Raw genomic sequence first — 57,671 nt, 5'->3', positions numbered from 1 at the left:
TCCAGGTCGACGTCGCGGTCGGACAGTGCGATGACCAGGCGGTTCTCGTACTGGTCGCTGAAGCGGCGGGAGGCTTCGCCCAGCCAGCGCTCGGCCAGCGACTCGGATCCCTCGGCCGGTGCGGCCAGGACGAAGGACTGCAGGCGCAGCGCCGGATCCTGGGTGCGGGCCATGACCCGGCCGAACCAGCCCAGGCCTCGCGGGTCGCCATGCCCGGCCAGCAGCTCATCTCCGATTGCGGTAATGCGGATTGTGCGTAACTCCAACTGGGCGACCTTTCGTTGGCTCAAAATGATGAATCGATCCCCACCTTAGCAGTCGGATCGCCGGCATCGGGGGAGGTGGCCAGTGGTTGAATCCCACAATTCCCTGCGAGAATCCGGTGCCGGGGTTAAAGCGCTGTGCCGGCGAACCTCCGAGGTCAACCCCCGGTCGGTTCGCCGGCACAGCTGGCTAGCAGCGTTCAGCCGATGCTGGTTAGCGGGCGAAAGCCTGCTGGATCAGCACTGCGTTTTCTGCTTCGTGGCGCTTGGCGGTACCGGCCGAGGTGGCAGCCGATGCCGGGCGCGAAACGAGCTTGATCTTGCGATCGAGCTGCGGCACCACGTAGAGGCCGAAGAACGGCCATGGGCCCTGGTTCGCAGGCTCGTCTTGGACCCACGAAACCTCGGCGTTCGGGTACTTGGCCAGTTCGGCGGCGATCTGCTCGGCCGGAGCCGGGTAGAGCTGCTCGACGCGCACCAGTGCGGTCTTGGTGTCGTTCGCCTTGGTGCGGGCTGCCAGCAGGTCGTAGTACACGCGGCCCGAGCACAGCAGCACCTTGTCCACGGCGTTCGCATCGGTGATCGACGCATCGCCGATGACCTCGCGGAAGCCGCCGGTGGTGAAGTCCTCCACGGCGCTGGCGGCTGCCTTCAGGCGAAGCAGCTGCTTCGGGGTGAAGACGATCAGCGGCTTGCGCGGACGGGCGTAGGCCTGGCGGCGCAGCAGGTGGAAGTGGTTGGCACCGGTGGACGGCTGGGCCACGACCATGTTGTTCTCCGCGCACAGCTGCAGGAAGCGCTCGATGCGGGCCGAGGAGTGGTCCGGGCCCTGGCCTTCGTAGCCGTGCGGCAGCAGCATGACCAGCGAGGAGGACTGCGACCACTTCTGCTCGGCGGAGGAGATGAACTCGTCGATCACGGTCTGCGCGCCGTTGACGAAGTCGCCGAACTGCGCTTCCCACATGACCAGCGCATCCGGGCGCTCTACCGAGTAGCCGTACTCGAAGCCGAGGGCGGCGTATTCGGAGAGCAGCGAGTCGTAGATCCACAGCGGAGCCTGGTCCTCGGACAGGCCCTTCAGCGGGTACCACTCGTTGTCGTTCTCGCGGTCGTGGAAGACTGCGTGGCGCTGCACGAAGGTGCCGCGGCGCGAGTCCTGGCCCGCCAGGCGGACCGGCACGCCTTCCATGGTCAGGCTGCCCAGGGCTGCCAGCTCGGCGAAGCCCCAGTCGATGCCGCCTTCGCGGGACATCTTCTCGCGGCGCTCCAGCAGCGACTTCAGCTTGGTGTGCATGGTGAAGCCTTCTGGGATGTCCAGGTGGGCGGCACCGATCTTGGCCAGCGTCTGCTCGGAGATGGCCGAGCCGCGGGCGCCGTCGACGGTGTTCTCGTCGGCGGCCTGCGCGAATGGCTTCTCCAGGTCGTTGATGGTCGAGCCCGGGGTGATGATCGGGATCGGGGAGGTCTGGGCGGCATGCGTCTCGGCGAAGATGCGCTCCAGGTTCTCCTTGTACTCGGCCAGCACGTTCTCGGCTTCTTCCTGCGTGATGTCGCCGCGGCCGACCAGGGCTTCGGTGTACAGCTTGCGGGTGGAGCGCTTGGCTTCGATCAGGTTGTACATGATCGGCTGGGTCATCGACGGGTCGTCGCCCTCGTTGTGGCCACGGCGGCGGTAGCACACCAGGTCGATGACGACGTCCTTGCCGAACTTCTGGCGGTACTCGAAGGCCAGCTGGCCCACGTGCACCACTGCCTCCGGGTCATCCCCGTTGACGTGGAAGATCGGGGCCTGCACGGTGCGGGCCACATCGGTGGCGTAGACCGAGGAGCGCGAGGAGCTCGGCGCGGTGGTGAAGCCGATCTGGTTGTTCACGATCACGTGCACGGTGCCGCCGGTCTTGTAGCCCGGCAGCTGGCTCATCGCCAGCACCTCGGAGACCACGCCCTGGCCTGCGAAGGCGGCGTCGCCGTGGACCAGGATCGGCAGCACGGTGTTCTTCTGCTCCAGCCGGTCCAGCTTGGCGCGGGTAATGCCCTCGAGCACCGGATCGACCGCTTCCAGGTGCGATGGGTTGGCAGCCAGGTAGATCTTGGTCTGGTTGCCGGCGTCCGAGGTGTACGAGCCCTCGGTGCCCAGGTGGTACTTCACATCGCCCGAACCCTGGACCGAGCCCGGGGTGGCGGTGCCTTCGAATTCGCGGAAGACCTGTGCGTAGGTCTTGCCGGCGATGTTGGTCAGCACGTTCAGGCGGCCGCGGTGGGCCATGCCGATTGCAACCTCGTCCAGCTGCTCATCGGCGGCGTCGGAGATGATCGCATCCAGCAGCGGAATCAGCGACTCGCCGCCTTCCAGCGAGAAGCGCTTCTGGCCGACGAACTTGGTCTGCAGGAAGGTCTCGAAGGCCTCGGCGGAGTTCAGCTTGCTCAGGATGCGCAGCTGCTCTTCGCGGCTTGGCTTGGCGTAGCCGGATTCCAGCTTCGCCTGGAACCATTCGCGCTCTTCCGGGTTCTGCAGGTGCATGTACTCGGTGCCAATGGTGCGGCAGTAGGCATCGCGCAGCACGCCGAGGATGTCGCGCAGCAGCGCGCGGTCCTTGCCGCCCAGGCCGCCGGCCAGCCATTCGCGGTCCAGGTCCCACAGGGTCAGGCCGTAGGACTTGATGTCCAGGTCCGGGTGCTTGCGCTGGACGTATTCCAGCGGGTTGGTGTCGGCCATCAGGTGGCCGCGCACGCGGTAGGAGTTGATCAGGTGCTGGATGCGGGCGACCTTGTTGACCTGCAGGTCGATGTCGACCTGGTTGTCGACGGCCCAGCGGACCGGCTCGTAAGGGATGCGCAGCTGCTCGAAGATCTCGTCGTAGAAGCCCTGCTCGCCCAGCAGCAGCGACTCGACCAGCTTCAGGAACTCGCCCGAACCTGCACCCTGGATGACGCGGTGGTCGTAGGTGGAGGTCAGGGTGATGTGCTTGCCGATGCCCAGGCGGGCCACGGTCTTCTCCGAGGAGCCGCGGTATTCGGCCGGGTATTCCAGTGCGCCGACGCCGATGATCGCGGCCTGGCCCTTGGACAGGCGGGGCACCGAGTGCACGGTGCCGATGCCGCCGGGGTTGGTCAGCGAGACGGTGGTGCCTGCGTAGTCGTCAGCGGTCAGCTTGTTGCCGCGGGCGCGCTTGATCAAATCTTCGTAGGTGGCCCAGAATTCGTTGAAGCTCAGGGTCTCGGCGGCCTTGATGTTCGGCACGGCCAGCATGCGGGTGCCATCGGGCTTCGGCATGTCGATGGCGATGCCGAAGTTCACGTGGGCCGGCTGGATCGCGGTCGGCTTCTTGTCGATCACGTCGTAGGTGACGTTCATCGACGGGATCTGCTTCAGCGCACGGATCACGGCGAAGCCGATCAGGTGGGTGAAGGAGATCTTGCCGCCGCGGGCGCGCTTGAGATGGTTGTTGATGACAATGCGGTTGTCGATCATCACCTTGGCCGGCACGGCACGCACGGTGGTGGCGGTAGGAACGGTGAGCGAGGCATCCATGTTGGTTGCGATGGCCTTCATCGGCCCGCGCAGCGGGGTGCGCTTCTCCTCGCCGTAAAGTTCGGTGGACGGCGTGGCCTTCGGGGCCTGTGCCGGGATCGGGGCAGTCTTCGGAGCTGGCTCAGCCTTCTTGGCTTCAGCGGCCGGAGCTGGTGCTGCCGAGGCAGCCGGCGCTGGTTCGGTGGCACGGGCCTGGGCGGCGGCGCGTGGTGCGCCCTGCCCGTTGGCAGCTGGTGCTGCCGCGGTTGCCGCTGCTGGTGCCGGCTGCGCTGCCGGTGCTGCGGGTTCCTTCTTTTCGGCGGCGAGAGATTCGAAAATATCCCACCATTTCTTATCTACCGAGTTCTTGTCGACGAGATACTGTTCGAACAGCTCGTCTACTAGCCACTCGTTTCCACCAAACTCTTCAGTCAGCCGGTGGTGTGCTTGCTCTGGCACGTGCAACGCCTCTTCCCTGATTTCTACGTTGTTCTAGCTTGAGCCGGTGGTCTTTCGAGGACGTGATACGACCACTGCGGCCCACAAGATTTCTAGACCTGCGCACCAGTCTAGTGACTTTTTCTCCCACTTGGCCACGGCACGTATCTAATCTCACGAAAGTGTCGCGTATAACATGCCGTTCAGCGTATCCGCGGCACCGCCGAACGAGCATGTGTCGAAGTCGTGCGCAACGGCACTTCGTTCGATAGACTGATGCGCACTATGGAATCTCACTCTCCAAGCCGGTGTGCCGCCCACGGGCGCAGTGCCGGCCACAACAGTCCATGTTCAGGAAGTTCCGCCTCCCGTTTGGAGCCTTCTAGTTGCCGCCAGATCGGCACTGAAACTGAACTTTGCACGCCAGCGCATAGGCGGCGGTAAGCGCCTATGGAATGGCTCTCAATACTCTTCGGCCTGCTGCTGATTCTCGGCACCGGCTTCTTCGTGGCCGTGGAATTCTCCTTGGTCGCACTGGATAAAAGCACCGTCCAGAACGCCGTCAACAATGGCGAGCGCGGCTCCAAGCCGCTGCTGCAGTGCTTGACCTCCCTCTCCACCCAGCTCTCCAGCTGCCAGCTGGGCATCACGCTGACCACTTTGCTGACCGGCTATGTGCTTGAACCGGCGATGAGCGCGCTGCTCGAGCCGTTGATGGAAAAATTGGGCATTCCCGCCGCAAGCTCGCTGGCCATCGCGGTTGTCGTCTCGATGGTCGTTGCCACCTTGCTGTCGATGCTCATCGGCGAGCTGGTCCCGAAGAACATGGCGATCGCCAAGGCCATGGTGGTCGGCAAGCTGCTGGCCCGCCCGCAGCTGGTCTTCACCGCCATCTTCAAGCCGGCGATCATCGTGCTCAATGGCTTTTCCAACATGGTCCTGCGCAAGTTCTTCGGGCTGGAAGCCAAGGAGGAAATCTCCGCGGCCCGTTCCTCGCAGGAATTGGCGTCGCTGGTGCGCCGTTCGGCCCAGCTGGGCACCCTGGATGTGCAGACCGCGCGCTTTGTGGAATCCACCATTGAATTCTCCGAGCGCACCGCTGCCGACGTGATGACCCCGCGCACCTCGATGTCCACCATCGATTCCGAGGCGGCCCTGTCCGAGCTGATCGAAGTCAGCGCCGACACCGGCTTCTCGCGTTTCCCGGTCACCACCGGATCCACCGATGAAATCCAGGGCATCTGCCATGTCAAGGCGATTGTCTCGGTGCCCCGTGAACGCCGCGCTGCGCTGCAGGTCGGCGAGTTCGCCCGCGATGCGCTGTACGTGCCGGAAACAATCCACTTGGACGTGCTGCTCGAGCAGCTGCGCGCCGCCGAATACCAGGTTGCAATCGTGATGGACGAGTACGGCGGAACTGCAGGGCTGGTCACCCTCGAAGACCTGGTCGAGGAAATCGTCGGCGAAGTGTCCGATGAGCACGACGAGGACGAGGAAGAAGCAGTCACCCAGCCCGATGGCAACTGGCTGTTCCCGGGCATGTACCGTCCGGACCAAATCAACGAGAACTTCGATGACGACGTGATCCCGGAGGAATCGGCGTACGAGACGATCGGCGGCTTCATGCTCGCCGAACTGGGCCGCTTGGCCGAGCTCAACGACCAGGTCGTCACCGAGCATGGCACCTTCACGGTGACCGAACTCGACGGCCGACGCATCTCGCAGGTCCGCTTCGAACCAGCAACCCCAGCGAAGGAGGAAGGCAATGAATGACTTCATGGGCCTGATCTGGCTGGTTGTGCTGCTGGCCGGCAACGCGTTCTTCGTCGCCGGTGAATTCGCGGTGATGAGCGCACGTCGTTCGCAGATCGAACCGCTGGCCGACGAAGGCAACAAGCGGGCGAAGGTCGCGCTGTACGCCATGGAGCATGTGTCGATCATGCTCGCGGTATGCCAGCTGGGCATTACCGTCTGCTCGCTGCTGATCCTGAATATCTCCGAGCCGGCAATCCACCACCTGCTCGCCGAGCCGCTGATGAAGATCGGCATGGCCGAATCCGCCGCGGACTCCGTTGCGTTCCTGATCGCCTTGATCCTGGTGACCTTCCTGCACGTGACCTTCGGCGAAATGGTGCCGAAGAACATTTCGGTGTCCATCGCTGACAAGGCCGTGCTGCTGCTGGCCATGCCGCTGGTTGGCCTGTCCAAGGTGCTCAAGCCGATCACCGCGTCGCTCAACGGCCTGGCGAACCTCGTGCTGCATGCCTTCGGCATCGAGCCGAAGGACGAGGTGGCCAGTTCCTACACTGCCGCTGAAGTCCGCTCGATCATCGACACTTCCTCCGAGGAAGGCGCGCTGGATGAGGACGACGCCGCCCGGTTGACCAAGGCGCTGGAATTCTCCTCGGTGACCGCACGCAGCTGCATGGTTCCGCTGGATGACCTGTTCACCTTGGAATACGGGCAGGCCACCGCACGCGAATTCGAGAAGAAGGTCGGCAAGACCGGATTCTCGCGCATGGTGATCACCAAGAACGACGTTCCGGTGGGCTACTGGCATGTCAAGGACGTGATGCTCATCGATGATGCGCACTCCACGCAGCCGCTGCTCGACTTGCCATTGCATCCGCTGGGCCGGTTGGAGCAGGACACCGAAATCGAGGCGGCGCTCGAAGCGATGCGGCAGGAAGGCAACCATCTTTCTGCAGTCCTCGACGAGTCCGGCGCAACCCTCGGCGTCGTCTTCCTGGAGGACATCATCGAGGTGCTGGTTGGCGAGATCACCGATACCACCCGAAAGCGCGTTATCCCGCCTCGCAGCGAAAAGCAGGCAAAATAGCGGAAGCTCACGCCTAAGCGCATATTGCGAATGACTCGCAACTGGTAGGATTGACTGCGGCACCCATTGCGGTGCCGCAGTTTTTCGTCGCCGGCCCACCCGCAGCCAGCGCAATCTAGAAAGCAGTCAATGACTCAGACCCCCATCGTCAAATTCGAAGACGCGCGCCTTGCCTTCGGCTCGCGCGTGCTCTGGGAACAACTCGACCTGTCCATCGCGGCCGGGGAGTTCCTTGCAGTTCTGGGGCCCAACGGATCGGGCAAGACCAGCTTCATCAACACGATGCTCGGCACCACCGCGCTGAATCACGGCCGCGTCTCGATCGCCGGTGAGCCGGTGCGCAGGGGATCAGCTGCCGTCGGGCTGATTCCGCAGCAACGACCCTTTGGGGACAACGTTCCGTTGCGCGCCCGCGATCTGGTGGCGCTGGGGGTGGATGGTGCCAAGCCCGGGATCCGCATGGCCCGCCGGGCCGTGCGCAACAAAGTCGACGAACTGCTGGAGCTCGTTGGCGCCAGCGGCTACGCCAACCGCGCGGTGTCCGACCTCTCCGGAGGCGAGCAGCAGCGCTTGCGCGCCGCCCAGGCATTGGCCAGCGACCCTCGGGTCCTGCTGTGCGATGAGCCGTTGCTGTCGCTTGACCTGAACCACCAGCAGGCGATCAGTGAAGTGATTCACCGCCAGGCTGTGGAGCGCGGCAGCGCCGTGGTCTTCGTGACGCACGAGATCAACCCGATCCTGCCGTACGTCGACCGTGTCCTGTACCTGGCCGAAGGGCGCTTCCACCTGGGCAGCGTGGATGAAGTCATGCAGTCCTCCGTGCTCACCGAACTTTACGGCGCTCCGGTCGCGGTGCTACGGGTCAACGGACGCATCGTGGTGGTCTCCGGTGACGGAACCCGGGCCTTGCCCGCCGACGGGCATGACCACATTGAAGACATCGAACTCGAGACCGGAAAGTAGGAGCAGGATATGAACTTTTCGGATCTTCTGGAGAAGGCATTCAATTTCCAGGACTATGGGCTGCTGCTTCCGCTGGTGACCAATTCCTTGATCGCCGGCGCTGCCCTGGGCATCGTCGGCGGCCTGATCGGGATTTTCATCATGATGCGCGACATGGCTTTCGCCGTGCACGGCATCGCCGAGCTGTCCTTCGCGGGTGCGGCGTTCGCCTTGCTCATCGGCGCTGATGTGGTGACCGGTTCAGTCTTCGGTTCCATGATCGCGGCCCTGATCCTCGGCATCCTCGGAACCCGGGCCCGGGATCGTAACTCCATCACCGGAGTGCTCATGCCTTTCGGACTTGGCTTGGGCATCCTTTTCCTGTCGCTGTATGAGGGACGAAGCGCGAACAAGTTCGGCTTGCTGACCGGCCAGATCGTGGCCGTGGATGATGTGCAACTGAACGGAATGCTGCTCCTTTCGGCAGTAGTGGTCATCGCGCTGCTGCTTGTCTGGCGCCCCTTGACCTTCGCTTCGGTGGATCCGGTGGTTGCCAACGCCCGCGGCGTGCGCACCTCGGGCCTGTCCATTGTCTTCATGATGATTCTGGCGTTGGCCGTGGCCGTGACGATCCAAGTGGTTGGCGCCTTGCTGGTGCTTGCGTTGCTGATCACCCCGGCCGCCGCCGCCATGCGCGTGACCTCCAACCCGGTTACTACCGTCGTGCTCTCCATCGTGTTCGCAGAACTGGCTGTCGTAGGCGGCATCCTGCTGGCATTGGCAGGTTCCTTGCCGATCAGCCCGTATGTCACGACGATTTCATTCCTTATCTATGTGATCTGCCGTGGAATCGAAGCGGTGCGTTCCCCGCGCCGGCACCAGGTATAGCGCTGCTGTCCCTGGAGCGCGTCGGCTGGCATGGGCTTGCTTGACTAACTGGAGTCCATGCTCCCAAGGTGGAACATGAGCAAAATCCCTGCCAGTGAAATCTGGCCATTGGTCCACGCCGAGCGCCTTGCCCTGATCGATGATCTGGGAACATTGACGGCGGATCAGTGGGAGGCTCCTTCGCTCTGCAGCGGGTGGAGCATCCATGACGTGGCCGCCCATTTAGTCGATAACGCGCGGGCAACGATTTCCCGGCTGCTGATCGCGATGGCCAAGGCTGGATTCAACTTTGACCGCCAGAACGATCAGGGAGTGGCGGCAGAGAAATCCGCAACTCCCGATGGGACATTGCAGAAGCTTGTGAAGGTAGCTGGTTTGCGCGATGCTCCGCCGGGGCCGGTAGCCAGCCGATTGGTCGAAGAAATCGCGCACGGCGAGGATATCCGCCGTGCCGTGGGCTTGAAACGGGACTATCCCGAAATGTCGCTGGAATTGGCGATCAAGTACCAGGCCGCCACCCCTCAAGGCGTTGGCGGTGCCAAGGAACTGGCACGCAAGGTGCAGTTATGCAGCCAGGACGAAACTTTTCGTTGGGGCATTGGCCCGCAGATCGCCGGCACTCGTCTTGAATTGCTGATGCTGCTCTCCGGCCGCGGCAAGCATGCTAGAGGGTTGTCAGGCCCGGGGATGGCCTTCGTGCGATGAATAGCGCAACGGAGCACGCGCTGCTATCTATGATTGCCTGCAATGTGGCCCATCGGGATGGTCGAGCCGTTCCTTGAATTGCGTGAACCACTGTGAATCGCACATCAATTGCGGGAATGGCTTATGAACGTACCCAGTTGCCGGTGGCGCGGTAGAGCGATAGGACATTGCCGAGCCCGGGCAGATCAGCATCGAATGATGATCATTGAATGCGGTGTATTCGTACCAGCCGGTGGCTTGCTTTGCCTTATTGCAGATGGCGCAACGGCCCGATGAGTTCGAAACGCTGGTCGCTCCGCCACGGGCAAATTGGGTGACATGGTCTGTTTCCTCGACCAGCCCATCGCAGAATGGGGTTCGGCAGTGCCGGTCGCGGATCCTGATGAACTTCTTGAGCTTTTGCGGGAAGATCCGGGCTTTGGAATCCATCGTGATCAGTTCCTGATCCCCAGGTGCTGTGTACAGGCGGGTAATCTCGGTCATTACCTCGATCCGCTCAATATTTTCCGGGGTGAGCTTGGCTTCCATTTCCTCGAAGGTCAGCTCATTGGGGATCTGGTGGCCGCCAATTAGTTCCCGGGCTGTCTGGGCAGGGATGAAGCCGTAGCCTTCCAAATAGGCCGGTTCCCGATCGCCCATGAACAATGCCTTGTCCGTCATGATCAGCCCCAGCTGGACGTTGATCGTCTGTTCGTTGTTTTCATCGAAGAACATGTAGCGGGCCAGCAGGTCGGCCTCGATCTGCGTGCGCGTGCGCGGGTCGCCCTTGCACTTGATCCTGAACGATTGGTCCCGCAGGGTTTTCTGCAAACCGGTGCCGCCCACAATGGGCAGACGGGCTTGCAGGAAAACGCATCCTTCTTCGCGGTCCTTGCGGAAGCGGACATAACGCTGGGCGTTGGAGTCCTTGAGCTTCTTGTCTTCGCGATCCGAGGTGTATTTGACGGTGAAGTTGGTGACCGTCTCCTTGATGCGCTTAGGCCCCATGGATTCGAACATGTCTGGATTCTGCCTGAAAATCTCATCGAATTCGGTGCGGCGCAGCGGCCGGACATCCTGCAGCGGAGTGAGCATTGCCTGGATCTGCGCCTCGGTGAATTCACCGCGGGAAAACGCGGCGGCAATATTTGGCGTGTCTTCGAAGAGGATCCGGCAGTTGACCAAGTAGTTCCTGGAACCGTTTTGGGGCCGCTTGCGGGCGATGGCGACCCGGCTGGCTGCTCCGCGGACCTGGTCATCGATATTGGTGCCGCGCTCTTCATTCTCGCGCAGCACTTCTTTCTCCAGCTGATGGGCCAGGCCAGCTTGGCCATAGCGCAGGGAAGAGATGACGCCCTCGATGGATTCGATGGCTTGGGCGCATTCGGCTTTGCTGCCATGGTCTTGGAGCCATGACAGATCGTTCTGCAGCTGGATCAGGTGGGATTCCAAATCCGGCTGATCCGCGGTGAGTGCGAGGCCATTTCCGTGCGCCTTTGCTTCGGACATGCTATAAGTATACGCCCGTTATTCGAAAATGTCTTCGAGTATTTTCTTGTGGGGATAACCGATCCCGGGTCTTGAAACGGCTACTTGGCGGAGCTGGTGCCGGTCTCGGCCTTGGCTCGGCAGTCGGCGCAGAGGCCGTAGATCTCCACGGTGTGCTCGGGATCGGAGAAGTCGTGCTCCGCCGCGACGCGGGCGGCCCAGCGTTCGACGGCCGGGGCGAGCACCTCGACGGTCTTGGAACAGGAGCGGCAGACCAAGTGATGGTGGTGGACCTCGGTAACGCACTGGCGGAAACGGGCTTCGCCATCTCCGCTGCGCAGCACGTCGACCAGGCCGTCGTCGGCCATGGACTGCAGCAGGCGGTACACGGTGGCCAGCGAAACCTTCTTCTCGGAATCCTGCAGCCAGCGGTGCAGCTGCTGTGCGGTGGCGAAATCATCGACCTCGCTCAGCGCCTCGGTGACGGCCAGGCGCTGCTTGGTGACCCGGGTTTCTGGCTGGGACATCGACGTGCACCATTCCTTGACGTTGTTGCGGACCGGCGACCAGCCAGCAAACTGGGCCAATCACCTGCGGTTTCCCTCAATTTTAGCCAACTTTGCGGCGCAATGCGTGTCTGGCTCTGGCATGGGCGGGGCGCTGAGCCTACGCTAAGGATATGCGCATCAAACTTAGGGGCCATTCCTGCGTGGAAGTGGGCACGATCGACGGCAAGGTCCTGCTGGATCCGGGCGGGTTCTCGCAGCTCGACGACGCATTCAACGGCATCAATGCCGTGCTGATCACCCATGAGCATGCCGATCATGCAGACCAGCCGGCCATTGTCGCCGCGCTGGAAGCGAACCCCGTCCTGGAGCTCTACGCACCCGAAGCGCTGGCGCAGTCGCTGCGCGGCCAACTGCCGCCGGCCAGCCAAGCCCAGGTGGTGGCGGTGCGGGCCGGGGCCGACTTCATCGTCGGCGGCATCCGCATCCGCACCTTCGGCGGCACCCACGCCACGATCCACCATTCGATCCCGCTGGTGGCCAACGTGGGCTACCTGCTGGGGGACCGCGCGGTCGGCCAGCGGGAAATCTTCCACCCGGGCGACAGCTACCAGGTTCCCATCGGGGCCAAGCCCGATGTGCTGCTGCTGCCGGTGATGGCCCCGTGGGGCAAGATGGCCGAGGCGGCCGATTTCGCCGTGGCGGTGGATGCGGCGTGCTGGATCCCGATCCACGATGGGCTGCTCAACGGCAACGGGCTGGGCCTGTTCGACCGCCAGCTCGGCGCGATCGCCCAGCGCGCGGGATGCAGCTATCTGCGCCCGGAACCCGGAATCGAACACGAACTCGACGAGCTGCTGGGAGGACACAGCCAATGAACCCCTTGATCAGCGCCGCGCAGCTGCGCGAAATCCTGGACGCAGGCCAGAACCCGGTGCTGCTTGACGTGCGCTGGGTGCTCGGGCGCGATGACGGCGCGCAGAACTACGCCGCCGGGCATATTCCCGGCGCCGTGTTCGTCGACCTGGAAAAGGAGCTCTCCGGGACCCCGGGCGAGCACACCGGCCGCCATCCGCTGCCGCTGCCGGCGGATTTCGAAGCGGCCGCGCGCCGCTGGGGGATCGATGGCGGCAGCGAGGTCGTGGTGTACGACGACGCCGGCGCGCTGGCCGCCGCCCGCGCCTGGTGGCTCTTGCGCCATGCCGGGTTCGAGCGCGTGCAGGTGCTCGATGGGGGACTGGGTGCCTGGACCGACGCCGGCGGGCAGCTGGCGCTGGGCTACGAGCAGGCCGAGCCGGGCAGCGTGTCGCTGTCCTGGGGCCGGATGCCGGTGGTGGAGTACGAGGAGCTGGGACAGGTGGCCGGGACGCTGATTGATTCGCGGGCCACCGCGCGCTATCTGGGCATCGAGGAACCGGTGGACCCGGTGGCCGGGCATATCCCCGGCGCGCGCAATCGCCCCACCACCGACAACCTGGACGCGCAGATGCGGTTCCACGCGCCCGAAGCGCTGCAGGCCAGCTTCGCGAAGCTGGGCGCCGAGCGGCCGGGTTCGGCCGCCTACTGCGGTTCCGGGATCACCGCCTCGCACCAGGTGCTGGCCGCGGCCACCGCCGGGATCGAGCTGGCGCTGTTCCCCGGCAGCTGGTCCGAATACTGCTCCTACCCGGATGCGCCGATCGCCACGAGTGACGAGCAGCACCGCCACTAGAATTCAGCAATCAACGCAGAAAGGCAGCAATGAGCACGCTGTTCACCAAGATCATCAACGGGGAAATTCCCGGCCGCTTCGTCTGGAAGGACGAGCAATGCGTGGCGTTCCTGTCCATCGGGCCGCTGTCCGACGGGCACACCCTGGTGGTTCCGCGCGAGGAAATCGACGAGTTCACCGACGCCCCCGACGAGCTGATGGCGCACCTGACGCTGGTCGCCACCAAGATCGGGCGCACCCAGAAGCGCGTGTTCTCCGCGCAGCGCGCCGGGCTGATGATCGCCGGCTTCGAGGTACCGCACCTGCATGTGCATGTCTGGCCGACCAATTCGCTGGCCGACTTCGATTTGTCCCGGGCGGCCGACAACCCGGATCCGCAGGCCATGGAGAACAACGCGCAGGCGCTGCGCGAGGGGTTGCGCCAGGACGGCCACGGCCAGTTCGTGCCCGAGGCCTGAGCCGGCCTTCAGCCCTGTGAAGGCCTAGCCGCGGACCTTGCGCATGGTCATATGGGAGGTCACCCGGCTCACCGCCGGCAGCGCGGTGAGCTTCGGGATGGTCTGGCTGTCGTACTGCTCGGAGTCGGCCACCTGGATGCGCAGGAAATAGTCGGGCTGCCCGTAGAGCCGCCGGATTTCGGTGACGCCGTCGACGTTGATCACGGCGGCCTCGAATTCCTCCAGGCTCTGCTCGTTGTTCATGGTCACGTCGACGGCCACGGTGACCTCGAACCCCCGCCCGTAGGCCTTGGGATCGATGATCGCGCTGAACCCGCGGATGATCCCCTCGGCCTCGAGGCGCTGGACGCGGCGCAGGCAGGGGGCAGGTGTCAGCCCGACCCGGCGCGAGAGCTCCAGATTGCTGATGCGCCCGTCTTCCACCAGTTCGGCAATAATTGCACGGTCAAGTTCATCCATGCAGCTATTATTGCGTATCGCGGCCCGCCCAGGCCAATGATTAGCAACCATATTTGGTGGCAAACTTCCTAAAATTGCCATATGATCCGAAATCAAGCAATGATCGGCGCTGCCACGCCGGTGCAGCCGTCGACAGCGGCGTCGAAGTGGCAGCAGATCCGGCTGGGTGCGAAAAATGTGCTTCCCGCCAGTGTTGCAGTGATGCCCCTGGGCTTGGCGCTCGGGGTGCTGCTGGTGCGTTCGGGATTGCCTTGGTGGTCCGCGCCGCTGCTGGCCGGGCTGGTGCTGGCCGGCTCCCTGGAGTTCCTCTTGATCGGCCTGCTGGCCGCCGTCGCTCCGCTGTCGCATATCGCCCTGACCTCGCTGCTGGTCAACTTCCGCCATGTGTTCTATGCGATCTCCTTCCCGCTGCACCGGGTCAGGGGCAAGGGCGCAAAGATCTACAGCATGTTCGCACTGACCGATGAAGCCTACGCGCTGACCCTGCAGGCGGAGCGGAACAATTATTCCTCGACGCGGATCCTGGCCATCCAGGGCCTGCTCCATGCAAGCTGGACCACCAGCGTGCTGGCTGGGGCGCTGCTGGGCTCACTGATCCCCGAATCCATCAAGGGCCTGGAATTCGCGGTGACCGCATTGTTTGCGGTGCTGGCGATCGAAGCGTTCAAGGCGTACCGCAGTATTCCGGTGTCCGGCCTGGCGCTGATCAGCGCAGTGGTGGCCAGCTGGATCGCGCCGCAGAGCATGATGGTGGTGGCCATGGCGATGTTCCTGGCCGGACTGGCGGTGGCCTACCTGCTGCGCCGGCGCACCGGTGCTGGCGACGGCGAGCCTGCCGCTGCGCCACTTCAGGAAGAAGGAAGCAATGCCCGATAGCCTGTACCTCTTTTCGGCCATCGCGGTGAGCACCGCCGTGACCTTCGGGCTGCGCGCACTGCCCTTCGCCTTCATTGCCAAATTGCGCAGCAACGGGTTCATCAACTACCTCGCCCTGCGCATGCCGCTGGGCATCATGGTGGTGCTGGTTGCTGCCACCCTGCCAGCCGGCATCATGGATCCGGCAGTGGCCTGGCCGGTGGCCGCCGCGCTGGCGGCCACCGTGGGGCTGCACCTGCTGAAGTCCAACGCGGTGCTCAGCGTGCTCGGCGGCACCGCGGTGCATGTCGGGATCCTTTCCTGGCCGCTATAGCTGCGCCAGCGAATCCTTGATGGCCTTGCGGATGCGCTTCTCGCTGACCGTGTAGGCGGTGCCCAGCTCCTGGGCGAACAGCGAAATGCGCATTTCCTCCAGCATCCACTTCACCTGGGCCAAGCCGGCCGGCACGCGGGCGCCCTCGGGCACCTTGTCCAGCGCGGCATCGTATTCGTCCTCCAGCTTCTGGATGATCGACAAGGCCTGCGAATCGCGGGTGACCGCCCCGCCGCGCAGCTTGTCCAGACGCAGTTCGATGCCCTGCAGGTAGCGTGGCAGGCGCATCAGGTGCGGCGCGCCGGTAGCGGCGATGAAGCCCGGGTAGATCAGCTGCTCCAATTGCGAGCGGATATCGCTCACCGCCGCGAACATCGCCAGCGACTTGGTGTTCTTCACATCCTTGGCGATGCGGGTGGAGGAGCCGAACACCTTCGCCACGATCGCGGTGATGGTGAAGACCGTATCGATCTGCTCGGCGCGCACGGTTTCGAACAGCGCCTCGAACTCGGCGCGGTTCATCGGCAGCCGCTCGGGCACCAGCTGGTCCACCGCTGCCATGGTGCAGTCGGCGATCAGCTTCTCGATGGAGCCGTGCGGGTTCTGCGTGAACACCAGCTTCTCGGCGTTCTTCAGGTGCGAGATCACGAACTTCGCTGCTGGCGGCAGGCGCAGCATCAGCAGCCGGATCACGCCGGTGCGGTGCGCCGCATCGCGTTCGGCCTGGGTGCGGAAGACCGTCAGGTCCACCTTGTCCCCGGTATCCAGCAACCCCGGGTAGGCGGTAATCTGCTGGCCCATCACGGTGGTGCTCACCTTCTGCGGCAGCGTATCGCCCAGGGTCTCGCCAGCGGATTCCAGCTGCGGCCAGTGATCCAGCCCGCGCTGGTCCCAGGCCCCGGTGGCAGCGGAGCCAGCGGCCGCGGAGCCGGCGGCCTTGGCTCCCTTCTTCTGCCGCTTCGAGGAGGAAGCCATCGCCCCCGGGGTCCCGGGCTTGCCGGCTGCGCCCGGAGCGGCCGCCCCGGGGGAGTTGACCCCGCTGGCCAGTGCGGCGCGGTTGGCGGCGGCGAACTTGTACTGCAGCGCAGCCAGATCGTCCCCGCGGCCGAGCACCTTGCCCGAACCGTCGGTAATCGTGAAGCCGAAGCGCAGGTGCGCAGGCAGCGCGGCGAAATCGAAAGAGGCGGGGTCGACGACGATGCCGCGCAGCCGGCGCAGCACCAGGGCCAGGGATTCGGCCAGCTCGTCGGTGTCCGGATCGAAGTCCGCCTCCAGCATCCCCAGGGCCTTGGAAGCCACATCCGGGGCGGGCACGAAGTTCTTGCGGATCGCCTTGGGCATCGAGCGGATCAGCGCGGTGAGCAGCTCGTGGCGCAGCCCCGGGATCAGCCAGGCGAAGCGGGCAGGATCGAGCTGGTTGAGGAACACCACCGGCACGGTGATCGACACGCCATCGCCCTCGCCGGCGGATGCTGCCGGGTTGTACTCGTAGGACAGCGGCAGGTGGATGCCGCCGAGCTTCCAGGTGGTCGGGAACGCGGTCTCGTCCACCGCGTCCGTTTCGGCCAGCAGCGCCTCGGGGTCGAAGTCCAGCAGCGCCGGGTCGGCGGCTCGGGCCTTCTTCCACCAGCGGTCGAAGTGCCGCTCGGAGTACACCTCGGCACCCACCCGGGCATCGTAGAACGCGAACAGGTCCTCGTCCGAGATGCGCAGGTCGTGGCGGCGCATGCGGGTTTCCAGCTCCTCGACTTCCTCGAGCAGCGCGCGGTTCTTCGCGAAGAACTTGTGGTGGGTGCGCCAATCGCCCTCAACCAGCGCGTGGCGGATGAACAGCTCGCGGGCCAGGTCCTTGTCCACCCGCCAGTAGTGGAACTGGCGGCGGGGGACGATCGGCAGCCCGAAGAGCGTGACCTTCTCGTAGCCCATCACCGAGCCGTTGCGCTTGGACCAGTGCGGCTCCGAGTGGGTGCGCTTGAGCAGGTGCGGGGCGAGCTCCTCCACCCAGGCGGGGTCGATGGCCGCATTGGTGCGCGCCCACAGCCGCGAGGTCTCCACCAGCTCGGCGGACATCACCCAGGTCGGGGACTTCTTGAACAGGGACGAACCCGGGAAGATCGCGAACCGGGTGCCGCGCGCGCCCTGGTAGTCGCGCTTGCGCTCGTCGTAGAGCCCGATGTGCCCGAGCAGGCCGGAGAGCAGCGACTTGTGCACCTCGTCCTCGTTGGCTGCCGGCTCGATCGGGGCGGCCGCGACGGTGATGCCCAGCGGCTTGGCCAGCTGGCGCAGCTGGGTGAACAAATCCTGCCACTCGCGCACGCGCAGGTAGTTGATGAACTCGGCCTTGCACAGCCGGCGGAAGGCCGAGGAGGACAATTCCTTCTGCTGCTCCTGCAGATAGGCCCATAGATTCAGCAGCGCGATGAAGTCGGACTTGCCGTCGGCGAAGCGCTTGTGCAGCTCGGTGGCGCGCTCGCGCTGCCCGGTCTCCTCGCTGGGCCGCTCGCGCGGGTCCTGGATGCTCAGCCCGGCGGCGAGCACCATCACTTCCTTGGCGACCGAGCGCTGCGCGGATTCGACGATCATCCGGCCCAGGCGCACATCCAGCGGCAGCTGGGCCAGCTTCCGGCCGACCTCGGTGAGCTTGGCCGGCTTGTCCTGGCCCAGCGCCCCGAGCTCGCGCAGCAGGTTCACGCCATCGGTGATCGCCTTGGCTTCGGGCGGCTGGACGAACGGGAAGCTGGCGACCTCGGCGGCCGAGGCCACCACGCCCATGGAGATCATCTGCAGGATCACGCTGGCCAGGTTGGTGCGCAGGATTTCCGGGTCGGTGAACTCAGGTCGGGAGTTGTAGTCCTCCTGGGAGTACAGGCGGATGGCGATGCCCTCGGAGACGCGGCCGCAGCGGCCCGAGCGCTGGTTGGCGCTGGCCTGCGAGACGCGCTCGATCGGCAGGCGCTGCACCTTGGTGCGATGCGAGTAGCGGGAGATGCGCGCGGTGCCGGTATCGATCACGTACTTGATGCCCGGCACGGTCAACGAGGTCTCCGCCACGTTGGTGGCCAGGATGATGCGCGGTGCGCCGCCGGGGTGGAAGACCCGGTGCTGCTCGGCCAGCGACAGCCGGGCGAACAGCGGCAGCACCTCATAGCGCGGCAGGCGCTTGTTGGCGGTGACCATCGCGCGCAGCGCATCGGCGGCATCGCGGATTTCGCGCTCGCCGGAGAAGAAGATCAGGATGTCGCCCGGTGCTTCGCGGCTCAGTTCCTTGACCGCGTCGGTGACCGCATCCAGCGGGTCGCGCTCTTCTTCCAGGGTGTTCTCGGCCGCCTCGTCGGCGTCCATGGGCTGATCGGCCTGCAGCGGCCGGTAGCGCAGTTCCACCGGGAAGGTGCGCCCGGAGACCTCCAGGATCGGGGCGGGGACCAGTTCGCCGTCGGCATCCTGTTTGCCGAAGTGCGCGGCGAAGCGCTGCGGGTCGATGGTGGCCGAAGTGATGATGATCTTCAAGTCCGGGCGCTTGGGCATGATCTGCTTGAGGTAGCCGAGCAGGAAGTCGATGTTCAGGCTGCGCTCGTGGGCTTCGTCGATGATGATCGCCGAGTATTTCTTCAGCAGCTTGTCGCGCTGGATCTCGGCCAGCAGGATGCCGTCGGTCATCACCTTGAGCTTGGTCTTGCGCGAGACCTCGCCGGTGAAGCGCACGTGGAAGCCGACCTCTTCGCCGATGGTCGTGCCCATTTCCTCGGCGATACGCTCGGCCACGGTGCGCGCGGCGAGCCTGCGCGGCTGGGTGTGCCCGATCATGCCCTTTTCGGCCAGGCCGAGTTCGATGAGCATCTTGGGAAGCTGGGTGGTCTTGCCCGAACCGGTTTCGCCGGCGATGACCACTACCTGGTTTTCGCGCACCGCGTCGAGGATGTCCTCGCGACGGGCTGAGACGGGAAGTGCTTCGGGATACGTAATGCTGAGCGCCATGATGTTCCCATTCTATTCACGCCCCGCATTTTCGTGGTGGCCGCCGGGCCGAAGCCTGGCCGGGCAGCATTAACGCAATAGCCCAGGCAGAGGGTAGGCGGGAGCGCAGGAGTCAAATTCCCGGATTGTCCAAGCAATTGTCGACAACTTCGGGCCGCCAAATACAAAACTTCCAGATTCCGGCCAGAAGTGGATCGTTTGTGTCCATCAGAATCGGTATCAAGAGGCAATCGTCTAGGAAACGACCTTGATTGTAGGCAAGGTGAGGTCGTTCACATGTAAGATCGTGGGTAATCATCGTCGCGATGCCTGGACGGTTCCCGCATGCTGCGCACCAGTTGCGCTTCATAACCTGGCATCCGCGCTATCGGTGGGAATCACTCGCAAGGGAACTTTGAAAGGAACTTCAATGAAGAGCTTCACCGCCATGAAATTCGCTGCGATCGCAGCAGCTGGCGCATTGGCCCTGACCGCCTGCGGCGGCAGCGGCGAGCAGGGTGCCGCCGGCGGCGGCGACGAACCAGTCAAGATCGGCATCTCCCAGTTCGTCTCGCACCCGTCGCTGGATGCAGTGGTCACCGGCTTCAAGGCAGGCATGGAAGAAGCCGGCTACACGGGCGAGAAGATCAGCTACGACGAGAACAACGCCGAAACCGACCAGGCCACGAACACCTCGATCGCCGGCAAGCTGGCCGCCGATTCGGATATCGACCTGGTGCTGGCAGTAGCCACCCCATCGGCACAGGCAGCCGCCCAGGCGATCACCAATGTTCCGGTGCTCTTCTCGGCTGTGACCGACCCGGTGGATGCCAAGCTGGTTGCTTCCAACGAAGCCCCGGGCGCAAACGTCACCGGCACCTCGGACATGAACCCGGTCGATGAGCAGCTGCAGCTGCTCAAGGACCTGGTGCCGGATGCCAAGAAGGTCGGCATCGTCTACTCCTCGGGCGAAGCGAACTCCGCCGTCCAGGTGAAGATGGCCAAGGAAGCCGCCAAGGGCTTGGGCCTGACCATTGAGGAAGCCGCTGTCTCGGCCTCCAGCGAAGTCCAGCAGGCCGCCAGCTCGCTGGATGTCGACGCGTACTACGTCCCGACCGACAACGCCGTGGTCTCCGCACTGGAAGGCCTGCTGCAGGTTGCCGAGAAGAACAAGGTTCCGGTTATTTCGGCTGACGGCGAGTCCGTCAAGCGCGGCGCGACCGCAACCTACGGCATCAACTACGAGAAGCTCGGCGAGCAGACCGCTGCCATGGCCGTGAAGCTGCTCAAGGGCGAGGACGAGCCGGCAACCATGCCGGTGGAGACTATCTCCGAGGTCGACCTGTACCTGAACGAAGATGCCGCCAAGAAGGCAGGCATCGAATTCACCGATGAGATGAAATCGGAAGCCGTCGAGGTCTACTAAACCCCGGCAACAACTTATCGACGAAAGGCGAGGCGCATAACCTGATGCCTCGCCTTTCGTCGTGATAACTCGCAAAAAACTTACAACTCAAGGATCCACACATGATCACAGCGGTTGAACTCGGCCTGATCTACGCCATCATGGCGCTCGGGGTGTACCTGACCTTCCGCATCCTGGACTTTCCCGACCTGACCGTCGACGGCAGCTTCACCACCGGTGCAGCCGTCGCCTCGGTCGGCATCGTGAACGGGATGAATCCCTGGCTGGCCACCGTGCTGGCCTTCTTCGCCGGTATGGTTGCCGGTGTCATTACCGGCCTGCTGCATACCAAGGGCAAGATTGACGGCCTGCTCGCTGGCATCCTGACCATGATCGCGCTGTACTCGGTCAACCTGCGCATCATGGGCAAGGCCAATACCCCCTTGCTCGGCGAGGAAACGCTGATCAGCCCGATGCGGGCCGCCGGCATCCTCGGCTCGGCCGCTTCGGTGGCGATCCTCTTCGGCGTCTGCTTGGTCTTCGTCGCGGCAATCGTCTGGTTCCTGCACACCGAACTGGGCATGGCCATGCGCGCCACCGGCGACAACCAGGAAATGATCCGCTCCTTCGGCGTAAGCACCGATAACCAGAAGATCCTGGGCCTGGCGCTGTCCAACGGCCTGGTGGCGCTCTCCGGCGCGGTCATCGCCCAGTACCAGGGCTTCGCCGACATCGGCATGGGCATCGGCCTGATCCTGATCGGCCTGGCATCGGTCATCGTCGGCCAGGCGATTTTCACCCAGCGCTACATCTGGCTGGCCGCCATTGCGGTGGTCTTCGGCGCCGTGATCTACCGCCTGGTCATCCAGCTGGCCCTGTCGGCCGGATTGGAGGTCAACGACATGAAGCTGATCTCCGCGGTCCTCGTGGTCGTGGCCCTGCTGCTGCCGAAGTGGAAGGGCTTCCAGAAGATTGTGAAGTCCTTCAAGCGCACCCCGACGCCCGTCACCGAATCCAAGGAAGAGGTTCGCACCAATGCTTGAGATCAAGAACCTGTCCCGCACCTTCTTTCCGGGAACCGTCAACGAGCGCAAGGCGCTGCGCAACATCAACCTGAACCTCTCGGACGGCGAATTCGTCACGGTCATCGGTTCCAACGGCGCCGGCAAGTCCACCGTGCTGAACATGGTCGCCGGCAAGCTGCAGCCGGATACCGGCTCGGTGTCCATTGCGGGCAAGAATGTCACCAAGATGGCCGACTACTCCCGCGCCAAGTACATCGGCCGGGTGTTCCAGGATCCGATGGCCGGCACCGCGCCGACCATGTCCATCGAGGAGAACATGGCGCTGGCCTACGCCCGCGGCCGTTTCCGCGGACTGAGCCTGGGCGTGGGCTCCAAGCGCCGCGAGCTGTTCGTCGAGGAGCTGAAGTCCCTGGAGCTCGGCCTGGAAGGGCGACTGAAGACGAAGGTTGGCCTGCTCTCCGGCGGCCAGCGCCAGGCGCTGAGCCTGCTGATGGCCACCTTCTCCAAGCCGAAGATCCTGCTGCTCGATGAGCACACCGCGGCCCTGGATCCGCAGCGTGCGGCGCTGGTCTCGCGCTTGACCAAGGAAATTGTCGAACGCCACCAGCTGACCACGTTGATGGTCACGCACAATATGGAACAGGCGTTGCAGCTGGGCACCCGGCTGATCATGATGCACGACGGGCAGATCATCCTGGACCTGGACCAGGAAGAGAAGTCCAGGATGACCGTCCAGGACTTGCTGGACGAGTTCAGCAAGATCAAGGGCGCGCAGCTCGATGACAAGACCATGCTGCAGTAGCTGATGCGTGCCGCGCAGGCCCCGTACCCTTCAGTGGGTGCGGGGCCTGCGGTGGTTATCGGGCGGACGCTCACCAGATCGGCGTGGCGTTCTCCAGTGGCAGCGATCTTCAACTTCAAGAATTGAAAGCAGGGGAGAGCGCGGTAGCCGCTGCGCTGCGCACACGTGACCGGGCCGGTCCGGAAAACATTGAGGAATGACTCAATGGCATCGAATACGACCTGTTGTGTTCCCCGAACTTGATCATTGCCCGTCTTCCGGTGCTTGCGGGTCGATGACGCAGGTGTGGCCTGTCGAGATGCCATTGATGGTGAACGCCAGAACCAATCGCTGGGCTGCACGCGGCGGCTTGGGGTGATAGATCCAGGTGGCGTCCCATTCTGTTCCCGTGCCGGCGATTCGTCCTCCAAGACAGGTGTACCTGGTTCCAAGGTCATCGGTGATATTTGCCTTCACCGGTTCAAGAACTGCGTTCCCCGGCATTTGCGGTGCCGGACCGGCTAGCTCCTCTCCCTGCTCTTGCCCAACAAGTGCCCAAGACTCCATAGCATCATGGAACTGCGAATCCAACCGCCGCGTCACGTCATTGATAACACCGCATAGATGGAACTCGAAACCTGTTCCGCCTTCAGCGGCATACCGGGATGGAGGCAGATCCGAGGTCAGGCTGAGCCCGGCAAAACGAATCGCAACCCCTTGATGAATAGCGACGATCAGGTCCATTGGCGCTGAAACGATCTGTGGCATGGCTTCAGGCTACACACCGGAGAACGCGGTGCGAAGAGCTGGGCATTTCTGATTGGAACGGAATACGCAGTTAGTCCTGCGAACCGCCGGAAGAAATGGCGATGAAAACGGTTTGCCTTGCAAGGTTGAAGGCGGATTTTGCGCAGTACTCCGGCATCCAGCTCGATACCGGCAGGCCCCGGCAAGCCTCGGCCTGAGTTAGGTTCCAGGGTGATCTCAGCCAATAGGCGCAAGAGTGTACCTGGAATTCATTTACACATCGCGGCCTCAATCACGATGGCACCCGGCTGTTCATGAACCATGCGGCTCCTAAGGGAGGGATCTTGAAACGAGCTTGGGCGCTAGCCGCAGGGCTCGGCACAAAAAATTGCAGGCCCTGGATCAACCAGGACCTGCAATTTGAAGTGGTGCCCCTGAAAGGAATCGAACCTTCGGCCTTCTGCTCCGGAGGCAGACGCTCTATCCACTGAGCTACAGAGGCGTGTTGCCGGGCAACAGCAAAAATACTATCAGGTCGTGAGTTGATCTGCGCAATTCAAACACCCCGGTGCTGATGTGTTGCAAAAGTCACCGGCTTGGGCCAGTCTCACAGGCGCTGCAAGTCATGAATGCTGAAGAAGCGATGCAATTACCGGTATTCTTGAACGGTGACTCCTGAAGAACTCTCCGCAGCAATATCCGCATGCCTCACCGAAGCCGTCGCAGCCGGTGAAATCTCAGTCGAGGTGCCAGAGACCGTCCGCGTGGACCGCCCGAAGAGCCGTGAGCACGGCGACTGGGCAACCAACATCGCGTTGCAGCTGGGCAAGAAGGCCGGCATGGCCCCGCGCGACTTCGCGCAGATCCTGGCTGCCCGGCTTGCTTCGGTCCCGGGAGTCGGCGCCGTGGACATCGCAGGTCCCGGCTTCCTGAACATCACCCTGGACGCAGCCGCTGCCGGTTCTCTGGCCCGCGCCATCGTCGAGGCAGGTTCCGCCTACGGCAACAACGAGGCCCTGGCCGGACACGTGGTCAACATGGAATTCGTCTCCGCGAACCCTACCGGCCCGCTGCACATCGGCCACACCCGCTGGGCCGCGCTGGGTGACGCCATCGCTCGCGTGCTGCGCGCCTCGGGCGCCGAGGTCACTTCCGAGTACTACATCAACGACGCCGGCAACCAGATGAACGTGTTCGCCCGCTCGGTCTACAACCGCATCCACGGCCTGCCGGTGCCCGAGGGCGGCTACCCCGGCGAATACATCAAGGAGCTGGGCGATATCGTCCTGGCGCAGAACCCCGAACTGGGCACGCTGGATGAAGAGCAGGCCATTCCCGCCCTGCGCGAGGCCGCCTACAAGGCGCAGCTCGAAGACATCAAGAAGACTCTGGCCGACTTCGGCGTCAGCTTCGACGTGTTCTTCTCCGAAACCAGCCTGCATGAAGGCGGCGCGGTCGCCGACGCCGTGGCTCGCCTGCGCGAACAGGGCCACATCTTCGATTTGGAGGGAGCCGTCTGGCTGCGCACGACCGACTTCGGCGATGACAAGGACCGCGTGCTGATCCGTGCCAACGGAGAGCCTACCTACTTCGCCGCGGACGCCGCCTACTACCTGTCCAAGAAGGACCGCGGCTTCGAAGAGAAGATCTACCTGCTCGGCGCCGACCACCACGGCTACGTCAACCGCCTGAAGGCCATTGCCGCCTGCGCCGGCGATGACAAGGAAAAGAACATCGAGGTGCTGATCGGCCAGCTGATTTCGGTCAACGGAGCCAAGCTGTCCAAGCGCGCCGGCAACATCATCGAGCTGCGCGATCTGATCAACTGGATCGGCGCCGACGCGCTGCGCTATTCGCTGGCCCGCTTCCCGGCCGATTCGCCGATCGCGCTGGACCCGGAGCAGCTGAAGAAGAACTCCAACGACAACCCGGTGTTCTACGTGCAGTACGCCCACGCGCGTTCCTGCGCCGCGGCCCGCAATGCCGCCGCCAAGGGCGTGACCCGCGATGAGTTCGACGCCGCGCTGCTGACCGACGCCACCGAGAACGAGCTGCTGGCAGTGCTCGGCCAGTTCCCGTCGGTGGTTGCCGGCGCCGCTGAATTCCGCGAACCGCACCGCATCGCCCGCTACCTGGAGCAGGTCGCCGGCGCCTACCACTCGTGGTACGCCGCCACCCGCATCACCCCGATGGGCGAAGACGAAGCAGTCGCACCGGTGCACGGCACCCGCCTGTGGCTGAACGACGCCGCCACCACCGTCTTGGCAAATGGATTGGAACTGCTGGGCGTTTCAGCCCCAGAGAGGATGTAAGACCCTATGGCCGTATCGCCGCTAGCCCCGCAATGGCTGCACTTCCCGGAAAACATCAACGCGCTTCGTCAGATCGAGTGGGCTTCGGGGGTTTCCCGCGAGGCTGGCGGCGAACTGTCCATCCAGGGCCTTCCCGTCTCCGCGCTGGCAGCCGAATTCGGCACCCCGCTGTTCGTGCTCGACGAGAACGACTTCCGTGCCCGCGCGCGCGGATTCAAGACCGCCTTCGATGAGGCGTTCAAGGATCTGTGCGGGGGAGTCGACGTCTACTACGCCGGCAAGGCGTTCTTGTGCACCGAGGTGGCCCGCTGGGTGACCGCCGAGGGCCTGCGCCTGGACACCTGCTCCGGCGGCGAGCTGGCAGTGGCCGGCGCCGCCAAGGTGCCGGCCGCCAACCTCTCGCTGCATGGGAACAACAAGTCGGCAGCCGAGATCACCCGCGCCATCGAGATGGGCGTGGGACGCTTGGTCATCGACTCGCTGGACGAGCTGGACCGGGTGATCTCCATCGCCGACGCCATGGACAAGACCGCCCAGGTCATGCTGCGCATCACCCCCGGCGTGCACGCCTCCACGCACGAGGCCATCGCCACCGCGCATGAGGACCAGAAGTTCGGCCTGTCCATCCTGGACGACGCCTCCGGCAGCTCGCCAGCGCTGCGCGCGGTCGCCCAGGCGATCGAGGCGAAGAACATCAACCTGCTGGGCCTGCACGCCCACATCGGCTCGCAGATCTTCGAGGCCGAAGGCTTCGCCATGGTCGCGCGCACCATGCTCGGGCTGCTGGCCCGGATCCGCGAGATCCACGGCGTATCGCTGCCCGAGCTGGATCTGGGCGGCGGCTACGGCATCGCCTACACCTCCGAAGACCACCCCTCCACCCCAGCGAAGCTGGCCGGCCAGATGGCCGAGGTGGTCTCTGCCACCTGTGCCGAATTGGAACTGGACTGCCCGCGCATCTCCATCGAGCCGGGCCGCGCCATCGCCGGCCCGTCCACGTTCACCCTCTACGAGGCCGGAGTGCGCAAGGACGTCCAGGTGGAAGACGAAACTGGAGCACTGCATCCGCGCCGCTACATTTCGGTGGACGGCGGGATGAGCGACAACCCGCGTCCGGTGCTCTACGACGCGCAATACACCGCCGTGCTGGCCAGCCGTATGACGCAAAGCGACGCAATTATTTCTCGTGTAGTTGGGAAACATTGCGAGTCAGGTGACATAGTCGTGAAGGACGTTTACCTGCCCGAGGACGTGGCGGCCGGCGATTTGCTCGCCGTACCGGCCACCGGCGCCTACTGCTGGGCGCTGTCGAGCAACTACAACTACCTCACCCGTCCCGCGGTGGCAGCTGTACGCGATGGCCAAGCCCGCCTGATCGTGCGCAGGGAAACGGAAACAGACTTGTTGGCCCGCGACATGGGAGTTTAATTGAGCGGCGAAAAGAACCTGAAAGTAGCCCTGCTGGGTTGCGGCACGGTCGGGGCCCAGGTGGCCCGGATCCTGCTGGAAGATGCGAATGAACTGGCGGCCCGCTCGGGCGCCGGCCTGCAGCTGATCGGCATTGCCGTGCGCAACCTGGATGCCAAACGCGATGCGGCGCTGCCCCAGGAGCTTTTCACCACCGACGCTCCCGGGCTGATCGCCCAGGCCGATGTGGTCATCGAGCTGCTCGGCGGCATGGAGCCGGCCGGCGAATACATCGCCGCCGCGCTGTCCAAGGGCGCCAGCGTCATCACCGGCAACAAGGCGCTGATCGCGCTCAAGGGCGCCGAGCTGAACGCGCTGGCCTCGCAGCACGGCGCGCAGCTGCGCTACGAGGCGGCGGTGGCCGGGGCCATCCCGATCCTGCGCCCGATCGCCGACTCGTTGGCGGGCGACCACATCACCAAGGTGATGGGCATCGTCAACGGCACCACCAACTTCATCCTCGACGCGATGGACACCACCGGCGCCGCGTTCGACGACGTGCTGGCCGAAGCCCAGGCGCTGGGCTATGCCGAAGCCGATCCGACCGCCGACGTGGGCGGGCACGACGCCGCCGCGAAGGCGGCCATCCTGGCCTCGCTGGCCTTCCACACCACCGTGTCCTCGGAGCAGGTCTCGACCCAGGGCATCACCGAGGTCACCGCCGCCGATGTCGCCGCCGCGTCCGCCGCCGGCTACGTGATCAAGCTGCTGGCCATCGCCGAACGCGCAGAAGCCGGGATCTCGGTGCGCGTCTACCCGGCGCTGGTGCGCCGCAGCCACCCGCTGGCCACCGTGCACGGCGCGTTCAACGCCGTGTTCGTCGAGGCCGAGAACGCCGGGGACCTGATGTTCTACGGCGCCGGCGCGGGCGGCAACCCGACCGCCTCGGCGGTCATGGGCGATGTCGTCGCCGTGGCCCGGCAGATCGCCGCCGGGGCCCCGCTGCCCAACGGCTCGGTCAGCCAGGCCCCGCGGCTGCTGGACTTCGAAGCCATCGACACCCGCTACTGGATCGGCCTGTCGGTCAAGGACCAGCCGGGCGTGCTGGCGGCCATCGCCACCGTCTTCGGCGAGCACGGGGTCTCCATCGAGTCGATGAGCCAGCAGGTCGACGCCGAGGCCGGCGCGCAGCTGCGCATCCTGACCCACCAGGGCACCGAAGCGGCCCTGGCCAGCACCGTCGAGGCGCTCACCGCGCTGGACGCGGTGCACTGTGTACTATCCGTTATGCGAGTTGAAGGAAACTAACGTGGCTCACCAGTGGCGCGGAGTGATCCGCGAATACGCCGATCGCCTGCCAGTCGACGAAAACACCAAGGTCATCACGCTCGGCGAGGGCGGCACCCCGCTGGTCTACGCCCCGGCGCTGTCGGCGGAAACCGGCAACGAGGTGTACCTGAAGGTCGAGGGCATGAACCCGACCGGTTCCTTCAAGGACCGCGGCATGACCATGGCGATGACCGCTGCGGTCGCCGCCGGCGCCAAGGCAGTGGTGTGCGCCTCCACTGGCAACACCTCCGCCTCGGCTGCCGCCTACGCCACCCAGGCCGGGCTGAAGTGCGCCGTGCTGGTGCCGGACGGCAAGATCTCCATGGGCAAGATGTCCCAGGCGATCGCCCACGGCGCAGACATCATCCAGATCGACGGCAACTTCGATAACTGCCTTGAGGTCGCCCGCAAGCTCAGCGAGAACTACCCGGTATTCCTGGTCAACTCGGTGAACCCTGCGCGTATCCAGGGCCAGAAGACCGGCGCCTTCGAGGTCGTGGACTTCCTGGGCGATGCACCTGACTACCACCTGCTGCCGGTAGGCAACGCGGGCAACATCACCGCGTACTGGAAGGGCTACAAGGAGTACTCCACGCAGTGGACCAACGAGGCCGGCAAGGTCCTCGAACCGGTATCCACCAAGAACCCGATCATGTGGGGCTTCCAGGCAGCTGGCGCCGCTCCGATTGTTGCCGGGCACCCGATCACCGAACCGGACACCATCGCCACCGCGATCCGCATCGGCAACCCGGCTTCCTGGGAACAGGCCGAAGCAGCCCGCGACGAGTCCGGCGGCCAGATCGACTCGGTCACCGATGAGGAAATTCTCGCCGCGCACCGCTGGCTCTCCTCGCGCGAAGGCGTCTTCGTGGAACCCGCCTCGGCAGCCGGCGTCGCCGGACTGCTCAAGCACCACGCCGCCGGCAACGTGCCCACCGGCAAAAAGATCGTGATCACCGTAACCGGCCACGGCCTGAAGGATCCTGACTGGGCCCTGAAGCAGGCCGACGGTTCGGACGTCGCACCAAAGAAGGTGGCCTTCGACGTAGTCGAGGTCGCCGGCGCCCTGGGCCTGGCCTAAACGCCTTCGGCCAGAATTCTTCTGGCCAGCCAACGGCCCGCCGCGCCAATGGCTCTCCCGGAAACGGGGGAGCCGGCCGTGGCGGGCCGTTGCGCACCCATTACCACTCGCACCGAATTCTTGAAGGAACCATGACGCAGCAGATCGCCCTGGGCCAGAAGTTGATCGTTTCCCCGCCGGCTACCTCCGCCAACCTCGGCCCCGGCTTCGATTCGCTGGGCCTGGCCCTGGAATACCGCGACCGCCTTGAGGTGGGCACCGCGCACTCCAGCCGCGTCGAGATTTTCGGTGACGGGGCCGATGAGCTGCCACGCGATGAATCCCACCTGATCATCAAGGAAATGCACCGCTACTGGAAAGACGCCGGCTTCGCCCCGGTAGGCGTGGAACTGGTGGCGCATAACCGCATTCCGCATGCTCGGGGTATGGGCTCGTCCGCAGCGGCGATCGTTGCCGCCTATGCTGCGGCCGACGCGCTGCTGCCAGCAGAGGCACGTCGTGGAACCGAATCAGTCTTCCAGGCCGCGGCCGCGTGGGAAGGCCACCCGGATAATGTGGCCCCTGCGGTCTTTGGCGGTTTGAGCATTTCTGCCACGAATCCCGATGGCAGCTTCAGCTCCGTGCAGGTGCCATTGCACCCGGATCTGCGTGCGGTGCTGGCCATCCCTTCCAACGGGCTGTCCACCGAAGTGGCCCGTGGTGCACTGCCCTCGCATATCGAGCATGCGGTGGCCGCGGCGAACAGCGCTAGTGCCGCCTTGCTGATCCACGCTTTGAGCAATGACCCAAGCCAGCTGCTGGGCGGCACCAAGGACTACCTGCACCAGGATTACCGGGCTGCGGCCATGCCGCAAAGCGCCGCAGTGATTGCCAAGCTGCGCGATGCCGGATTGGCCGCAGTGGTTTCCGGTGCCGGCCCAACGGTGATGACCCTGGTATCCAGCGAGGACCAGGTAGCTGCCGTGCAAGCGGTGATCAACGAATTTTCTGCGAGTTCTTCAGTGTCTTGGCGTGCTGAAGTTCCCAAGCTTGCCAATAACGGTGTTACAGTAGAAGTGCTGTAACACCATGGCAGGCCGGATCGCTGGGCAGTAGCCCGGTCCGAATCATTTGTGGCCAGTGTTGATGCGGATAAATTCGGTTCTTGAACCCCATTTCATCCCTCCAGCCGCTCCGGATTTCCCTGCAGTTCGCAGCACCTTTGATATCCCGCATCCAGGTACGTCCTCGTGCCCAGGCGATATCAGTTTCTTTAATCCACCGCAGTTTTGCTCCGAATTCTGGGCTATCTTGCGGGGAGAAAGTGAAGCAGCCACGCAATCTGCGGCTGTGGAACATCATTTACGGCATAGTGGGCCTGCCTGAAGCGGCCCATCCTACGAGTCAGAAGGAACTTTCGTGACCGAAACCACGAGCCTCACCGAAGGCGTGGACACCAAGACTTCCGAAAATAAGAGTGCCGGTCTGGCCTCTTTGAAGATGACCCAGCTGCAGCAGTTGGCTTCCCAGCTGGGCATCACCGGCGGGTCGCGCATGCGCAAGGCCGATCTGGTCAAGGCCATCGGCGACCACCAGCGCGGCGGCTCCGTTGCCGCCAAGGACGCCAAGGCAGCGCAGGAAGCCAAGGCCGCGCAGGAAGCCAAGTCGGCCAAGTCCGAAGCACCTGCAGCCACGGCGGAAGCCGCCGCCGAGCCGGCCAAGGAAACCAAGGCCCGCGCACGCCGCGCGCCGAAGGCCGCAGCCAAGGAGCAGGCCGAGGTCGATACCACCGCCGCACCGGAAACCGCTGCAGCTGCCGAAGCACCGGCGGAAAAGCCTGCTCGCGCACGCCGCACCTCGCGCCGCGTGACCGACTCCGGCAAGGTTGCCGCTGCTGCCGATACCAAGGAAGCAGCCGCCGAAGCACCTGCCGAGAAGCAGGCCCCAGCAGAGGAAGCCAAGGCCCCGCGCCAGCGCCGCAACTCGCGCAGCAGCAAGCCAGCTGAGCAGCCTGCAGAGCAGGGCACTGAGCCAGCCGAGGCACCGGCAGAGAACGCCGAGAACAACGGCGAAGCACGCGAAGAGCGCCGCGAGCGCGGCAACCGCCGTGAGCGTGGCAACCGCCGCGAGCGCAACAACGAGCGCAATGACGCCGCTGAGTCGGAGAACGCCGAAGAGCGCACCGACCGCCGCGAAGAGCGCCGCGAGCGCAACAACGATCGCAATGACCGGAACAACCGCCGTGAGCGCAACAACGATCGCAATGATCGCAACAACGACTCGAACGACTCGGAGAACACCGAGGAGCGTTCGGAACGCAGCGAGCGCAACAACGACCGCAACGACCGGAACAACCGCAACCGCCGCAACCGCCGCGACGACGACGAGCCGCAGCTGAGCGAAGACGATGTCGTGCTGCCGATCGCCGGCATCCTGGACGTGCTGGAGAACTACGCGTTCGTCCGCACCTCCGGCTACCTTCCCGGCCCGAACGACGTCTACGTCACCCTGGGCCAGGTCAAGAAGTACAACCTGCGCAAGGGCGACGCCATCGTCGGCGCCATCCGCCAGCCGCGCGAGGGCGAGACCCCGAACCCGCGCCAGAAGTTCAACGCCCTGGTGCAGCTGACTTCCGTCAACGGCAAGAAGCCGGAAGACAACAAGGAACGCGTCGAGTTCAACAAGCTCGTGCCGCTGTACCCGACCGAGCGCCTGCGCCTGGAAACCGACCCGAAGCTGGTCGGCCCACGCGTCATCGACCTGGTCGCACCGATCGGCAAGGGCCAGCGCGGACTGATCGTCTCGCCTCCAAAGGCCGGCAAGACCCTGATCCTGCAGTCCATCGCGAACGCCATCACGACCAACAACCCAGAGGTGCACCTGATGATGGTGCTGGTCGACGAGCGTCCCGAAGAAGTCACCGACATGCAGCGCACGGTCAAGGGCGAGGTCATCGCCTCCACGTTCGACCGCCCGGCAGATGACCACACCACCGTGGCCGAGCTGGCCATCGAGCGCGCCAAGCGCCTGGTGGAAATGGGCATGGATGTCGTGGTCCTGCTGGACTCGATGACCCGCCTGGGCCGCGCCTACAACCTGGCAGCACCGGCCTCCGGACGCATCCTCTCCGGCGGCGTGGACTCGGCGGCACTGTACCCGCCGAAGCGCTTCTTCGGTGCCGCCCGCAACATCGAGAACGGCGGCTCGCTGACCATCCTGGCCACCGCCCTGGTGGAGACCGGATCCAAGATGGACGAGGTCATCTTCGAGGAATTCAAGGGCACCGGCAACATGGAGCTTCGCCTCTCGCGCCAGCTGGCCGAGAAGCGCATCTTCCCTGCGGTGGATGTCAACGCATCCTCGACCCGCCGCGAAGAGCAGCTGATGAGTGCCGAAGAGGTGCGCATCATGTGGCGCCTGCGCCGCATGCTCTCGGGCATCGATCCGCAGCAGGCACTGGAGGTGCTCACCGGGAAGATCCGCGAGACCCAGTCCAACGCGGAATTCCTGATGCTGGTCAACAAGACCACTCCAAACAAGGATTAGCACCATCCACCGCCATGGCGTCCAGCCAGCTTGCCACCTCGGCAGCTGGCTGGACGCCATCGGCGCGTAGTGACACCTCGCACGCCGGTGACCGCCGGCGCAGCGTCTAGAATTGAATTCCAGCAGTGCCCGGGCAGCGCCAAGCGCCGGCACTGCGCGGAAAACGCCAACAAGGAAGCACACCACCATGTTCGAGTCCGTCAAATCGCTACTAGAAGAGCATGCAGCCATCCAGGCGCAGCTCTCGGATCCAGCGGTGTACGCCGACCAGGCGCTGGCCCGCAAGCTCGGCCGCCGTTCGGCCCAGCTGAACGGCATCGTCGAAGCCTACAACAAGTGGAACACCGCCACCGAGGACCTGGAAGCCGCCAAGGAAATGGCCGACGAGGATCCGGACTTCGCCGAAGAGGTCGAAACCCTGACCGCCGAGCTGCCGGCGCTGGAGGAGAAGCTGCGCCGCCTGCTGATCCCGCGCGATGAGAATGACGGCCGCAACGTGATCCTCGAAGTCAAGGGCGGCGAAGGCGGCGACGAAGCGGCGCTGTTCGCGGCCGACCTGCTGCGCATGTACACCCGCTTTGCCGAGCACAAGGGCTGGAAGGTCGAGATGATCTCCTACAACGAGTCCGACCTCGGCGGCTACAAGGACGCGCAGGTGGCCATCAAGGGCAACTCCAACGACCCGGCAGAAGGCGTCTACGCCCAGCTGAAGTTCGAGGGCGGCGTGCACCGCGTGCAGCGCGTGCCGGTCACCGAATCCCAGGGCCGCATCCACACCTCGGCCGCCGGCGTGCTGGTGCTGCCCGAAGTGGACGAGCCCGAAGAAGTCGATATCCACCAGAATGATTTGAAGATCGACGTCTACCGTTCCTCGGGCCCAGGCGGCCAGTCCGTGAACACCACCGACTCCGCGGTGCGCATCACCCACCTGCCCACCGGCATCGTAGTGGCCATGCAGAACGAGAAGTCGCAGATCCAGAACCGCGAAGCCGCGATGCGCGTGCTGCGCTCGCGCCTGCTGGCCCACCAGCAGGAACAGATCGACGCCGAGAACTCTGCGCAGCGCGCCAGCCAGATCCGCACCATGGACCGCTCCGAGCGCATCCGCACCTACAACTACCCGGAGAACCGCATTGCGGATCACCGCACCGGGTACAAGGCCTACAACCTGGACGCCGTGATGGACGGCGACCTGCAGCCGGTGGTCGACTCCTGCATCCAGATGGACGAGGAAGAGCGCCTGGCAGCGCTGGGCGAGTAACTGCGCCTTGGAAGAACTATCTGCCGTACGCCGCCAGGCGATTGCGGCGCTGGCCGACGCCGGGGTGCCAAGCCCCGGCGTCGACGCCGATCTGCTGCTCTGCCATGTGCTGGGCATCGACCGCGCGCAGCTGAAGCTGCGCGAGCTGCGCGGCGACGGCCTTCAGCCGGCGCACCGGGAACAGTTCACCGCGCTGGTGGCAGCCCGGCGCACCCGCATCCCGCTGCAGCACCTGACCGGCGTCGCCTACTTCCGCTACCTGGAACTGAAGGTCGGGCCGGGGGTCTTCACCCCGCGGCCGGAAACCGAAACCGTGGTGCAGCTGGGCCTTGATTTCTTGGCGGCCCAGGGGATCGGCAGCCCGCGGTGCATCGACTTGTGCTCGGGTTCCGGCGCCATTGCCGCGGCCCTGGCCAGCGAGGTGCCGGCGGCCAGCGTCTGGGCCGTGGAGCTCTCGGATGATGCCATTGGCTACACCCGGGCCAACTGCGAACCCCACGGGGTCACCGTGCTCCACCAGGATGCCACGCAGGTGCCCGCCCAGCTCGACGCCACCATGGACCTGGTGATCTCCAATCCGCCGTACATCCCGCCGAATGCGGTGCCGCGCGAGGTCGAGGTGCGCGAGCACGACCCGGAGATGGCGTTGTACGGGCTGGGGGAGGACGGGCTGCAGGTTCCGCGTGCCGTCACCGCCCAGGCCCTGAAGCTGCTGCGTCCCGGCGGCTGGTACGTGATGGAACACGCCGAAGTGCAGCGCGAGAGCGCGGCCGCGATGCTGCGCGAAGCAGGATTCACGCAGGTTGCAGGCCACCAGGACCTCACCGGGCGCGCCCGCGCCACATCCGGCTACGCGCCCCAATAACCAAACGACACACCAGCGCATGAAAGAATGATCCCGTGAGCACAACATTTTCGGTAAGCAACGAGCAGGAACACGCTGACGGCATCGCCGCAGCCAAGGCCGCATTGGCGGACAAGCGCTGCATCGTCTTGCCCACAGATACCGTCTACGGGATTGGCGCCGATGCCTTCAGCGCCCAGGGCGTAGCGATGCTGCTGGCGGCCAAGGGCCGCAGCCGCACCATGCCGCCACCGGTGCTGATTGCCCAGACCGCCACCATGGACGGGCTGGCCCGGGACATCCCCGATGAGGCCCGGAAGCTGGCCGAAGCCTTCTGGCCAGGCGGCCTGACCCTGATCCTGCACGCCCAGCCGTCGCTGACCTGGGATCTGGGGGAGACCCGCGGCACCGTAGCGCTGCGCGTGCCCAACGACGACACCGCCCTGGAGCTGCTGGGCCAGACCGGCCCGCTGGCAGTGTCCTCGGCCAACCGCACCGGCAACGCGGCGGCGCTGGATGTCGAGCAGGCCATCGCCCAGCTGGGCGAGTCGGTGGATGTGTACCTCGACGGCGGTCCGCGCGGCGCGGCCGGCGAAGAAGTCCTGCCCTCGACCATCATCGATTGCACCGGTGCGCACCTGCAGGTAGTCCGCTCGGGTGCAATTTCCATTGAGGAATTGCGCGTGGTCGTCCCTGGAATTCTCGATTTGGGACAGGACGCACCGGAAACCGGCGCATGAGAACATATGTCCTGCTCATAGCGTTCAGCTTTACGGTCTCGTTCCTGCTCACGCCGATCGTGCGCACGCTCGGCCAGCGCTTTACCGGGAACCAGCTGGTGCGCGAACGCGACCAGCACGAAAAGCCGATCGTGAAGTTCGGCGGGCTGGCAATCATCGCCGCCTTCGCCGCAGGATTATGGCTCGCGAGCAACTTCCATTTCTTCCGCGGGGTCTTCGGCAATGACGAAGCCATCCGCGGCATCGCCTATGCGCTGGGAGTCATCGTGCTCATGGGCCTGGCCGATGACATGTTCGACTTGAAGTGGTGGCTGAAGCTCGCCGGGCAGATCCTGATCGGCTGGCTGATCGCCACCCACGGAATCGTCATCCAGTCGCTGCCAGTCGGTTCGTGGCAGATCGATGAGCTGTGGCTGCAGATTGCGGTGACGGTGTTCCTGATCGTGCTGACCATGAACGCGATCAATTTCTCCGATGGGCTCGATGGCCTGGCCGCGGGCCTGGCCGCAATTGGCGCGGCGACCTTCTTCGTGTATTCCTATGTGCTGGCCACGCATGTGAGCGCGGATGACTACGCGAATATCGGGGCGCTGCTCTGCGCGCTGCTGCTCGGCGCCTGCCTGGGCTTCCTGCCGCACAACTTCAACCCGGCGAATATCTTCATGGGGGAGACCGGGGTGCTGGCCATCGGCATGGTCCTCTCGGTGGCCGCGATAGCGGTGACCGGGGATGTGCAGGGGCTGGAGGCGCGGCGCTTCCGCAACATCCCTGCCTACATGCCGATGCTGCTGCCGATGGTCATCGTGTTCCTACCAGTCCTGGACCTTGTGCTTTCGGTCTTCCGCCGGCTGGCCAACAAACGCTCACCCTTTTCACCGGACGCCAAGCACATCCACCACAGGATGCTGGCCCAGGGCCATTCGGTGCGCCAGTCGGTGATCCTGCTGTACCTCTGGGCTGCCGTGATTGCTGTCTCAGTGGTGTCCATCGCCTTCATCCCGGTCATCCTGGTAGTGCCGATGGCCTTGCTGTTGTTCCTAGTGGCAGCGGTGGCGACCTGGCGTCCGCTGGTGATCAAGCGGGTCGATGCCCTGCGCAAGCGCATGGGCAAGGCCTAGCCCGGTTAATTAGCCAAGCAATGCATGAGCAATCTGTTTCTATCTCGTGTAGAATTCAATGTGGATCTTCTTCCTCCTGTTCTTTTCGGGAACGGGCGGGAGTTTCAAGTTTCATCAGCATCGATGGGTGCGCGATGGTCCCTCGGTGTTGACGAAGAAAGGTTGCGGACGTGAATCCTGGTTCTGCCCGCGTCAGTGCTTCGTCAGCCCCGAAATCCATCTGGCTGCCGATTCTCGGCTTGTCACTGGTGTATTCGGCGATCGCTACCGCCATATTTTTCCTGATTTCATGGCTGGTAGCTGATCTCACCTACGCGCTTTCTGGCGCGCTGGCTGCCGGGATCGTGATCGGCTTTTTCGCAATTGGCATCCTCATCGCCGAAGCTGCCGGGCGAATCCGCCGCTCGTGGGCCATGCCCGCGTTCCTGGGCGTCTTTGTCATCAAGGTTTTTGGCATCGCCTTCGTGCTGTTGAACCTGGGGTTGCCCGAATGGGTCAACCGCCAGGGATTCGTTCTTGCAGCAGCTATTTCCCTTGTTGCCTGGCAGGTTGGCGAGGTGCGTGCCTTCATGAAGGCACGCCTGGCTATCTACAACGAGGAATAGAGTATTCCGCCCGGCTTTGTGTCGGTGGGGTGCTGTGAGTTTGATAAGCTTACTTCGGGTCATTTTTGGCCGTCCGCTGAACCGCGGGCGGTTTATGCAAGATGCATCCGCGGGGAGACCCGCAGATGGACCTTCATCAGGGTTGATGCTTTGGCATGGGCCATGATGGGATCCCCGTTTGATCTTTTCTTCACACGGTGAGAGGCAGTTACCGCCAGTCACCGCCTTTTGCCCGTGACCGTTACTGCAGAGAGGACAGCGCGTTGTTCGCGTTTGCGCTCCCAATGGCCTCAGAAGAAGGCGGCTTCGTACCGCCATCCGTTTCCGATACCCACCTTCCAGATATCTTCCCTTGGATGGCGGAGTACGGCACGGGTTTCGGCAAGCAGATGCTCATGATCGTTTTGTCGATCGTGCTCATCACTTGGTTCTTCACCGCGGCCATCAAGAACCCTAAATTGGTTCCAGGCAAGATGCAGTACATCGCTGAAACCGGTTACGCATTCGTACGTAACGGAATTGGCCGCGACATCATCGGCGAGAAGAACTTCCGTCCTTGGATTCCTCTGCTGTTCGCGACCTTCTTCTTCGTACTGCTGAACAACCTCTTCGGCGCGATTCCGTTCCTGCAGCTTCCATCGTTCTCACACGCTGGTTCTGCCTACGCGATGGCTATCATCATCTACGGCACCTGGATTGCCGTAGGCCTGAAGAACCATGGTATCCGCTACTTCAAGCTGGCTGTCGTCCCGTCCGGTGTTCCGGGCTGGATCATGCCGCTGATGGTTCCGTTGGAAATCATTTCTAACTTCATCGTTCGCCCGCTGACGCACTCGCTGCGTTTGATGGCAACGATGCTGGCCGGTCACATGATCGTGATGCTGGCAGCGTCCGGTGCACGTCACCTGATCGTTGTCCAGGACTCCCTGGCCATGAACGGCCTCGGCGTGCTGGTCATCATCGGATCGGTCGCAATGTACTTCCTGGAACTTCTGATCATGTGCCTGCAGGCGTTCGTTTTCGCCTTGCTGACCGCGATCTACCTCCAAGGTGCAATTGAAGCCGACGCCCACTAGGCCAACACTTCTTTATTCCAACCCATAAAGATCTTCCTTGAGTCGCTCAAGGAATACCTCACAACCTACCGGCAAAAGCCCGGTATCTTGAAAGGAACATAATCACATGTTGCACGGCTCCCTGAATATGATCGGCTACGGCCTGGCTGCTATCGGTTCGGCTATCGGCGTTGGCTTGATCTTCGCTGCCTACATCAACGGTGTTGCTCGTCAGCCAGAAGCTCAGCGCATCCTGCAGCCAATCGCCATGCTTGGCTTCGCACTTGCTGAAGCACTGGCCATCCTGGGCCTGGTCTTCGCCTTCGTCGTAGGCGCCTAGTCTTTTCGCAACTGTAGTGGCCTCGCCACTATCGCGAGGCGTACACAAAAGCGGAAACTAGTAGATAAGGAATAGTGAGAATGAACAGCACTGATTTCATCCTCGCTGCGAGCGAATCGGTCAACCCGCTGTTGCCGAACCCGTGGGAAATTCTCGTTACGGGTGTTGGTTTCGCGGTCCTTCTGTTCATCGTCATCAAGGTAATTGCTCCGAAGTTCGAGCAGTCCTATGAAGATCGCGTCACCGCGATCGAAGGTGGCCTTGAGAAGGCTGAAGCAGCGCAGAAGGAAGCAGAGGAGACCTTGGCACTGTACAAGGCCCAGCTTCTGGAAGCACGCACCGAAGCAAACCGCATCCGTGAGGAAGCTCGTAGCGAAGGTGCTCAGATCCTCGCCGATCTGAAGACCAAGGCAACCGATGAGGCAGCTCGCATCACCGAGCAGTCGCACCGCCAGATCGAGGCTGAGCGCGTATCCGCACTGGCTTCGCTCCGCACCGACGTGGGCGCATTGGCTACCGAGCTTGCAAGCAAGGTTGTTGACGAAGCTCTGCAGGACGATGCCCGTGCCCAGCGCGTGGTTGACAAGTTCCTGACCGATTTGGAAGCTCAGCAGAACGCAGGTGCATCGAACTAATGGCAAGTGTATCGAGCGAGTCACTGGCAAAGGCTTTGGAGTTCCTGGAACCCAAGCTGGCACTGGCATCTATTGAGCTGCCTAAGGAACTGTTCGCGGTCCTGGAAGTACTGGATGCAAATGCCGGTCTCCGCCGCGCATTGACTGACCCAGCCCGTGGGAATGCCGACAAGGCAGGCCTTTTGGCTCAGCTGCTGCGCGGAAAGGTCTCGGCTGACGCCGAGGATACCGTTGCACAGCTGGCTTCTACCCGCTGGAGCTCGGAACGCGACATTAGCGATGCGCTCGAAACGCTGGCTGTCACCGCGGTTGCCGCGGTGGCGGAACAGCAGAACGGCGCTTCGGGGCTGAACAAGCTGGAGCAGGATCTGTTCTCCTTCATCGAGGTAGTTCGTGGCAATCACGAGCTGCAGCGTGCGTTGGATGATGCACAGGCCCCAGTCGAGGCTAAGCGCGCACTCGCGCTGAAGCTCGTGCCTAACGCGTCGCAGACCTCGCAGGTTTTGATCTCCCAGGCAGTTTCGAACCCCCGCGGTTTGAAGCCGGCAGCCTTGGTTGGACGTTTCGTAGAGCTCGTGGCCAAGCGCCAGCAGCGCTGGATCGCTTCGGTGACCAGCTCCATCGAACTCTCCGAAGCCCAGCTTTCGCGCCTGGAGAGCAGCCTGAACAAGCTATACGGTCGTCAGCTCAAGCTCAACACCACTACCGACCCATCGCTGGTTGGTGGCCTGGTAGTCAAGGTTGGCGACGAAGTTGTCGACGCTTCCGTGGCATCACGCGTGGCCGAGTTGCGCCGCGCCTTGGCCAGCTAGGACTCATTGGGCGCGAGGAGCGATCCTTCGCCCGGTGTTCCTGGCTGCCAGGACCACAACAGACTTCATTCACATTCGATTCGGCCCGCCGGGCCGGATCACAATTTAGGAGAGCAGGGACTGCAGATGGCCGATTTGACCATCAATGCCAACGACGTCCGCGATGCCCTAAACGAGTTCGCATCTTCCTTCGAACCGGGTAAGGCAGAGCGCACCGAGGTGGGACGCGTCGTCGCCGCGAGCGACGGCATCGCCAGAGTGGAAGGCCTTCCTTCCGTCATGGCCAACGAGTTGCTGAAGTTCGAAGATGGCACCCTGGGCTTGGCCCAGAACCTCGATACCCGCGAAATCGGTGTCGTTGTGCTTGGTGACTTCACCGGCATCGAAGCTGGCCAGAAGGTAGAGCGCACCGGCGAGATCCTTTCGGTTCCAGTCGGCGACGGCTACCTGGGCCGCGTGGTCGACCCATTGGGCGAGCCACTGGACAACCTGGGCCCAATCGCTTCCGAGGGCCGCCGCGCCCTGGAGCTCCAGGCCCCAGGCGTGACCCAGCGCAAGAGCGTGCACGAGCCAATGCAGACCGGTCTGAAGGCTATCGACGCCATGATCCCGATCGGCCGTGGCCAGCGCCAGCTGATCATTGGCGACCGCCAGACCGGCAAGACCGCCATCGCGGTCGACACCATCCTGAACCAGCGTGCCAACTGGGAGTCCGGCGATCAGACCAAGCAGGTCCGCTGCATCTACGTGGCAATCGGCCAGAAGGCATCGACCATCGCTGCCGTCCGCCAGACCCTCGAAGAGCAGGGCGCCCTGGAGTACACCACCATCGTGGCCTCCCCGGCATCGGACCCAGCCGGCTTCAAGTACTTGGCTCCATACGCAGGCTCGGCCATCGGCCAGCACTGGATGTACGGCGGCAAGCACGTTCTGATCGTCTTTGATGATCTGTCGAAGCAGGCTGAAGCCTACCGTGCCGTGTCCCTGCTGCTGCGCCGTCCGCCAGGACGCGAAGCCTACCCAGGCGACGTCTTCTACCTGCACTCCCGCCTGCTTGAGCGTTGCGCCAAGCTGTCGGACGAGTTGGGTGCAGGCTCGATGACTGGCTTGCCAATCATCGAAACCAAGGCCAACGACGTGGGCGCGTTCATTCCGACCAACGTCATCTCGATCACCGACGGCCAGATCTTCTTGCAGTCGGACCTCTTCAACGCCAACCAGCGTCCAGCTGTCGACGTGGGTATCTCGGTATCCCGCGTTGGCGGTTCGGCACAGGTCAAGGCCATGAAGAAGGTTTCCGGTACCTTGAAGCTGGAACTGGCTCAGTACCGCGACATGCAGGCATTCGCAATGTTCGCTTCGGACCTGGATGCCGCTTCCAAGCAGCAGCTGACTCGTGGCGCACGCCTGATGGAACTGCTCAAGCAGGGCCAGTACACCCCGTACCCGGTTGAGGACCAGGTCGTTTCGATCTGGGCCGGCACCAACGGCTACCTGGACGATGTCCCGGTTGAGGATGTACGCCGCTTCGAGGGCGAGTTCATCGAGTACCTGCGCCACCGCACCGATGTGCTGACCGTGATTGGCCAGACCGGCAAGCTGGAGAACGAGACTCTGGAAGCCATGAAGACCGCTGTTGCGGACTTCAAGGCCGGCTTCTTCGGCGAGGGCGACGACAAGCTTGTCGCAGCCGGACACGAAGAGCATGACGCTCTCGATTCCGAGTCCGTTGACCAGGAACAGATCGTCAAGCAGAAGCGCTGACATTTTCCTTGCCAAGGGGGAGCGGCGCCGGTAACGGCGCCGCCCTCCCAAGGCAGGGGATAAGGAAAGGACACACATGGGAGCCCAGATTCGGGTCTACCGCCAGAAGATCGGATCGACCAGGTCGATGCGCAAGATCTTCAAGGCGATGGAACTGATCGCTGCATCCCGCATTGGTAAGGCACGTACGCGTGTCTCGGCCTCGCTGCCGTATGCCAATGCGATTACCCGTGCAGTAACCGCCGTCGCGTCCCAGGCCGATGTCGATCATCCACTGACCACCGAGCCGGCGCAGGTACGCCGTGCCGCGGTCCTGGTGATGACTTCGGACCGAGGACTTGCCGGGTCCTACTCCGCCAGCGTTCTGAAGCAGGCAGAGCACCTCGTGGAACTCCTGCGTGAAGAAGGCAAGGAAGTCAAGACCTACTTGGTCGGCCGCAAGGCCCAGGCTTACTTTGATTTCCGCTCACGCGAGTACGCACGAGTGTGGACCGGGGAAACCGATTCCCCGCGTTTCGAAACCGCACGCGAGCTGCGCGATGTCCTCCTGGAGGACTTCGACACCGACTTCGAGCAGGGAGGCGTGGACGAGATCCACGTCGTCTACACCCAGTTCAAGTCGATGGTCACGCAGGAACCGACGGTCATCCGTCTGTTGCCGTTGGAGGTTGTCGAGGACGAGTCCGAGACCCCGGCCGACGAGCTGTTGCCACTGTACGAGTTTGAGCCATCGCCGGAGGAAGTGCTTGACGCACTGCTGCCGCGCTACATCGATTCTCGACTGTTCAACTGCCAGCTGCAGTCCGCTGCCTCCGAGCTCGCTGCCCGCCAGCGCGCCATGAAGGCCGCAGGCGATAACGCTGGTGAACTGATCAAGAAGTACACCCGATTGCTCAACAATGCCCGTCAGGCTGAAATCACCCAGGAGCTTTCGGAAATTATTGCCGGCGCCGACGCGCTGAACAGCTAATTTCCGAGATTCCGACCAGACAAGAAGTGAGAAAGATGACTGCCCAACTCAACGAGCAGGTTACCGCAGGGGCCATTGGTCGCGTCGCGCGCGTGACTGGCCCGGTCGTGGACGTCGAGTTCCCAGCCGACGCACTGCCTGCTATCTACAACGCACTGACCGCTGAGCTGACCCTCAACGGCGAAACCAAGAAGATCACCTTCGAGACCAGCCAGCACCTCGGTGAGGGCCTGGTCCGCGCAGTATCGCTGCAGGGCACCGACGGCCTGGTCCGCGGCGCTCAGGTTATCGATACCGGCGCTGCCATCTCCGTCCCAGTCGGCGACGGCGTCAAGGGCCACATCTTCAACGTGCTGGGCGATGCCCTGGACGTTGACAACTCGGAGATCCAGGTTTCCGAGCGCTGGCCAATCCACCGCGAGGCACCGAAGTTCTCGGAGCTCGAGGGCTCGACCGAGATGCTGGAAACCGGCATCAAGTCGATCGACCTGCTGACCCCTTACATCAAGGGCGGCAAGATCGGCCTGTTCGGCGGCGCTGGTGTGGGCAAGACCGTGCTGATCCAGGAAATGATCACCCGTGTGGCACGCAACTTCGGTGGTACCTCGGTATTCGCCGGCGTGGGCGAGCGCACCCGTGAAGGCAACGACCTCTGGGTCGAAATGGACGAAGCCAACGTGCTCAAGGACACCGCCTTGGTGTTCGGCCAGATGGATGAGCCACCAGGCACCCGTCTGCGCGTGGCACTGTCGGCTCTGACCATGGCGGAATACTTCCGCGATGTGCAGAACCAGGACGTGCTGCTCTTCATCGACAACATCTTCCGCTTCACCCAGGCCGGTTCCGAGGTGTCGACCCTGCTGGGCCGCATGCCTTCCGCCGTGGGCTACCAGCCGAACCTGGCCGATGAAATGGGCCTGCTGCAGGAACGCATCACCTCGACGAAGGGCCGCTCGATTACTTCGATGCAGGCTGTCTACGTCCCGGCCGATGACTACACCGACCCGGCTCCAGCAGCAACCTTCGCCCACCTGGATGCAACCACCGAGCTGTCGCGTGAAATCGCGTCGCGCGGCCTGTACCCGGCGATCGACCCGCTGACCTCGACCTCGCGAATCCTGGATCCGCAGTACATCGGCCAGGAACACTACGATGTGGCCATCCGCGTGAAGGCTATCTTGCAGAAGAACAAGGAACTGCAGGACATCATCGCGATCCTCGGTATCGACGAACTGGGCGAAGAGGACAAGATCGTCGTCGCCCGTGCACGCCGCATCCAGCAGTTCCTGTCGCAGAACACCTACACCGCAAAGCAGTTCACCGGTGTCGAGGGTTCGACCGTATCGATCAAGGACACCATCGAAGGCTTCAAGGCCATCTGCGATGGCGACCTGGACCACATTGCAGAACAGGCGTTCTTCAACATCGGCGGTCTTGACGACGTCGAGCGCCAGTGGGCCGAAATCCAGAAGGCCAGCTAATCATGGCTGAGCTTCAGGTCGAAATCGTCGCGGCCGACCACTTCGTGTGGTCGGGCGCAGCGAAGCTGGTCAAGGCTCGTTCGGTGGACGGCGAGATCGGTGTTCTGCCCGGTCACGTTCCGATGCTGTCCGTGCTTGCCGCTGGGGACCTGGAAATCGAACCGGTTTCCGAGTCCCGCTTCTCGGTCCAGATCGATGGGGGCTTCTTCTCCGTTGATTCGGATCGCGTAGTGATCGTTGCTGACAACGCTGTGCTTGGTACCGCAGCGTAGGCGATGAATTGTTCGAGATAACCGCACCAGTTCTGATCGCGTTGCTGATCCTGATCGGCATCGCCATGTTCTTCGGGGCCATGGCCGTGCGCCGCATCCAATTGCGGCGCACGCTGGGCACCTTCGATGCATCAATCCTCGCGCCCTCGGGCAAATGGATCATGGTCATCGGCCGCTACGGCGGAGCGCATGTGGACCTGTTGCGGTTTTTCTCTGTCTCCCCGGTGCCGAGCTTCGTGATCGAGCGCCGCGGACTGGACATCACCGGAACGCGCCAGCCCACCGATGAGGAAACCTCGCGGATCCCGCCGGGATTCATCATCGTGATGCTGGTGCGCAGCGGTGAGGAACTGCTGCTGGCCATGGACTACCGTGACTACACCGGCTTCTCGGCCTGGCTCGAAGCCGGACCGATCGCCGGAAGCTGGCAGATCTAGCATTTGAATACGCGAAGACCGCCGCTGCACTTGCAGCGGCGGTCTTCGCATCTTAAGGGCTAGAGGTATTCCCCGTTGCGGATCGTCTGGACCAGCTGCAGGTCGGCATCGAGGACCAGCGCGTCGGCCGCGAAGCCGTAGTGCAGGGAGCCGACTTCATCGGCCAAACCGATCAGCGAGGCGGGGATGGACGTGGCCGAGTTGACCGCCTCGACCAGCGAGACCCCTGCCTGCACCGCATGCTGGACGATCTGGAGCAGCGTGCAGGTGCCGCCAGCCAGTGAATTATCGCTCGACAGCCGTGCCTGGCCGTTGGACACGGTCACTTCCTGCGGGCCGAGGGTGTACTGGCCATCGTCCAGGCCAGTGGCTGCCATGGAATCGCTGACCAGCAGGATGTTGCCTCCGCCCACCAGCCGGTAGACCAGCCGCACGGTATCGGGGGACAGGTGCACCCCGTCGGCGATCAGCTCCACGAACGCATTGCGGTTCACCGCTTCTTCCAGGCAGGCGGCCACCGGTCCCGGCTCGCGGTGGTGCAGCGAGGGCATGCCGTTGAACAGGTGGGTGACCGTCGGGCGTTCGGTGAATCCGTCCACCCCGGCGCTGCGCAGCTGCTCGCGGGCAAAGCGCAGCGAATCGGAGGCGACCTGCGCGCTGGCATCGGTATGCCCCAGCGAGGGAACCACGCCGTGGGAGACCAGCTGCTCGATGATTTCCTCGGTGCCCTCCAGCTCGGGGGCATAGGTCATGGTGCGCAGCTGGCCGCGGCTGGCGGCCACCAGCTCGCTGACGAAGCCGGGATCAGGTTCCTGCAGGAAGCGCGGATCCTGGGCGCCGCAGCGGGCTTCGGAGAGGAACGGGCCCTCGGCATGGATGCCGGCAATCTTCCCGGCCTCGGCCAATTCGGCGAGCAGCTCGGCGGCCTCGATCATCGACGACGGCTCAGCGGTGACCAGCGAGGCGAGCAGCGTTGTGGTGCCCGAACGGTGCAGGTACTCGATGGCTTCGGTGACGCTCTTGTGATCCGGCGACGAGAAATCAGCGCCGAGGGCTCCGTGGCAGTGCAGGTCAATGAGGCCCGGGATGATGATGGATCCCGGGGCCACTTCGCGCACCGGGTAGTCGGCGGCGTCAGGCAGGGCGGTGAAGTCATCGCGGTTGCCGGCAAAGCGGATGCGGTCTCCCTCGACGGCGAGCACGCCATCGGTGACCTTGAGGCCATCGGAAATCAGGGTGGCGAACAAAGCGTAGCGCGTCGTAGTCATGTTCCCAGCTTAGAAGAGAGAAGGCATCCAGTCACCGACTTGGCGGATTATTCTCGAAGCGGACGTGGAAGGAGGGCGCCATGCGCTCAGCCGCGTCTAGCGGCAGGATCCGGGTTTTCCGGATCGGTGCCGGAAGCGATGAGCTTCAGCGATTGCCAGGCGCTGGCATTCCCGCCGGTGTCGCTCTGCGCTTCGCGCGCGGCCCGTGCGGCGGCCTGCTTGTCCTTCGCATTGCCGAATTTGCTCTTCAGCGAGCGGTAGGCCTTGCGGAACATCCGGTAGAGGAGGAACCCGATGGCCACCGCTGCCAGGCCAAGCAGCGCGGCCAGCACCGGAAGCAGCACAGCAGCGAGGACGAGCACCAGCGCACCGAAATCCTCTATCAGGCTGCGCACCCATTGGGTCACCGGTTCGGGCACGACGTTGGTTGCCGCGGTCAGCGATGATTTGCCCAGGCTCACCGACAGCGCGGATCCCGCACCGAGCAACCCGGTCACCACGGCAACTTCCGCTCCCGAGTTGGCCCCTAGCCCAATGCCTACCAGCGCTCCGAAGACCGGGCGCAACCATACGGAGACCGTTTCCATGGACAAGTTCAGGAAAGGGATCTTGTCCAGGCCTGCCTCGCCAATGGCCAGCACCGCGCAAATCGCCAGAACCCAAGGATTGGTGATGCTCTCGGGGATCTGCCGGGCGGCGGAGGCGATCATCTCTGGTGCGGTGTCGGGAATTGCGAGTCCGGCAATGCCGAGCGCCAACACGGTGAAGTAGGGCCGAAGTCCGGCGGCGGAACCGCTGCCAATGGCCATGAGCGAAGCTGTCAGCGGATCCAATGGTCCTCCCGGCAAAGCTGGCTGGTGCCGTGCGGCCCCCAGCGCATTTGGTTGAGGAGATCAGATTAGCAGTCGGCAGGCAGCTCCGGGACTCGCAGCGCGTCGGGCAGGACTCTGCGCTAGAAGAGACGTCCTGCGGAGTCGTCGACACCGCGCATGGCGTCGTAGTCCAGGGTGAGGCAGCGGATGCCGCGGTCCTCGGCCAGGGTGCGGGCCTGCGGCTTGATCTGCTGGGCTGCGAAGATTCCGGTGACCGGCTTGAGCAGCGGATCGCGGTTGAGCAGGTCCAGATAGCGAGTCAGCTGTTCCACGCCGTCAATGTCGCCGCGGCGCTTGAGCTCTACCGCTACCATGGCGCCCTTGGCATCACGGGCCAGGATATCCACCGGGCCGATGGCGGTCATGTACTCGCGGCGGATCAGCTGGTGGCCGTCGCCGAGCAACTCGATCTGCTCGGCCAGCAGGCGCTGCAGGTCGGCCTCGACGCCGTCCTTGACCAGCCCGGGATCATTGCCCAGGATGTGGGCCGAGTCGTGCTCGAAGCTGTGGAAGTGGATGGTCAGCTTGTCATCGGTCTTCGCGCTGGCCACGATCCACGTGGCGGTGGCTCCCAAAGCGGCGGCTTCCTCGTCGGGGTCGGCCTCGCGCAGGGTCAATGGAGGATTCATCCAGTTCAGCGGCTTGTAGCTGCCGCCATCCGAGTGGATGAGAACCGATCCATCGGCCTTGACCATGATCAGGCGGGTCGCCAACGGAAGGTGGGCTCGCAGACGGCCCTCGTAATCTACTGAACACTTCGCTACCACTAAACGCACCCCACACACTTTACTAGCTGGTTGCGACTTGTGCCCTCAGATACGGCATGATTAATGACATGCCTCGTTCCAACCGCCCGCGCCGCTCGAAGAATTCCAGACCTGCCAAGGGCCGGAACTCCGGATCCGGACAAAGCTATGAGGATGACGAGCAGGAGTACGGAGCGGACCAGGAAGAGTGGATGCAACGGGCGCGCTTCGGCGTGGTGCTCCGCCAGGATGCCCCGGATGGGCAGTGGCATGTCCGCAAGATCGCGCCGCTGAATGCCAACAAGACCTACACCTGCCCTGGGTGCCATCGCTCCATCGGCGTGGGCGTGGCCCATGTGGTCGCCTGGCGGGCGGATCACTGGTCGGGGGATGAGGCCGCGGCCAACGCGCGGCGCCACTGGCATCCGCACTGCTGGGAAACCCGCTCCTACCGCTACTAGGACGAGCCTGCGGAGTCAGTCCGCTAGCGGCGGTCCTGGCGTGCGATGAATACCTCGCGCAACAGGATCATGGCGCTGGCAGCTACCGGAATGGCCATCAGCGCACCGGTGACCCCGGCCAGGCTGCCACCGGCAATCACCGAGATCACCGCTACAGCGCCGGGCACTGCCACCGCACGGCGCATGATGCGCGGCGAGACGAAGTAGGCTTCGATTTGCAGGTAGCCGAAGTAGCAGATGGCATAGATCAGCGCGGTTTGCCACCCCAGGGACAGGGTCACCAAAGTGACCAGCACACCGGCGATCACGCCACCGACCAGTGGGATGAAGGCCAGCAAGGCCACCAGCAAGGTGAGCAGCGCGGTGAACGGAACGCCCAAGATGCTCATCAGGAGCAGCGCCACCAGGCAGTTCAATATCGCCACGGTGGCTTGGCCCATGACATAGTTGCCCACCGAGCGGGTGATGCGCACGGTCAATTCCGAGACGCGCTCGCGCTTGGAGCGCGGGGCCAGGCGCAATGAGAAGCCCATCATGCCTGGCAGGGACGCTAGGAAGTAGATGGCCAGCACCAGCACGATCAGCACGCCGAACATCGACTGCGCAACGGTTTGCGAGACGCCCAGGACACCGCCGAAGACATTCGTTACGGCGCCCGAGTCTCCAAAGAAACGGTCCACCTCGGTTGTGATGCGCTGGGAGATTGCATATTGGCGGTCGATTTCCCTGACCCATTCGCTATTGAGGAAATTATCGACGATTTCAGGCGCGCGCGTGATGAAGGTGGTGATCTGATTGACCAGCGTAGGGATGATCAGGGCCATGAAGCCGCCGAAGATTGCCAGCATGCTGACCATGGTCGCGGTCACGGCCAGCGGACGGGAGAGCCCCTTGCGCATCATGAAGCGCACAAGCGGGTCAAGGCCCAGGGCAATGAACAGCGCGATGGCAATCCAGGTCATCAGCGAGCCGACATTGGTCAGCAGGTAGAAGCCGCCCAGGGCGATGCCCACCCCGATGGTGCCCAGGAAGCCCATGGAAATCGGGTGCAGCGCAGGAATGGGTTCGGGGGATCCCTCCAGCGGCTGCTCGGGTTCCTCGCCGAGGGCCGCGCCCCGCTGCGGGGCGTTGAGCAGCTTGCCCACCCGGTCGGCGAGCTTCCTGGTCCAGCCCTCGCGAGCCGCAGTGCCGCCCGATGGCGCAGAAGCGGGATAGCGGGGGACCGGCGAGCCCTCTGATGATGGCGGCTCCGGTTGGGAATTCGCCTGATGAGGCTGGGAATGCGCTGTGGATTCCGGGCCTGGGGCCTCTGGTTCCACGGAGCGCTCAGGTGCGTGCGATTGCTCGTCGTGCGCGTGCTGAGCGCGATGCGGGCGCGGCTGATCTGGCTCCATGGGTCAGAGCATATCGCGCATTGGCGTCTATTAAGTGGTTCAAGACACCACGCACTTGCGGTGTTGAGGCAGTTCACAGGCACTGATCGGAACCATGATCCGCCGCAACTCGTTAGACTTGTCGAAGAACAGCTGTGAGACGTAGGCGAATAGGTGAACTTGTGCGAAAAGTAATCTCCGTGATCGCGATGCTGCTGGGGGCCGTGGCCCTGGTGGTCGGCATCGGACAGAAGACCTTTTGGGCGCCGCCCGAAACGGTGACCGCGACCATGCCGCAACTATCCGATGAGGCCCCGCTGACCGTGATTGAATCCTCGGTCAACGACCCCAAGCTTGATCCGGTGGAACTGGTGATCAAGTCGAAGGGTGAATTCACCGCGTCCCTGGGACGCGACTATGACGTCGAGTCGTGGGTCGGCGATGCCGCGCATGTTTCGGTCACCGGAATCGATACCAATAACCACAAGATGATTGCCGAATACGCCAAGGGCGAAGCCGAAGTGCCGAACCCCGCCGGCGATGACATCTTCTTCGACTCGCAGACCGCAGACCAGACCATGACCTACCGCTGGACCGCTCCGGATTCCGGCGACTGGTCGCTGTTGCTGGCCGCCGGCGGAAAGGACGCCGCTCCAGTGGACATCTCGGTGAGCTACGCAAATGACGACGCCATGCCATTCGCCCTGCCGCTGATCATTGCCGGCGCGCTGCTGCTGGTCTTCGGCGTGGCCCTGCTGGCCATGCGCCCCGGCAAGGCGAAGACCGGCTCGAACACCCAGCACTCGGTCGCCGCCGTGGCAGTCGTCGCCCTGGCTATCTCCGGCGTCTCGCTGCCGATGGCTCCAAGCGACGAGGACAGTGCCAAGGCCTCGGAATCGGCGCAGAAGTCCGATGAAGCGAAGTCCGAAGAAGCCAAGTCCGACGAGGCCAAGGGCTCCGAATCCGCCGCTTCCTCGGAGGAGGAAGCGGCCAGCTTCCCGGTGATCACCGAAGAGCAGCTCAAGCGGGTGCTGGCCGATGCCCAGAAGCAGATCGCCAAGGCAGATGAAAAGAACGATTCCAAGGCCCTGGAACAGCGCAGCGCCGGTGCTTTCAAGTACCTGCGCAACAAGCGCTATGACATGCTCAAGGAAGAGTTCAAGGTCGACAAGCCGATGGCGCTCACGACCCAGGTGATCCGCTCGGCCGCGGTGCCGAATGCGAATGAAGCCAAGTTCCCGCGCGTGATCTCCGTGGTGACCGCGAAGAACAATGACGCAGACACCCTGCCGCAGGCGCTCACCCTGGTGCAGGCCAATGCCCGCGACAACTTCAAGGTGGTCTTCGCCGGACAGATGCTGCCGAACTCCACCTTCCCGGGCATCGCGGTGGGCGATCCGTCGACCAAGCAGCTGGGCGCCGACGCCGAAGGCCTGCAGATGACCCCGAAGAAGGCGCTGGAAGCGCTGGGCAAGGTGCTGACCGATCCCAAGGCCAAGGAGAAGGACAAGTTCGCCGAGTCGGACTTCATCAAGGCGGTGCACGCGGCCCAGAAGGACGAGTCCAAGGAAGCCAACGAGGCGAACGTGAAGTACAAGCGCTCGGTCACCGAGGGCGACACCAAGGTGGTCTCCACCCCGGATGGCGGCGCGATTGTCACCGGCAAGCTGAACAACAAGGCGCTGTTCGTCCGCACCGAAGACGCCGACCCGCTCAAGAGCACCGACAAGCTGACCGAACAGCTGCTGGGCTCCAGCTCGTCGAACGGCGACGTCGAGAGCACCTACGCCGAACCAGTGATGTTCTACCTGCCGGCCGATGGTTCCAAGGACAAGATCCAGCTGATCTCGGCAAGCCAGGTCCTGCTCGATGTGAAGGAAGTTGACTAATCCCCATGACTGATCAGAACATCCCCTCGACCCGCGGTGCGGTGGATCTCTCGGCGCTGGCCAACCACGGCCCGGAAGCCACCGACAGCACCCCAGCCGGTGCCGCCAGCTGGACCACCAGCCTGGACGAGGCCGCGTTCCAGCAGTTCGTCGGCCTGTCCCAGCAGGTGCCTGCCATCGTTTCCCTCGGCTCGCCGCGCGTGCAGGTCTCTGCAGACCTGGATGCGACCCTGCGCAAGCTGGTGGATGCCAAGGGCGGCAAGTTCGTCCTCGGCCTCGTGGATGCCGAAAGCTACCCGCAGATCGCTCAGGCCTTCCAGGCGCAGCAGATCCCGATGGTGGTTGCGCTGATCAAGGGCCAGCCGGTGCCGCTGTTCCAGGGTCCTGCCGAAGAAGCGCAAATTGCCCAGGTTTTCGCGCAGCTTGAACAGCTCGCCGTGCAGCAGGGCATGAGCGGCACCGCCCCGGCATTCTCCGGGCAGGCCGGCCAGGCCGAGCCGGAACTGCCGCCACTGCACCAGAAGGCAGTCGACGCCATCGATGCGGGGGACTACGCCGCCGCCGAGGCAGCCTACCTGGAAGCGCTGAACGAAAAGCCGAACGACAAGGACGCGCAGGTTGGCGTGTACCAGGTCCGCTTGCTCTCGCGCACGCACAACTTGGATCTGAACAAGGCCCGCGAGCAGGCCGCGCAGAACCCCGAGGACATCGCGGCGCAGCTGGATGTCGCCGACCTGGATGTGGTCGGCGGGCATGTCGAGGACGCCTTCGCCCGGCTGGTCTCGCTGATCTCCAAGCTGGCGGATGAGGACCGCGAGCGGGTGCGCCGCCGCCTGATCGAGCTCTATGCGGTCATCGGCAATGCCGACCCACGCGTCGCCGCCTCGCGCCAGAAGCTGGCCCGCGTACTCTTCTAGGCTGATGCCGAAGCGCTGAAGCGCACAGCCAGCAAGCCGCGGTCCGGAATATTTCCCGGGCCGCGGCTTTGTCTTGCCTTCAGGTTTAACTCCAAAGGATGATGTGTTCTGACTTGGGGCATTGCTAGCCTTAAGCTATGAATCAGATCGCACTGGACATCCGGTCTCTCGCCAAGCAATTTGGCGCCAAGATTGCCGTGAACAACGTCAGCCTGCAAGTTCCCGCCGGTTCATTCTATGGGCTGGTCGGGCCCAATGGCGCCGGAAAGACCACCATGCTCTCGATGGCTACCGGTTTGCTGCGCCCGGATGCGGGCCAGGCGGTGGTCAACGGCGTGGACATCTGGGCCGACCCGCACGCCGCCAAGTCCACCCTGGGCGTCCTGGCCGATGGCGTGCGCCAATTCGATCGGCTCACCGGCCGGCAGCTGGTGACCTATTCCGGGCTGCTGCGCGGCATGGACCGTGCCGAAGTTGCCCAGCGGACCGAAGACCTGCTGCGCGTGATGGACCTGCTGGATGACGGGGACAAGCTGGTGGTGGACTACTCCGCCGGCATGACCAAGAAGATCACCTTGGCTACCGCGATGATCCACTCGCCAAAGCTGCTGGTGCTCGATGAGCCATTCGAGGCAGTGGACCCGGTCTCGGCGGCGAATATCCGCGACATCCTGAACAACTACGTGGAGTTCGGCGGCACCGTGATCGTTTCCTCGCATGTGATGGACCTGGTCCAGCGCATGTGCACGCATGTGGCGGTCATTTCCGATGGCGTGCTCAAGGCGCAGGGCACCGTGGACGACGTCCGCGGCGGCATGAGCCTGGAAGACCGCTTCGTCGATCTGGTGGGCGGCCGCTCCAACAACGAGGGGCTGTCATGGTTGCGCACGTCCTAAGCCTGAAACTGCGCTTGCTGGCCAATGGCTTCAAGCGCTCCGTCGGCCAGCTGATCGGCGTCATCATCGGCGGCCTGTACGCGCTGGGCATGATCACCATGCTGACCTTGGCCGTGTGGTTCGCCGCTGACGAGATCCCCTTCCAAGGCGAAATCTTTACCCTGATCGGTTCGGCAGTGGTGCTGGGCTGGGCCATCATCCCGCCGCTGCTGACCGGCGTCGACCTCACCCTGGAACCGTCGCGCTTCGTCCAATTCGGAATCCCGGAAAAGACCCTGGGTCCTGCCCTGGTGCTGGCCGGCTTTATCTCGATTCCTGCGGTGCTGACAGTTGTCGGCCTGCTGGGCGCCTCGCTGATGTGGCGAAGCGATGCAGGTGCGTTGATGCTGGGTCTGCTGGCTGCGGTGGCGACCGCGGTGATGGCGATCCTGCTGTGCCAGTACCTGGTGATCATGGCAACCGCGCTGCGGGCCAAGCGCCGCTTCCGCGAATTGACGTTCGCGCTGCTGTTCTTGCTGCTCGTCGGGCTGGGCCCGATCATGGCCTCGGTGTTCTCCGCGGCAGAGTCCATGGGCGACTGGATCCATCCGCTGTCCACGGTGCTCGGCTACACCCCGCTCGGCGCCTTTGCCGCTGTTCCCGGGGCCTATGCCTCGGCGCTCTACGGGCAAATGGCCATCCACCTGGCGCTAGGTGCGGCCTACCTCGGCGGGCTCTATTTCCTGCTGGCTCGCGCTACTGCAAAAGCCGCGATTACCCCGCCGCCGCAGCAGCGCGCTGCCACGGCCAAGGGGCTGGGCTTCTTCAAGCTGCTGCCGGCAACGCCGACCGGCGCCGTCGCCGCCAGGGCACTGACCTATTGGTTCAAGGATCCGCGCTACGCCGTGGGCGTGCTGATTGTGCCGGTGCTTCCATTGCTCTTCTGGTTCACCGGCAGCCAATCCGGCAACTACACGATGATGTATCTGATGGGGCCGTTGATCGGCATCCTGCTGGGCTTTTCCATATCCGCAGATATTTCCTATGACAATACGGCCTTTGCACTGCATGCACTGACCGGCATATCCGGCCGGGCCGATCGCGCTGGACGGGTGCTGTCCTGCTTCCTGATTGCCATCATTCCGGTCCTGGCGGCCGCGATCCTGCCTGGCCTCATCGCTGGCGAGCTATGGCGCATCCCGGGTGATCTGGGCTTGTCGCTGGCCGCGCTGTTCGTCGCGTTGGGCGTTTCCTCGGTGTCTTCGGCCCGCTACACCTATGCGGTGCCGCTTCCGGGCGACAACCCGATGAAGACCCCGCCTGGCAGCGGCATGCGCATGGCGCTCACGCAGCTGGGCATCATGCTCACCATGGGACTCTTGCTGATCCCGGTGCTCATTCCCTACACTATCGGCTGGTTCCAGCACTCGCAGGTCTTGGGCTTCATCACCCTGGGTGCGGGCTTGGTTCTGGGCACCGGACTGGTGCTCGGCGGCATTGCCCTCGGCGGCAAATGGTATGAGAAGCGCACTCCAGAGTTGATGCAGTCGGTCATGCTCAACAAGTAGGCAGGGCAACCGGAACGGCATCCTGGGCCGTCCAGCGGACAGCAATGTTCCGCCGGGCGGCCTTTTGCCTGCCCTGGTGCAACAAGGTTCACAGGATATTGGCCGGTGGTGCCCAAGCCGGGAGAAATCCAAATCAAACTGGATGGCAGCCATTTGAGCAGATGCAAGAAAACGATCACTGACCTGAAAATATGAAGCCGAACACGGAGCAGGTTAAGCAACAGCGGCAAAATCAATGTGGACAAGCTCCCATGGCCGCCACGCGGACAGCAGGGGCAATCCGTACTAGACTTGAAGGCATGGTGGAACAGTCTGAAGAAACCCGCGGTGGCACTGCCACGATTGAACGTACCGAGACAACCCAGAGTGTCGAGGCCGGCGATCACGAGCGCTTTGCCCACTATGTGCAGAAAGAAAAGATCATGGAGTCGGCAATGACCGGCGAGCCAGTGATCGCCCTGTGCGGCAAGGTCTGGACCCCAGGCCGAGATCCGCAGAAATTCCCGGTATGCCCCGAGTGCAAGGAAATCTACGATTCCTTGATGGGGTAGTGCTGCGAATGAACTAGCACTACTTCACACGATGCACGCGGCCGGGAAAAGGTAAATGACCGAGACACTCTTTGATTTTGGCGACAAGCTTCCACTAGAAGACAAGCTTCCGGTAGCGTACCCGGAACGCGCGGCATGGGGAACCGGGCCGAAGCTGCGTGCCTGGCAGGCCGAAGCGCTGGCCTTGTACTTCGACAAGGAGCCCAAGGACTTCATGGCCGTGGCGACCCCTGGCGCCGGCAAGACCACTTTTGCGCTGCGCCTGGCGAAGGTGCTGATCGATTCGGGCAAGATCAACCGCATGATCGTTGTCGCGCCGACCGACCACCTGAAAAAGCAGTGGGCCGATTCGGCAGCGCGTGTGGGCATCGCCCTGGACCCGAACTACAAGAACTCCGACGGCCGGCACGGCTCGCATTACATGGGCGTCGTGGTGACCTATGCCCAGGTCGCGCTGAAGCCTGCCGTGCACCGTGCGAAGACCGAGGATGCCCGCACCCTGGTGATCATGGACGAGGTCCACCACGCCGGCGATGCACTGAGCTGGGGCGACGGCATCCGCGAGGCATTCGAACCTGCCACCCGCCGACTGGCCCTGACCGGTACCCCGTTCCGTTCCGATGCTGCACCGATTCCCTTCGTGCAGTACATCGATGAGGGAGACGGCATCCGCCGGTCCAAGGCCGACTACACCTACGGCTACGGCAACGCCCTGGCAGACCATGTGGTCCGTCCGGTGCTGTTCATGGCCTATTCGGGCAATATGCGCTGGCGAACCGCCGGCGGCGAGGAGATGGAAGCAAACCTCGGCGAGGGCTTCACCAAGGATGTCACCGCCCATGCCTGGCGCACCGCGCTGGACCCGCACGGGGACTGGATTCCCTCGGTGCTGCAAGCCGCTGACCGGCGCCTGTCCGAGGTGCGCCGCACCGTGAAGGACGCCGGCGGGCTGGTCATTGCCACCGACCACGAGGACGCGCGCGGCTATGCTGCCCAGCTCGAAGCCATCTGCGGCGAGAAGGTCACCACCATCCTGTCCGATGACCCCAAGGCATCGCAGAAGATCGACGAATTCTCCGAATCCGATGCGCGCTGGATGGTCGCGGTGCGCATGGTGTCCGAAGGCGTGGACGTGCCGCGCTTGTGCGTCGGCGTCTATGCGACATCCACCTCCACGCCGCTGTTCTTCGCCCAGGCGGTGGGGCGCTTCGTGCGCAGCCGCAAGCGCGGAGAAGTGGCCTCGGTGTTCCTGCCCTCGGTGCCGATCCTGATGGCCTTGGCCAACGAGATGGAAGTCGAACGCGACCACGCCTTGGACCGCGAAGGTTCCAAGGACGAGGACGGCCTGGACGATTCGCTGCTGGAAGCGGCGAACAAGGAAGAGAAGGCCAGCGACGAGCTGGCACGCAACAAGTTCGAAGCGCTGAACTCGCAGGCTTCCTTTGACCGCGTGCTCTTCGACGGTGGCGAATTCGGCACCGGTGCCGACATCGGCAGCGAAGAGGAACTGGGCTTCCTGGGAATCCCGGGCCTGCTGGATACCGAGCAGGTGTCCGAATTGCTGCGCAAGCAGCAGAACAGGCAGATTTCCAAGGGCGCCACGAAGCCCGAGCCGGTGTCCGACCACCGCCGCATGATGGAGCTGCGCACGAAGCTGTCCAAGAACGTCTCGGCATGGGCTGCCCGGACCGGCACGCCGCATGGGCAGATCCACAACAAGCTGCGCAGCATCTGCGGCGGGCCTGCGGTGCCGCAAGCAACAGCTGACCAGCTGCAGGCGCGCATCGACAAGCTGCAGGACTGGTTCGTCGGACGCAAGTAGTTTCCGCGAAAAAACGGCTTGGCGCTGACCGGAGAATTCGGTCAGCGCCAAGC

Annotated in this window: 51 protein-coding genes and 1 tRNA gene (1 of these 52 running past the window's edge); 40 read left to right on the top strand and 12 right to left on the bottom strand. The window is 63.8% G+C overall.

Annotated features, from left to right (window positions below):
* Positions 1–266, bottom strand: partial view of a GDSL-type esterase/lipase family protein gene (locus tag ANI01nite_RS13460; protein ID WP_038990422.1) — the 5' portion only. The gene continues 340 nt to the left of window position 1, outside the view; 266 of the gene's 606 nt are visible here — the first part of the coding sequence; it begins with the start codon at positions 264–266; its stop codon lies off the left edge, out of view.
* 211 nt (positions 267–477) lie between these two features.
* A complete protein-coding gene (locus ANI01nite_RS13455; protein WP_141358561.1) occupies positions 478–4,233 on the bottom strand; it encodes a multifunctional oxoglutarate decarboxylase/oxoglutarate dehydrogenase thiamine pyrophosphate-binding subunit/dihydrolipoyllysine-residue succinyltransferase subunit in 3,756 nt (1,251 codons plus the stop codon).
* Between the two features lie 429 nt (positions 4,234–4,662).
* Between ANI01nite_RS13455 and ANI01nite_RS13450 the strand changes: the two genes are divergently transcribed.
* The 5 genes from ANI01nite_RS13450 (at position 4,663) to ANI01nite_RS13430 (ending at position 9,586) form a co-directional block, all read left to right on the top strand.
* On the top strand, positions 4,663–5,985 hold the full coding sequence (locus tag ANI01nite_RS13450; protein ID WP_141358559.1) for a hemolysin family protein: 1,323 nt from the start codon (positions 4,663–4,665) through the stop codon (positions 5,983–5,985).
* Positions 5,978–7,051 (top strand): hemolysin family protein, encoded by a 1,074-nt coding sequence (locus tag ANI01nite_RS13445; protein ID WP_170214655.1) that lies wholly within the window; start codon positions 5,978–5,980, stop codon positions 7,049–7,051. Before ANI01nite_RS13450 ends, ANI01nite_RS13445 begins: the two co-directional genes overlap by 8 nt.
* Before the next feature lie 129 nt (positions 7,052–7,180).
* Positions 7,181–8,014, top strand: coding sequence for a metal ABC transporter ATP-binding protein (locus tag ANI01nite_RS13440; protein ID WP_073707659.1), 834 nt, complete (start codon positions 7,181–7,183; stop codon positions 8,012–8,014).
* Between the two features lie 9 nt (positions 8,015–8,023).
* Positions 8,024–8,881 (top strand): metal ABC transporter permease, encoded by an 858-nt coding sequence (locus ANI01nite_RS13435; RefSeq protein WP_038990428.1) that lies wholly within the window; start codon positions 8,024–8,026, stop codon positions 8,879–8,881.
* A 75-nt stretch (positions 8,882–8,956) separates the two neighbouring features.
* Positions 8,957–9,586 (top strand): maleylpyruvate isomerase family mycothiol-dependent enzyme, encoded by a 630-nt coding sequence (locus tag ANI01nite_RS13430; RefSeq protein ID WP_141358557.1) that lies wholly within the window; start codon positions 8,957–8,959, stop codon positions 9,584–9,586.
* A gap of 27 nt (positions 9,587–9,613) precedes the next feature.
* Here the strand turns inward: ANI01nite_RS13430 and ANI01nite_RS13425 are convergent, their stop codons facing one another.
* Complete coding sequence (locus tag ANI01nite_RS13425; protein WP_141358555.1) at positions 9,614–11,074, bottom strand: HNH endonuclease; 1,461 nt, start codon at positions 11,072–11,074, stop codon at positions 9,614–9,616.
* Between the two features lie 80 nt (positions 11,075–11,154).
* Positions 11,155–11,580: a Fur family transcriptional regulator gene (locus ANI01nite_RS13420; protein ID WP_066137597.1), complete on the bottom strand. Its 426-nt coding sequence runs from the start codon at positions 11,578–11,580 to the stop codon at positions 11,155–11,157.
* A 152-nt stretch (positions 11,581–11,732) separates the two neighbouring features.
* Here ANI01nite_RS13420 and ANI01nite_RS13415 point away from each other — a divergent pair, with 152 nt between their 5' ends.
* The 3 genes from ANI01nite_RS13415 to ANI01nite_RS13405 are packed head-to-tail and all read left to right on the top strand — an operon-like array spanning position 11,733 to position 13,728.
* On the top strand, positions 11,733–12,437 hold the full coding sequence (locus ANI01nite_RS13415) for an MBL fold metallo-hydrolase (protein WP_141358553.1): 705 nt from the start codon (positions 11,733–11,735) through the stop codon (positions 12,435–12,437).
* Positions 12,434–13,270 carry a sulfurtransferase gene (locus ANI01nite_RS13410; RefSeq protein WP_141358551.1) on the top strand — a complete coding sequence of 279 codons (837 nt, stop codon included), beginning with the start codon at positions 12,434–12,436 and terminating at the stop codon, positions 13,268–13,270. Before ANI01nite_RS13415 ends, ANI01nite_RS13410 begins: the two co-directional genes overlap by 4 nt.
* Before the next feature lie 29 nt (positions 13,271–13,299).
* Positions 13,300–13,728: an HIT family protein gene (locus ANI01nite_RS13405; protein ID WP_066137601.1), complete on the top strand. Its 429-nt coding sequence runs from the start codon at positions 13,300–13,302 to the stop codon at positions 13,726–13,728.
* 24 nt (positions 13,729–13,752) lie between these two features.
* Here the strand turns inward: ANI01nite_RS13405 and ANI01nite_RS13400 are convergent, their stop codons facing one another.
* On the bottom strand, positions 13,753–14,187 hold the full coding sequence (locus ANI01nite_RS13400; protein ID WP_066137602.1) for an Lrp/AsnC family transcriptional regulator: 435 nt from the start codon (positions 14,185–14,187) through the stop codon (positions 13,753–13,755).
* 81 nt (positions 14,188–14,268) lie between these two features.
* Here ANI01nite_RS13400 and ANI01nite_RS13395 point away from each other — a divergent pair, with 81 nt between their 5' ends.
* A complete protein-coding gene (locus ANI01nite_RS13395; RefSeq protein WP_218024322.1) occupies positions 14,269–15,063 on the top strand; it encodes an AzlC family ABC transporter permease in 795 nt (264 codons plus the stop codon).
* Complete coding sequence (locus ANI01nite_RS13390; protein ID WP_141358549.1) at positions 15,053–15,376, top strand: branched-chain amino acid transporter permease; 324 nt, start codon at positions 15,053–15,055, stop codon at positions 15,374–15,376. Before ANI01nite_RS13395 ends, ANI01nite_RS13390 begins: the two co-directional genes overlap by 11 nt.
* On the opposite strand, the gene hrpA is transcribed toward ANI01nite_RS13390, so the two are convergent.
* A complete protein-coding gene (gene hrpA / locus ANI01nite_RS13385) occupies positions 15,371–19,351 on the bottom strand; it encodes an ATP-dependent RNA helicase HrpA (RefSeq protein ID WP_141358547.1) in 3,981 nt (1,326 codons plus the stop codon). The genes ANI01nite_RS13390 and hrpA overlap by 6 nt on opposite strands.
* Before the next feature lie 409 nt (positions 19,352–19,760).
* Here hrpA and ANI01nite_RS13380 point away from each other — a divergent pair, with 409 nt between their 5' ends.
* The 3 genes from ANI01nite_RS13380 to ANI01nite_RS13370 all read left to right on the top strand — a co-directional run bounded on the left by ANI01nite_RS13380 (position 19,761) and on the right by ANI01nite_RS13370 (position 22,562).
* Entirely contained in the window at positions 19,761–20,756 is a 996-nt protein-coding gene (locus tag ANI01nite_RS13380) for an ABC transporter substrate-binding protein (protein WP_141358546.1), read from the top strand.
* A 101-nt stretch (positions 20,757–20,857) separates the two neighbouring features.
* Positions 20,858–21,778, top strand: a complete 921-nt coding sequence (locus ANI01nite_RS13375) for an ABC transporter permease (RefSeq protein WP_141358544.1) — start codon at positions 20,858–20,860, stop codon at positions 21,776–21,778.
* Complete coding sequence (locus ANI01nite_RS13370) at positions 21,771–22,562, top strand: ABC transporter ATP-binding protein (protein WP_141358542.1); 792 nt, start codon at positions 21,771–21,773, stop codon at positions 22,560–22,562. The genes ANI01nite_RS13375 and ANI01nite_RS13370 overlap by 8 nt, the downstream gene beginning before the upstream one ends.
* 243 nt (positions 22,563–22,805) lie before the next feature.
* On the opposite strand, the gene ANI01nite_RS13365 is transcribed toward ANI01nite_RS13370, so the two are convergent.
* Positions 22,806–23,309, bottom strand: coding sequence for a hypothetical protein (locus ANI01nite_RS13365; RefSeq protein WP_141358540.1), 504 nt, complete (start codon positions 23,307–23,309; stop codon positions 22,806–22,808).
* 405 nt (positions 23,310–23,714) lie between these two features.
* Positions 23,715–23,790, bottom strand: a tRNA-Arg gene (locus ANI01nite_RS13360).
* 166 nt (positions 23,791–23,956) lie between these two features.
* On the opposite strand from ANI01nite_RS13360, the gene argS reads away from it, so the two are divergent.
* The 20 genes from argS to ANI01nite_RS13260 all read left to right on the top strand — a co-directional run bounded on the left by argS (position 23,957) and on the right by ANI01nite_RS13260 (position 45,276).
* Positions 23,957–25,600 (top strand): arginine--tRNA ligase, encoded by a 1,644-nt coding sequence (gene argS, locus ANI01nite_RS13355; RefSeq protein WP_141358538.1) that lies wholly within the window; start codon positions 23,957–23,959, stop codon positions 25,598–25,600.
* Positions 25,601–25,606: 6 nt separating this feature from the next.
* Positions 25,607–27,028: a diaminopimelate decarboxylase gene (lysA, locus tag ANI01nite_RS13350; protein ID WP_141358536.1), complete on the top strand. Its 1,422-nt coding sequence runs from the start codon at positions 25,607–25,609 to the stop codon at positions 27,026–27,028.
* On the top strand, positions 27,029–28,315 hold the full coding sequence (locus tag ANI01nite_RS13345) for a homoserine dehydrogenase (protein WP_141358534.1): 1,287 nt from the start codon (positions 27,029–27,031) through the stop codon (positions 28,313–28,315).
* 1 nt (position 28,316) lies between these two features.
* On the top strand, positions 28,317–29,417 hold the full coding sequence (gene thrC / locus ANI01nite_RS13340) for a threonine synthase (protein ID WP_038990449.1): 1,101 nt from the start codon (positions 28,317–28,319) through the stop codon (positions 29,415–29,417).
* Positions 29,418–29,548: 131 nt separating this feature from the next.
* Positions 29,549–30,481, top strand: coding sequence for a homoserine kinase (gene thrB, locus ANI01nite_RS13335; RefSeq protein ID WP_141358532.1), 933 nt, complete (start codon positions 29,549–29,551; stop codon positions 30,479–30,481).
* Positions 30,482–30,815: 334 nt separating this feature from the next.
* Entirely contained in the window at positions 30,816–32,942 is a 2,127-nt protein-coding gene (gene rho / locus ANI01nite_RS13330; protein ID WP_141358530.1) for a transcription termination factor Rho, read from the top strand.
* A gap of 187 nt (positions 32,943–33,129) precedes the next feature.
* Positions 33,130–34,203 (top strand): peptide chain release factor 1, encoded by a 1,074-nt coding sequence (prfA, locus tag ANI01nite_RS13325; RefSeq protein ID WP_038990452.1) that lies wholly within the window; start codon positions 33,130–33,132, stop codon positions 34,201–34,203.
* 7 nt (positions 34,204–34,210) lie between these two features.
* On the top strand, positions 34,211–35,068 hold the full coding sequence (gene prmC / locus ANI01nite_RS13320) for a peptide chain release factor N(5)-glutamine methyltransferase (RefSeq protein WP_141358528.1): 858 nt from the start codon (positions 34,211–34,213) through the stop codon (positions 35,066–35,068).
* 35 nt (positions 35,069–35,103) lie between these two features.
* Positions 35,104–35,787, top strand: a complete 684-nt coding sequence (locus ANI01nite_RS13315; protein ID WP_038990453.1) for an L-threonylcarbamoyladenylate synthase — start codon at positions 35,104–35,106, stop codon at positions 35,785–35,787.
* Complete coding sequence (locus ANI01nite_RS13310; RefSeq protein ID WP_141358526.1) at positions 35,784–36,905, top strand: MraY family glycosyltransferase; 1,122 nt, start codon at positions 35,784–35,786, stop codon at positions 36,903–36,905. Before ANI01nite_RS13315 ends, ANI01nite_RS13310 begins: the two co-directional genes overlap by 4 nt.
* A gap of 170 nt (positions 36,906–37,075) precedes the next feature.
* The gene (locus tag ANI01nite_RS13305) at positions 37,076–37,510 is read left to right on the top strand and encodes a hypothetical protein (RefSeq protein WP_141358524.1); all 435 of its coding nucleotides are present in this window, start codon (positions 37,076–37,078) and stop codon (positions 37,508–37,510) included.
* A 263-nt stretch (positions 37,511–37,773) separates the two neighbouring features.
* On the top strand, positions 37,774–38,586 hold the full coding sequence (atpB, locus tag ANI01nite_RS13300; RefSeq protein ID WP_038990455.1) for a F0F1 ATP synthase subunit A: 813 nt from the start codon (positions 37,774–37,776) through the stop codon (positions 38,584–38,586).
* Between the two features lie 106 nt (positions 38,587–38,692).
* Complete coding sequence (locus ANI01nite_RS13295; protein WP_038990456.1) at positions 38,693–38,905, top strand: ATP synthase subunit C-like protein; 213 nt, start codon at positions 38,693–38,695, stop codon at positions 38,903–38,905.
* Positions 38,906–38,985: 80 nt separating this feature from the next.
* A complete protein-coding gene (locus ANI01nite_RS13290) occupies positions 38,986–39,540 on the top strand; it encodes a F0F1 ATP synthase subunit B (protein ID WP_038990457.1) in 555 nt (184 codons plus the stop codon).
* Entirely contained in the window at positions 39,540–40,352 is an 813-nt protein-coding gene (locus tag ANI01nite_RS13285; protein ID WP_141358522.1) for a F0F1 ATP synthase subunit delta, read from the top strand. The genes ANI01nite_RS13290 and ANI01nite_RS13285 overlap by 1 nt, the downstream gene beginning before the upstream one ends.
* 126 nt (positions 40,353–40,478) lie before the next feature.
* Positions 40,479–42,116 carry a F0F1 ATP synthase subunit alpha gene (gene atpA, locus ANI01nite_RS13280; protein WP_038990460.1) on the top strand — a complete coding sequence of 546 codons (1,638 nt, stop codon included), beginning with the start codon at positions 40,479–40,481 and terminating at the stop codon, positions 42,114–42,116.
* 76 nt (positions 42,117–42,192) lie between these two features.
* Complete coding sequence (locus tag ANI01nite_RS13275; protein WP_141358520.1) at positions 42,193–43,086, top strand: F0F1 ATP synthase subunit gamma; 894 nt, start codon at positions 42,193–42,195, stop codon at positions 43,084–43,086.
* 35 nt (positions 43,087–43,121) lie between these two features.
* Positions 43,122–44,567 carry a F0F1 ATP synthase subunit beta gene (gene atpD / locus ANI01nite_RS13270; protein ID WP_141358518.1) on the top strand — a complete coding sequence of 482 codons (1,446 nt, stop codon included), beginning with the start codon at positions 43,122–43,124 and terminating at the stop codon, positions 44,565–44,567.
* A 2-nt stretch (positions 44,568–44,569) separates the two neighbouring features.
* Positions 44,570–44,839 carry a F0F1 ATP synthase subunit epsilon gene (locus ANI01nite_RS13265; RefSeq protein ID WP_038990466.1) on the top strand — a complete coding sequence of 90 codons (270 nt, stop codon included), beginning with the start codon at positions 44,570–44,572 and terminating at the stop codon, positions 44,837–44,839.
* Positions 44,840–44,847: 8 nt separating this feature from the next.
* A complete protein-coding gene (locus ANI01nite_RS13260) occupies positions 44,848–45,276 on the top strand; it encodes a DUF2550 domain-containing protein (protein ID WP_066137627.1) in 429 nt (142 codons plus the stop codon).
* A gap of 59 nt (positions 45,277–45,335) precedes the next feature.
* Here ANI01nite_RS13260 and nagA read toward each other — a convergent pair whose 3' ends face one another.
* The 3 genes from nagA to nucS form a co-directional block, all read right to left on the bottom strand.
* Positions 45,336–46,544, bottom strand: a complete 1,209-nt coding sequence (gene nagA, locus ANI01nite_RS13255; RefSeq protein ID WP_141358516.1) for an N-acetylglucosamine-6-phosphate deacetylase — start codon at positions 46,542–46,544, stop codon at positions 45,336–45,338.
* A gap of 86 nt (positions 46,545–46,630) precedes the next feature.
* Complete coding sequence (locus tag ANI01nite_RS13250) at positions 46,631–47,377, bottom strand: DUF4126 domain-containing protein (protein ID WP_170214654.1); 747 nt, start codon at positions 47,375–47,377, stop codon at positions 46,631–46,633.
* A 119-nt stretch (positions 47,378–47,496) separates the two neighbouring features.
* Positions 47,497–48,192 (bottom strand): endonuclease NucS, encoded by a 696-nt coding sequence (gene nucS / locus ANI01nite_RS13245; protein WP_141358512.1) that lies wholly within the window; start codon positions 48,190–48,192, stop codon positions 47,497–47,499.
* A 59-nt stretch (positions 48,193–48,251) separates the two neighbouring features.
* On the opposite strand from nucS, the gene ANI01nite_RS13240 reads away from it, so the two are divergent.
* Positions 48,252–48,623 (top strand): Rv1322 family protein, encoded by a 372-nt coding sequence (locus ANI01nite_RS13240; protein ID WP_174787691.1) that lies wholly within the window; start codon positions 48,252–48,254, stop codon positions 48,621–48,623.
* A gap of 23 nt (positions 48,624–48,646) precedes the next feature.
* Here the strand turns inward: ANI01nite_RS13240 and ANI01nite_RS13235 are convergent, their stop codons facing one another.
* Entirely contained in the window at positions 48,647–50,017 is a 1,371-nt protein-coding gene (locus ANI01nite_RS13235) for an AI-2E family transporter (protein WP_141358510.1), read from the bottom strand.
* A gap of 161 nt (positions 50,018–50,178) precedes the next feature.
* Here ANI01nite_RS13235 and ANI01nite_RS13230 point away from each other — a divergent pair, with 161 nt between their 5' ends.
* The 6 genes from ANI01nite_RS13230 to ANI01nite_RS13205 all read left to right on the top strand — a co-directional run bounded on the left by ANI01nite_RS13230 (position 50,179) and on the right by ANI01nite_RS13205 (position 57,618).
* Positions 50,179–51,885, top strand: a complete 1,707-nt coding sequence (locus tag ANI01nite_RS13230; RefSeq protein WP_141358508.1) for a hypothetical protein — start codon at positions 50,179–50,181, stop codon at positions 51,883–51,885.
* 5 nt (positions 51,886–51,890) lie between these two features.
* Positions 51,891–52,802: a co-chaperone YbbN gene (locus ANI01nite_RS13225; RefSeq protein ID WP_038990505.1), complete on the top strand. Its 912-nt coding sequence runs from the start codon at positions 51,891–51,893 to the stop codon at positions 52,800–52,802.
* Positions 52,803–52,939: 137 nt separating this feature from the next.
* The gene (locus ANI01nite_RS13220; protein WP_141358506.1) at positions 52,940–53,698 is read left to right on the top strand and encodes an ABC transporter ATP-binding protein; all 759 of its coding nucleotides are present in this window, start codon (positions 52,940–52,942) and stop codon (positions 53,696–53,698) included.
* Positions 53,680–55,245 (top strand): transporter, encoded by a 1,566-nt coding sequence (locus tag ANI01nite_RS13215; RefSeq protein ID WP_141358504.1) that lies wholly within the window; start codon positions 53,680–53,682, stop codon positions 55,243–55,245. The genes ANI01nite_RS13220 and ANI01nite_RS13215 overlap by 19 nt, the downstream gene beginning before the upstream one ends.
* Positions 55,246–55,544: 299 nt before the next feature.
* Positions 55,545–55,796: a DUF3039 domain-containing protein gene (locus ANI01nite_RS13210; protein ID WP_038990501.1), complete on the top strand. Its 252-nt coding sequence runs from the start codon at positions 55,545–55,547 to the stop codon at positions 55,794–55,796.
* Positions 55,797–55,851: 55 nt separating this feature from the next.
* Positions 55,852–57,618 (top strand): DEAD/DEAH box helicase, encoded by a 1,767-nt coding sequence (locus ANI01nite_RS13205; RefSeq protein ID WP_073707634.1) that lies wholly within the window; start codon positions 55,852–55,854, stop codon positions 57,616–57,618.
* Positions 57,619–57,671: the final 53 nt, after the last annotated feature.

The organism is Glutamicibacter nicotianae, assembly GCF_006539525.1.
Classification (GTDB): Bacteria; Actinomycetota; Actinomycetes; order Actinomycetales; family Micrococcaceae; genus Glutamicibacter; species Glutamicibacter nicotianae.
The sequence above is the reverse complement of the archived record's forward strand: the minus strand, read 5'-3'. Positions and strand labels throughout refer to the sequence as shown.

Bases quoted from the DNA above. Each gene is read 5' to 3' on its own strand.
- ANI01nite_RS13450 (WP_141358559.1), top strand. From the start codon at position 4,663: ATGGAATGGCTCTCAATACTCTTCGGCCTGCTGCTGATTCTCGGCACC.
- ANI01nite_RS13445 (WP_170214655.1), top strand. From the start codon at position 5,978: ATGAATGACTTCATGGGCCTGATCTGGCTGGTTGTGCTGCTGGCCGGC.
- ANI01nite_RS13440 (WP_073707659.1), top strand. From the start codon at position 7,181: ATGACTCAGACCCCCATCGTCAAATTCGAAGACGCGCGCCTTGCCTTC.
- ANI01nite_RS13435 (WP_038990428.1), top strand. From the start codon at position 8,024: ATGAACTTTTCGGATCTTCTGGAGAAGGCATTCAATTTCCAGGACTAT.
- ANI01nite_RS13430 (WP_141358557.1), top strand. From the start codon at position 8,957: ATGAGCAAAATCCCTGCCAGTGAAATCTGGCCATTGGTCCACGCCGAG.
- ANI01nite_RS13425 (WP_141358555.1), bottom strand. From the start codon at position 11,074: ATGTCCGAAGCAAAGGCGCACGGAAATGGCCTCGCACTCACCGCGGAT.
- ANI01nite_RS13420 (WP_066137597.1), bottom strand. From the start codon at position 11,580: ATGTCCCAGCCAGAAACCCGGGTCACCAAGCAGCGCCTGGCCGTCACC.
- ANI01nite_RS13415 (WP_141358553.1), top strand. From the start codon at position 11,733: ATGCGCATCAAACTTAGGGGCCATTCCTGCGTGGAAGTGGGCACGATC.
- ANI01nite_RS13410 (WP_141358551.1), top strand. From the start codon at position 12,434: ATGAACCCCTTGATCAGCGCCGCGCAGCTGCGCGAAATCCTGGACGCA.
- ANI01nite_RS13405 (WP_066137601.1), top strand. From the start codon at position 13,300: ATGAGCACGCTGTTCACCAAGATCATCAACGGGGAAATTCCCGGCCGC.
- ANI01nite_RS13400 (WP_066137602.1), bottom strand. From the start codon at position 14,187: ATGGATGAACTTGACCGTGCAATTATTGCCGAACTGGTGGAAGACGGG.
- ANI01nite_RS13395 (WP_218024322.1), top strand. From the start codon at position 14,269: ATGATCCGAAATCAAGCAATGATCGGCGCTGCCACGCCGGTGCAGCCG.
- ANI01nite_RS13390 (WP_141358549.1), top strand. From the start codon at position 15,053: ATGCCCGATAGCCTGTACCTCTTTTCGGCCATCGCGGTGAGCACCGCC.
- hrpA (WP_141358547.1), bottom strand. From the start codon at position 19,351: ATGGCGCTCAGCATTACGTATCCCGAAGCACTTCCCGTCTCAGCCCGT.
- ANI01nite_RS13380 (WP_141358546.1), top strand. From the start codon at position 19,761: ATGAAGAGCTTCACCGCCATGAAATTCGCTGCGATCGCAGCAGCTGGC.
- ANI01nite_RS13375 (WP_141358544.1), top strand. From the start codon at position 20,858: ATGATCACAGCGGTTGAACTCGGCCTGATCTACGCCATCATGGCGCTC.
- ANI01nite_RS13370 (WP_141358542.1), top strand. From the start codon at position 21,771: ATGCTTGAGATCAAGAACCTGTCCCGCACCTTCTTTCCGGGAACCGTC.
- ANI01nite_RS13365 (WP_141358540.1), bottom strand. From the start codon at position 23,309: ATGCCACAGATCGTTTCAGCGCCAATGGACCTGATCGTCGCTATTCAT.
- lysA (WP_141358536.1), top strand. From the start codon at position 25,607: ATGGCCGTATCGCCGCTAGCCCCGCAATGGCTGCACTTCCCGGAAAAC.
- thrB (WP_141358532.1), top strand. From the start codon at position 29,549: ATGACGCAGCAGATCGCCCTGGGCCAGAAGTTGATCGTTTCCCCGCCG.
- prfA (WP_038990452.1), top strand. From the start codon at position 33,130: ATGTTCGAGTCCGTCAAATCGCTACTAGAAGAGCATGCAGCCATCCAG.
- ANI01nite_RS13310 (WP_141358526.1), top strand. From the start codon at position 35,784: ATGAGAACATATGTCCTGCTCATAGCGTTCAGCTTTACGGTCTCGTTC.
- ANI01nite_RS13295 (WP_038990456.1), top strand. From the start codon at position 38,693: ATGTTGCACGGCTCCCTGAATATGATCGGCTACGGCCTGGCTGCTATC.
- ANI01nite_RS13290 (WP_038990457.1), top strand. From the start codon at position 38,986: ATGAACAGCACTGATTTCATCCTCGCTGCGAGCGAATCGGTCAACCCG.
- ANI01nite_RS13285 (WP_141358522.1), top strand. From the start codon at position 39,540: ATGGCAAGTGTATCGAGCGAGTCACTGGCAAAGGCTTTGGAGTTCCTG.
- atpA (WP_038990460.1), top strand. From the start codon at position 40,479: ATGGCCGATTTGACCATCAATGCCAACGACGTCCGCGATGCCCTAAAC.
- ANI01nite_RS13275 (WP_141358520.1), top strand. From the start codon at position 42,193: ATGGGAGCCCAGATTCGGGTCTACCGCCAGAAGATCGGATCGACCAGG.
- atpD (WP_141358518.1), top strand. From the start codon at position 43,122: ATGACTGCCCAACTCAACGAGCAGGTTACCGCAGGGGCCATTGGTCGC.
- ANI01nite_RS13265 (WP_038990466.1), top strand. From the start codon at position 44,570: ATGGCTGAGCTTCAGGTCGAAATCGTCGCGGCCGACCACTTCGTGTGG.
- nagA (WP_141358516.1), bottom strand. From the start codon at position 46,544: ATGACTACGACGCGCTACGCTTTGTTCGCCACCCTGATTTCCGATGGC.
- ANI01nite_RS13240 (WP_174787691.1), top strand. From the start codon at position 48,252: ATGCCTCGTTCCAACCGCCCGCGCCGCTCGAAGAATTCCAGACCTGCC.
- ANI01nite_RS13235 (WP_141358510.1), bottom strand. From the start codon at position 50,017: ATGGAGCCAGATCAGCCGCGCCCGCATCGCGCTCAGCACGCGCACGAC.
- ANI01nite_RS13225 (WP_038990505.1), top strand. From the start codon at position 51,891: ATGACTGATCAGAACATCCCCTCGACCCGCGGTGCGGTGGATCTCTCG.
- ANI01nite_RS13220 (WP_141358506.1), top strand. From the start codon at position 52,940: ATGAATCAGATCGCACTGGACATCCGGTCTCTCGCCAAGCAATTTGGC.
- ANI01nite_RS13215 (WP_141358504.1), top strand. From the start codon at position 53,680: ATGGTTGCGCACGTCCTAAGCCTGAAACTGCGCTTGCTGGCCAATGGC.
- ANI01nite_RS13210 (WP_038990501.1), top strand. From the start codon at position 55,545: ATGGTGGAACAGTCTGAAGAAACCCGCGGTGGCACTGCCACGATTGAA.
- ANI01nite_RS13205 (WP_073707634.1), top strand. From the start codon at position 55,852: ATGACCGAGACACTCTTTGATTTTGGCGACAAGCTTCCACTAGAAGAC.